The following is a 53,167-nucleotide window of genomic DNA, read 5'->3' as shown; positions in this document are numbered from 1 at the left end:
TGTTTTTACCTATCAGTCACATGATGAACTTTATGATATTTGCTATGGTTGTGAAGTGCGTATAATCTAAACTCCTAGTGATTTATGGCGCAAAAAAGTCAAACAACCAATATATAACCAGTATGCCCATCACAAAATAGAACAATAAATCCAGGCTTGAACTTACTATCTACTGTGACAAACTTCATAACTTTATAGGTTTTCATTTTATTGTGAAAAAAATTACAAGAAAAAGTGACCAACTTCACTCAAACCTGAAGTGTTTGACAAAATACACTGCATAACTATTTGAAAGATAAAAGTAAAGAGCTTAACAAAGGAAGTGATTCATCTTCACCAAGATTTTGATAACTTCTTCAATTCGAAGTTGAAAGCCAAATATCCACAATTCAAACGCAGACATGGCAAGCAGTCGAGCTACCACTGTATGGGCGTAAAGGTGCTAGACGGCGCAATCAAACTACCGAAAATGAAACCTGTAGAGGCTAATATTCACCGTGAGATTGCGGGTGTGGTTAAAAGCATCACTGTAAGCCTGAGTAAAACAGGTAAATTCTACGCATTAATCCTTGTGAATGATGGAACGGAAGCTTCAGTACTACTCCACACGGTAAGAAAGATGACAGGTGTCGATCTGGGGTTGCCTCACTTTGCGATTGAGTCAAACGGCAGAAAGACAGCTAACCCAAAATTTGTAAAACGTGCTGAGAAGAATCTCAGATGTAAGCAGCGTCAGCTATCCAGAAAAGCAAAAGGCAGTGCTAATCGTGCAAAAGCTCGAATGCTTGTGCTGATTTTCAACACAAACTCTCTCGAACTCTCGTTGACGAAAACCAAGCGGTGATAGTCGAGACATTGAAATCGGCAAACATGATGAAAAACCGCAAACTGGCAAAGCAGATAGCCGATGTCTCATGGCATAGCTTTGTCGTTAAGTTGGAATACAAAGCTAAAGAACAAGGCAAGCACCTCGTAAAACTTGATCAATGGTATGCAAGTTCTAAAACTTGCCATTGTTGCGGTCATAAAATGGAAGAAATGCCCTTATCAGTTCGCAAATGGGATTGTCCGTCTTGCGGTACTACGGATATTGATCGCGACTTAAATACCGCCCTTAATATTCGTGATAAAGGCATTCTAGAATTAAAGGCGGTTGGACGGTCGTTTCTGCTTATGGAAGCTGCGTAAGTCTCAATACTATCGAGCAACGGCTAACGAAATAATAAGCATCGCCCGATAGGGCGGTGAGTCGTCACTTAAGTGTCCAAAGTTAGTGGCTCGGATTAAGTGATATAACATATAAAAAGTTGTCAATGTTCAGCCTGAACATTGGCTTTTTTTGCCTTACGACTTCTGGCCATCGCTGAATTTTCAATGGTAATGTGCTGTCCATATCGAAGCACCATCGTATCACTTCGCCAGCGTCCAGCCTGACGAACCTGAAGTGAATCATAACCTTGCTCTAGCAGATCTTGGGCGGCACCGACTCGCGCGCTATGTCCAGTGAAAGGGCGGTGAGTGGATTTTATGATAGAGAGAGGCAGACTCGGATCGACATGAGGATGAAGATCTAACCACGCTTTCAAAAAAATCCGATCAAGAGCGCGCGTTGAGAGCGGCTGATGCGAAGCGGAGTTGTCCTGCTCATTCACTTTAGGCGCTATCACCTTGCCGCTTCGGTGGATCGCCCGAAAAAGATAGCCTCCCTCAGCAAAGCTGATCCCAGTAACCATTAGGTATGCCTGCACAAAGGACATGCACTGCGCACTTAAATGGGTCCAGTCCTGGCCGTCCCCACTCTGATTGGTTTTGGTAAAAGGGATCCGCAGGGAAGCGCTACCATCGGGTTTGACTTTAAAATGCTCCAGTCGGATCCGCACCAACTCCGACACTCGCATCATGGTTTCATAGGCCACGTACAAAACGGCCAGATCACGCAGCGTTGAGGCCGATGGGCTACTGCCGTACAACGCAATTAACCGGTCCAGATCGGCATCTCGAAATGGGGTGGCTTGCCGAATATACTCATCCTCCACGCGAACCTTATGCTTAATGATGCCTCGAAACGAGTTTTTTACCCGTAAATCTAAGGTGGTGTTAGGGCAACCCGCCGCCATGAGCGTCGTGCCAATCGCCCACAGCTCGACACTCAGCGTATTACGATGACAGCACGTCGAGCGAAACTGTAAATACTCGCGGATCTGCGAGGGTGAAGACGGTAAAGCATGCTTCATCATTTGCTCACACCACGACACATAGCGCCCCCATGCTTGCTTGAGGCGTTTTTGTGTGCTTGGCGAAAACATCGTTTGCTCTTGCTCAAATTCACGCAGCAACGCTTGGGCACAACGTTGGAACGGATCGTTTTGCGCAATGGTTTCATAACTCCAGCCCAGCTCAATCGCCTGTTGGATTGCGCGTTGCACGTTTTCGGGATCGGGTGCACCGGCTGAGGCAGGTAAGTGGAATGGTGACGATATCGGTAATGACATTAACGCTCTTCCTTGATAAGCCAAAAGGATCACAGGCTTTATTATGTATAAATATACAGCTTTTGCAATAACTTCGGAGAATGTCACTTCTCCGAAGTTATGATTTACGCGTTTTACAAAAATAAAAAGAAGAAGAGAAAATGCTCGGGTGGTAGATAGAAATGAAAGTGTTACGCCGTAGCGTTAGATGGCCACGGATCTGATTTTTTCCCTACTGGAAAGGTACAAAGGGAAAAACATTAGAGCCTTTTCCAGAAAAATCGGATATTGGAACAGTGTTTCCTAAAACTTGATTGTAATAACACCATTATTCCAGAACAAATTACCCTACTTTTCGCCATTTTTAATGGGTGTTTTCGTAAGGTTGATGGTTTTGTGGAACTATGATCAGTATCTAATACCAGATGAAAACGCGAGTAATGTGTAATCAGTTGTGTAATAATTGGTTCAAAGAGTCCAGAAAGGCGCATCAACATGTCAGACTACAAAAAGTTGAACAATCACCCGTTAGAACTTGTTCTCGTAGAGGTGAGATACTCACCAATTCTAAATGTGAAGAAATACATCCCAGAACTACACGATCAACTTCGTGGAGATTTTCCGAACTTCAACACTGTAGTTGATAAAACGGTGAACTTTAATAATGACCAAGTAGACTTTTCAAACATAGAAAGATGGCTATTTACGTCCAAAGATGGTCAACGCGTCGTTGACATTGATCAGAATAGAGTTGTTTATGCAACGACTAAGTACGATCGGTTTGATGGGTTTCAGGCAGATGTTCAACAGATAGTTGAGGTCTTGAAAAATATTGTTAATCCATCGATTTACACTAGGGTGGGCCTACGTTATTGCGATAACATTCCATCGTTAGATGGGGGGGATACTGGCTTATCAGAGTTAGTCGTTCCTCAGTTGCTGTTTGATGATACATTTAGCAATATCGGTCAAAAAGGCTTTAAGCGTCAAGAATACTTAATTGCAACAGGAACAACACACCTTGTAATAAGAACCGTTCAGACAGTTACGCCCAATGTCCTACCTGAAGATCTCATTTCAATAGGCTTGAAAGTCAAAGCCGATGAAACCGCTAAATTGAGACTTCTTTTAGATTTTGATCACTTCTGGCAAGATCCAAATAACCCAAAAGACTTTGAAGTTGATAATATTCTAGAAACATTGTCTGGTTTACACGAGGCTTCGAGAGAAGCATTTTGGAATGCGACAACTCCGTATGCAAGGGATGAAATATGGTTGTAGCAGATCACGTATACGTTGACTATGACGCAATTGAAATCAATAAGTTAGCAGTTTCTGGTCAGCATGCCGTTCAATCAGCGGCCCATAGTACGTATCAACGTCCTAGCGCTACGGAGATTTTTGATCTTATTAATTATCGCTCAGGACAGCATAAGTATTGGACCCATACTAAGACAGATTTCCACGATGTTCTTGTTGAAGTTAGTTCGACAGACACTTTGATTAAGTCACCTCAGCAGAATCTATTAGTTAAACGCTTGAACGAGTTAAAAAGCAGCCTTGGATTAGCAGATGAAGAATTAGCGAGTATTTTAAAAACAACTCGTAAAACACTTCATAATTGGCAGCAGGGCAGCACTAAACCAAACAAAACAAAACTGTTACGTTTGGTAGCTCAACATAAGCTTTTGAGCGAGTGGATAAGTAATGGTTATCCAGACATTGCCACATTGGATATTGAAGATAAGAGCCAGGTCTTGAATAAGTTGCAACAAGATGATGTTGATATTAGTGACGTCTTGTATTTCGGCTCTGGATTAATGTTGACTAGTGATTTTGATGCGATCGATGATCCCTTTGCTTAGGTAGGTGATATGAACTTTGGAAGTACTTTAGAGGCCAAAGGTTGGTTGCAAGGCTGCATTATTCCAAAGGAGCAAGCTGTTGTTTTATTGGAAAATGAAAAGACTACGTGCATAGATGTCAATAAGGCTGAGTTAGTAGGCGATCACTTTGTGCTTGTCGTTGCCTCTCAGTCTTGTGATATAGCGAGGGATGAGGTTCCTTCGGTACAGTTGCTTGTTGCGAGGGTTATCGAAGTTAGAGACCCTCACAAAAGTTACAACGCCCATCCTAGAATTCTTGATACTCACGTAACTCAAGTTCTCGAAGATGAGCTGCACGAGCTTTCACTCAGAGTTAGCATATTGGAGAAAGTCTTTACTCCCAAAGAAAACCTGATTGATATCGACTATCTTGATGGTATCTTTTGGGGTATCCAAGAAGAAAGAAGTTACAGGAACTGGCTGGGAGAGCACTATGATAGGCCTGCTTTGCCAACCTCTTTTAATGATCTTTTGAAGCGCTCAGAGAAAAAACTAAAGACAACTGCGAAACAATCTAATGATCATCTATATGGGATTTACATTCGCCTCAACCCAAATCGTGAGCTTGTTGAAGGTGAGCACTATGATGTGCAATTATTAGGCGCGTTGACTCATGACGGTGATGTTCAAACTGCTCAGAATAGAATTAATCGCTACAAGGAAATCCTTGATGGGGCAGGTATCAATGTTACTCATGCTCTCGTTAAAGAAAAAAAGCAGATTAGCATGGCGATGCTGGAGGGGATGACTAGATTCCATTGGGACTATTTGTCTTATCGAAACAATACCGAGGAATTTCCTGCTGAAGTAAGCCCTGGAATCTAGATACAAGCATTACGAGCAATCGTTTCTCACATAGGTTGTAGCTCTTACATTGGGGGGTGTAGTGGTACGGTGAATTTGGTCACTTAATTAGAGGTGATATTATCATCTCATAAGTTAATAGGTGACATTATGACAAAACGTACAAGACGGCTATTTAGTGCCGAATTCAAACTGGAAGCGGCACAATTAGTGCTCGATCAAAACTACTCAGTGACTGAAGCGGCTCAAGCCATGAATGTAGGTAAATCTACGATGGATAAGTGGGTTCGCCAATTAAAACAAGAGCGCCAAGGCAAAGCACCTAAAGCGTCACCAATGACGCCTGAGCAAATTGAAATTCGTGAATTAAAAAAGAAGCTCGCTCGTCTTGAAGAGCATAATGAAATATTAAAAAAAGCCACGGCTCTCTTGATGTCGGACTCACTGAACAATTCTTGATGATCAAGAAACTCAAGCAGAGCCACAGCATAAAAACATTATGCGAAGTCTTCAATGTTCATCGAAGCAGTTATAACTATTGGCTGAAACGGCCAACAGAAATAAAGGCGGAAACCGTAAAACTTCGCAGTTTGATTAGCGAAGCTTATGCGGCAAGCAATGGTTCTGCGGGAGCAAGAACCATTGCCGATATCGTAACAAACCAAGGCGTGAGTCTGAGTCGTTACCGAGCAACAAAGCTGATGAAAACGCTGGGATTAGTGAGTTGCCAAGTCCCAAAACATCGTTACCGTAAAGCCTCACAAGAGCATATTGAAATCCCGAATCACTTAGATCGTCAGTTTGCTGTCACTGCACCAAATGAAGTCTGGGTGGGTGACGTGACCTATATTTGGACGGGAAATCGTTGGATGTATTTAGCAGTAGTCATCGACCTTTTTGCTCGAAAAGTGATTGGTTGGGCAATGTCAGTATCACCTGATACACGATTAACAGGCAAAGCGCTTTCGATGGCTTATGAGTCTCGTGGAAAGCCTAAAGGCGTCATGTTCCACAGTGATCAAGGCAGTCACTATACGAGTCGTCAATACCGTCAATTACTGTGGCGTTTTCAAATAAAACAAAGTTTATCTCGCCGAGGAAATTGCTGGGATAATGCGCCGATGGAGCGCTTCTTTAGAAGCTTGAAAACGGAATGGGTTCCAACGGTAGGTTATCGTAGCTTTGCAGAGGCTCAACAAGAGATCATCCGCTACATTATTGGATATTATAGCCAGCTCAGGCCCCATCAGTATAACGGTGGCTTGACACCCAATGAGTCAGAACGATTGTATTGGGAAAACTCTAAAACCGTGGCTAATTTTAGTTGACCACTACAGGGGCTACATTTATAAAAGCAGTAGTTACTTAATGGACCTCAGCCTTCTTTATGGCCTTGAGATAAAACAGGTAGCTGTTGGCTGACTATTTTTAGCCACTCTTCGCAAGGAGTAGTTGTATGGGTTCGACCTTGTTCTTGGACCTCTAGGTCAATTGACGGTTTAGGCATATTTATCTCCAAACTGAATTAAATTCTAAGGCGACAACTATGCTGACACGGGGGGAAACGAGCGATCGCAATCACCGAAATACGCACGTGAGGTAAAAGCCCCAGCCATAGGGCGAACTTTAAGAGCAGACATAGACAAATCCTTATTTGCGTTTTTTAGGGAAACCCGCTGAATAGTTAGGAACAGCAGGTGAAGAACTGCAATGACGAGAGCCAAGAGCAGGTTCAGGTAGTTTGGGGGTTTTGTTAAGACCGTAACGGTCAACTCTGCGAATCATAAATTACCACATGTAGTAAAAAGCGACAGGTAAAAGCAGAACCCAAAGGATCGGCAATGTGTGAACAAGTACCAATCAAGGGTGCGAGAAAAGACCAACTGACAGAGCTAGACAAAAAAGCTTAAAGACCAGCATGGAAAACAAAAAGTAAAGCGCACCAAAGTAAGCCCGAGAATTCATGAGTGGAACCCCATAGCAGCAAGCATTAGGTCGGTCTTCAAAGACCGAGCAAAGCGACAATGCTCAACAATAGCAAAAGTAGCAGCGTGATGAGCCTCAGCCTCAGCGAGAAGACGAAGACGCTCAGCAAGATAGACATGCTTATCAACAAGCAAGCAACTCATACAACGAGCGGATTCAGAGCAAGAGTAACAGCCCAGTTCAATTTCGTGGCCATCAGAAATGGGAACCGCAACATCACGAAACTTCTCATGGAGATAGCAAGCAAGCGAATTAACAAAGAGGCAATTGGAAACATCCTCGATATAGTCCTCAAGGTCAAAAATAAACGGGTCAAGAGTGGAAGCGGTAGTGTCAGTAGTCATAGTTACTCCAAATGTAAATGTATGGATTATTTACGGAACTCAAGCCAAGAGGCATCGTTAGTGTATTCAGCGTAACGGGTATAAACCCAGTTGCGAAGGTTTTCGATGACAAAGTGTTCTGCCAAAAACTGAACCATAGAATCGTTGAATTAAATCCATCTCCTGTCCGGTTAAATAATTTAAGTTTTAAAGAATCTTCCAATCGATCTATACGCCTCGAAACTGTCGCGTAATTTACATTCAATCTATTAGCTGCTGTACTTACCTTGCCCGACTCATAAAGAACTAAGAAAAACTTCAAATCATCCCAGTTACTATTGTCCACTGATTCCCCCTTAAATTAATTGTCATCAAGGTCGGGCTAGCTCGTGTATGGTAGAAAGCCACACAGCTAGCAATACAAACAAAGTAGAGCTTTCACTTTGCCTTGTAAGGTGCGTGTTGACTGTGGATGCTGCATAAGTCTCGATACTATCGAGCAACGGCTGACCAAATAAGAAGTATCGCCCTATTATAGCAGTGATAAGTCACTGCAAAATCAATCTTCTTGGTATCTCTCAAGCACAGTGGCAATCGCTTGATCTAGTTCCTGTTGAACATCCTTTGGTAAACGACCAAACTCATACGAGAAATTACGACCTTTAACTCTCTTACGCGCAAAGACTCCTTGACTGTTGAATTGAGCGAGAGGCATTACTGCATGGTGCTCTTTTTCTTTCTTAAATTCTGTAATTTTAAGCTCTGCTTTAATAGCAGAAATAGTGGCTAACTTTGCATCATCTTGTGTTTGTTCAGCCTGAACATTGACAACTTTTTGATGGACTTTTTCTACAAATTTGGCAAGTAGAGCTTGGTCACTGGCGAATAATTTCATAACACTATCTAGCAAGGTATAGTCGCTATGAGATAGAAGATTGACAACAGGAAATAGCGAAATTAGTTGCTCATCAATACTTGCTGCTTTCAATGCTTTACTTACAGCTGGGCGACTCATCGACATGATTTTTGCCACATCTTCTTGAGTATATTGCCCGCTATTTATAATTGCCTTGCACTGCAAACCGATTTCACGCTGGTTGTGTTCTTTTGCTGTTTGCAGCTGTTTAGCTAATGCCTTCGCATCTGAATAAGACAACTCATCTTGGGTAACTAGAATACGAAATTCTTTAATTTTACCCTCTTGTAATAAAACCCAAGCACGTCGACGTGACCCGTCTAATACATCGATTTTTCCATTCTGCTCACGGCCTACCGCTGGATAAAACTGCTGAAACTCGAGCGATTCTAAATCAGACAACGACTCTTTGGTTAAACGAGATTGATCACGTCCATTAACTTCAAACGTCACATCTGTATTATCGCGTAATTGATCATATGACAATGTGACTTCATTAAATGTAGCCTCAGCTCCTGACTGAAGTTGCCACACAACGCTATTACCTACAGACGTAATCCCAAAAGTTTGTTGTAGATACTGCGAAACACTTTCTCCAGCATTATTAAGCTCATGCGACAGTTGCCGAGTTAAACTTTCAATATTAGCTTTAGCTGCTGAAACCAGCGCTTGTTGCGAACCAGGAGCATTCCCTAGTGGGCTACCACCACGTTTTTTTGCCATTATTGTTGATCCTCTCGCCAAACATTAACAATATCGCGCAAAATTTGGCTCGTGACTTCGTAACCATTTTGCTGCGCACTTTGAAAAGTACCTTTGCTTTTGGGGTACTCACTCTTCGACATATCGAATACCGTTGACAGAAGAGAAGAAGCCTGACGAATTGCCTCACTATGCTTAAACTCTTTTGAGTAAAGATAAGAAGCAAAATGGTCATACAGGCTATTCATCAGCTCGGTCGTAGTCGAACCATCCCTATGATTAGTAAGCAATATTTTCATAAAATCATAGCCAGGGTGGTTTGCATTGGCCAACAAAGCCCAAACTTGGGGGATATAGCTAAAATAAGAGCAGGTCGCATCAATATCGTTTTCAGTGATAGAAAGAGGGAAAACAACACTTGATGCGGCAAAATAGGCATTATAGGTGGCATAGCCTAGAGATGGGGGGGTATCAATTAAGATGATATCAAATTCATCACGCACAGCGTCGATAATTTCATTCAGAATAGAATAGGGAAATGGAAGTTGATGACCAAACACCTGCTCATGAAACCAGCCCTCAATCGCTCGATCTGTTTGTGAGGCAGGTAAGATACGCAAGTTTGGTATTGTAGTATTTAAAAAAGAATCTGATACCACTTCTGCAAATGTCTCACCGTCTTCCAAGTCGAAGTTACGCATCATTAAATCACCAACAGACAAACAACCTTCCTGCTCAGCTTCTGGTGCGTAATACATTGACAGAGTGGCTTGGCCATCCATATCAATAAGTCCAACCCGATACTCTTGATGAAATTCAGTGGCGAGCCCAGAGGCAATAGTTGCGGCTGAAACTGTCTTACCTACACCACCTTTCTGGTTCTGAATTACAATAACTTGCATTTTTTGACGATTATTGCGAACAAATTTTGTTTCTTTACGAAGAGCCGTGGGTAGCAAATCACGTACACTATACATTTCTTCAATATTAATCGACCACTGAGAATCCTGATGACGGCGAGGGTCAATACCCGCATTAGCAACATATTTGTCGAGTGTTTTTGCATCGATATCTAGATAACTAGTTGCTTCTGCACGAGTAAAGTTGCGTAACTCTTTACGATGATTGGCCAACAAACGCTGATTTCGGCGTTTGATATACCCATCAGCTCCCTTCTTAAGCTCTTGAAATACAGCTGTTGTCTGTTTGGTGTCCATCTCTAACTCCACAATGGGTTTGTAAAAAGCATATCCTTTAATTTTAAAGGTGTATATCAAAAAATGAAGTATAATAAAAAATCTGATTAGACTAATCGTATACGCCCCATAATCCCACGGGGCGATATTGTTCGTGTTTGAAGTTCCAAGGTAGGAGTGCATCGATATCTGGCTCAGCTTTCGCGTAAGCGGTAAGTAAACCAGTGACACCTTATTCCACGTGGTTCAGGTCGACATTCCATGGCCTCAGATCCCCCCAGTGTCAGGATAGTTGTCGCCTCATTTTTTCGTACTATTGGACAGGAGGCGGAAGTTAGGTTTAAGTGAGACAGTATCCTGAAGCACATAAAAAATCAGTCGTTATTAAGTTGATGAAAAGCGGTTTATTATTGCGTCAGTTTTCACAGAGAGAAGGTATCAGCCTGTCTACTCTGTATGGTTGGAGGGAAAAGCATGCAGAGGTCGATTTCAGTTTGACGAAAGTAATGTTCCAGATGATTGGTCCGCGGAACGCTTCCGTTTCGAACGACCGTGGTGACGAAAAATAAAGAGGTGCTTCTGGTATGCTGGGATTCATCCAGATGACGTTTTGGTGGTTGATCTCTCCGTCCAAGCCGAACACGGTGACATTGTCATCGTAGGTATCCACGGTGAACTCACAGCAATTGAGACCATGCGTCAAGCATGTCTCCAAAAACCAAGCGTATAAACCGATTGATTACAATAGCCCCCAATTAATACGGACACCCATTAGTTAAGCAATAGGCTTAGACCTATCTTTAAGGAGTGTTTATAGTCCGCATTGAAATTTTTACTGGCGAACAGTTAATAACAGGAGAAAATAATGTCACTTAAGGCTATAGCAGCAGAACTTGGTATTTCTGTCACCACTGTCAGCCGAGCACTGGGTGGATTTTCTGATGTCTCACCAGAGACCCGTATGCGTGTGGAAATAGAGGCACAGCGTCGCGGCTACCGCCCAAATACACAAGCAAGACGTCTCAAAACCGGTAAAATCGATGCAGTTGGCTTAGTATTTCCTGAGCATACCGTACCATTTAACAGCAGTGTGTTTATGGATATGGTTAGTTGTATAAGTCGTGAGCTGGCCAGTCATGACATTGATTTATTGCTGATAGCTGATGATGAGGGGGCCGACAGTCACAGCTATATGCGCTTGGTCAAAAGCCGTCGGGTAGATGCTCTTATTGTGGCTCACACGTTGGATAACGATCCGCGCTTAATACAGCTTCTTGAGGCTGGAATACCGTTTCTAGCTCTTGGTCAGGTGCTGTCTGGTCTTCCTTGTGCCTGGTTTGACTTTGATAATCACGCAGGAACATGGCTGGCCACGCAGCATCTGATTGCACTTGGCCATCAGCGAATTGCATTACTTAGTGAGGATAGTTCTCATGCCTATGTTATGGCTCGACGCCAAGGATGGCGTGATGCCCTAAGTCAACATAATCTACCGGATACTTGGTTGCGTTTAATCTCTCCTACTCGCCGCGCTGGTTACCAAACGGTGAACACATTAATGTCACTCCCATTTCCACCGACAGCCATTATTACTGATAGCGACCTGAGTGGTGATGGCGCTGCCATATCGTTGCTCTTATCTGGTCACTTATCTGGAGAGCATGCCCCCTCTCTCGTCGTCTACGATGGCTTACCGCAAGACAGTATTATTGAATTGGATGTAGCTTCAGTTCTTCAATCAACACGAAGTCGTGTCGGCCGCCAGATTGCTGACATGGTGCATGAACTCATCAAAGGTGCTTCTCCTGAAACATTGCAAGTGCTCTGGCAGCCGGAATTTTATCCCGGAAAAACGACATTTTCGCCTTAATTTTAACCAGATCACACATCCGAAACGTTTTGGTTGATACCCGAAACGTTTCGGATCAATAGTAGGGCATACTCGAAAACGGAGATGCCTTATGGATCCTATATACCGCCGACTGAGCTGCCCCCATTCAAATCTGATCATTAAAACTCATCCATATGCAGAGATAGTTTGGTGGGGCCCAACTCTGCAACAGTTTAATCCCAATGATTGTATTAGCCTTGAACGGCCAATTGCGAATGGTCGTCTAGATACAGATATACCATTGACGCTAATGGCCGAGAACGGGCTGGGGCTTTTTGGCTCACCAGGAATCGAGGGACACCGCAACGGGCTCGATTCTTCTCCAGTATTCAGTACAGTCATGGTCGCTCAGACCGGAGAAAATCTCACTCTAACCAGTGAGGACTCCGTTGCTGGGCTGCGGATTGTAAGTGAATTTATGCTGACATCCTCAGGTGTACTGAAAATGCGGCATGCTCTAACTAATCTCCGTGACGGCGACTGGCAGGTTACCCGTTTCGCGATCACTTTACCTGTGCCTGAGCGCGCGGGAGAAGTGATGGCCTTTCACGGACGCTGGATACGTGAATTTCAGCCGCATCGTGTCCGACTAACACATGATGGTTTTGTACTGGAGAATCGTCGGGGTCGAACGTCTCATGAGCATTTTCCTGCGCTGATTTCGGGTACATCAGGTTTCTCTGAACAACAAGGCGAGGTGTGGGCTGCACATCTGGGCTGGAGCGGCAACCACCGCATGAAATGTGAGGTCAAAACAGACGGGCGGCGTTATCTGCAGGCGGAAGCTCTGTGGATGCCTGGAGAAAAAGTGCTTAAGCAGGATGAAACCCTTTACACACCTTGGTTGTATGCCTGTCACTCCGCTAACGGTCTTAATGGCATGAGCCAGCAATATCACCGTTTTTTGCGTGATGAAGTCATTCACTTCCCAGATCAAAAACCCAGACCTGTGCACCTAAATACTTGGGAGGGTATTTATTTTGACCACAACCCTGACTACATCATGCAGATGGCTACGCGTGCAGCAGAACTTGGTGTTGAGCGATTTATTATTGACGATGGCTGGTTTAAAGGTCGTGAGGATGATCATGCAGCCTTAGGTGACTGGTATCTTGATGAACAGAAATATCCAGACGGACTTATGCCAGTGATTAACCATGTGAAATCTCTCGGCATGGAATTTGGTATCTGGTTGGAGCCTGAAATGATCAATCCAGACTCTGATCTCTTTCGCCAGCATCCCGACTGGGTGCTATCAATGCCAGGCTACACGCAACCAACAGGGAGACACCAGTACGTTCTCAACCTGAATATTCCAGAGGCTTTTACCTATATTTATGAACGTTTTTTATGGCTGCTGGGTGAACACCCTGTTGACTATGTGAAATGGGATATGAACCGTGAGCTCGTTCAAGCCGGGCATGAGGGCCGAGCAGCAATAGATGCGCAAACCTACCAATTTTATCGGTTATTGGATCTCTTACGCGAACGGTTTCCTTTGGTCGAATTTGAATCCTGCGCTTCTGGTGGTGGTCGCATCGACTTCGAGGTATTGACTCGTACACACCGCTTCTGGGCCTCAGATAACAATGATGCTCTAGAGCGATGCACCATACAGCGTGGCATGAGTTACTTTTTCCCGCCTGAGGTTATGGGTGCACACATTGGTAGTCACCGTTGCCATGCCACCTTCCGGCAGCACAGTATTGCTTTTCGCGGCTTGACGGCTCTGTTTGGTCATATGGGCTTGGAACTGGATCCTGTGACCGCAAGTGAAGATGAATCTGCCGGTTATTCTCGTTATGCAGCGCTCTACAAAAAATGGCGGAAGCTTATTCACACTGGCACCATGTGGCGGGTCGATATGCCAGATGTAGCAACGCAAGTTCAAGGCGTGGTTAGCTTAGATCAAGCCGAAGCGCTTTTTCTGGTGAGCCAACTCGCGATGTCAGATAACTCCTTGCCGGGAGCTCTGCGTATTCCAGGACTAGAAGCACAGGCCCGTTATCGGATCAGAGTTGCTGATCATCCCGATATTCAACTGGTTGGTGAAGGGGGGCATTCCATGCGTAAGTTACCAGGCTGGATGTGCTTGGACACCAACCTCAGCGGGGAGTGGCTGGCTCAGGCGGGCATTCAGCTTCCCATACTAGATCCGGAAAGCGCCATGTTAATTGCTCTTGAGCGTTTGGTATAACATGACCAGGGCCGGTTTCGGCCCTCTCAACTCTGTCCCGAGAGGATAAAAATAATGAAAACCCATAGTACCCATAAAAAAAACGATTTCTGGATTTTCGGTCTGTTCTTTTTTCTTTACTTTTTCATTATGGCAACCTGTTTTCCTTTCTTGCCCGTCTGGCTGTCTGATGTTGTTGGGCTGAGTAAAACAGATACTGGGATTGTTTTTTCATGCCTATCACTGTTTGCTATCAGCTTCCAGCCGCTGCTAGGTATAATTTCAGATCGTCTTGGCTTAAAAAAACACCTTATGTGGATCATCAGCCTGCTGTTAGTACTGTTTGCTCCTTTTTTTCTGTACGTTTTTGCACCGCTCTTGCGTTTTAACATTTGGGCTGGAGCGTTGAGTGGCGGATTTTATATCGGCTTTGTTTTTTCAGCGGGTGCTGGTGCCATTGAAGCGTATATTGAACGTGTCAGCCGTAACAGCGGATTTGAATACGGGAAGGCAAGAATGTTCGGTTGCCTAGGATGGGCACTCTGTGCCACCACAGCAGGACTGCTCTTCAACATCGATCCGTCCCTAGTGTTCTGGATGGGCTCCTTCTGCGCTTTATTGCTGGTCCTTTTATTGGCGTTAGCTCGCCCAGGAACGAGTCAAACTGCGCTAGTCATGAATGCGTTAGGAGCTAACTCCCCCATAATTTCTGGCAAAATGGTATTGAATTTATTTCGAATGCGTCAGATGTGGATGTTTATGCTTTACATGATTGGTGTGGCCTGCATTTATGATGTGTTTGACCAGCAGTTTGCGACATTCTTCCGCTCATTTTTTGATACGCCGGAGGCGGGAATTCGAGCATTTGGTTTTGCCACTACTGCTGGCGAGATTTGCAATGCCATTATTATGTTCTGTTCTCCTTGGATCATTAACCGTATCGGAGCTAAAAACACGCTGCTTGTTGCAGGACTGATTATGGCTATCCGCATCACTGGATCGGCCTTTGCTACCACAGCAACGGAAGTGGTGATATTAAAAATGCTGCATGCCCTAGAGGTACCATTTCTGTTGGTCGGTGCATTCAAGTACATCTCTGGTGTATTTGATACTCGGCTATCAGCATCCATTTATCTGATCGGATTTCAGTTCTCTAAACAACTGGCAGCGATATTTCTCTCTATCTTTGCCGGCCACTTATACGATCGCATGGGATTTCAGAGCACCTATCTTGTTCTGGGGGGGATCGTCTGTGCAGTTACCTTAATCTCAGTGTTTACCCTGAGTAAGCCCCGTAACTCTGCAACTTCATCAACAAAAACTGCAATAGCAAAGGTGGCCCGCGCATGAAACAACGTATTGCCGCTGCGCACTCAGCTCTTGATACTCTTCTTAGCCGTCGTGGTGTGACTTGGTATCCATCATTCCATTTGGCTCCACCTGCAGGATGGATGAATGATCCGAACGGGCTTATTTATTTTGGTGGTCGCTATCACGCATTTTTTCAACACCACCCAGCAAGCGAGCATCAAGGTTCTATACACTGGGGACATGCTACCAGTATTGATATGTTGCATTGGCAACACGAGCCGATTGCACTAGCTCCAGGAGATGAACATGACCGAGATGGTTGTTTTTCCGGTTGTGCTGTGAACGATGATGGAGTGCTGTCTCTAGTCTACACCGGCCATATCTGTTTAGAAGATATGGGGGAGAACAGTATTATCCGTGAAGTACAGTGTTTAGCAACGAGCCGTGACGGTATTAATTTTGAGAAGCAGGGATGCGTGCTAACCCCACCAGAAGGTATTATGCATTTTCGAGACCCTAAAATCTGGCGGGAAAATGGATTTTGGTGGATGGTTATTGGTGCTCGAGATGCTTCTGATATAGGTCAGGTGCTACTGTATCGCGGCACGTCACTACGGGAGTGGCGTCTGGAGAGGGTGCTCGCACACTCGACCTATGGAACAAGCTATATGTGGGAATGTCCGGATTTTTTCCACTGTGGCGATTACCACTGGCTAATGTTTTCGCCACAAGGTATGAAAGAGAAAGGATTCCATTTTCGTAACCGTTTTCAGAGTGGTGTGTTGCCTGGCCACTGGCGGCCAGGTTCTTCGTTTGCCTTGGCTGGTGAATTCGAAGAATTAGATCACGGTCATGATTTCTATGCCCCGCAATCTTTTGTCGCTGATGACGGGAGGCGTATTATAATGGCTTGGATGAATATGTGGGATTCCCCTATGCCAACCAAGCGTGAAGCGTGGGCTGGCTGCCTAACCCTACCGAGAGAGCTTTATGAACGCAATGGCCGTTTGTGTCAGCGTCCGATTCAAGAGGTTAAATCCTTACGTCAGGAGCGCCAACCCTTGCAATTTGATAAGTTTTGCGGCACACAATTGCTCGCTGAAGACGCGAAGGCTGTAGAGTTAGAATTGACATGGCATGCCGGTGACAGTCAAGCCGAACACTATGGAATCCGTTTAGGTGAGGGGCTCAGGTTGTATGTGGATAACCAAGCCGGTCGGTTGGTACTCTGGCGTTACTACGCAGATGAAGGACTAGATGGTTATCGTAGTATAGCCCTACCTGACGAAGCACACCTGACGCTTCGGATCTTTTTAGACCTTTCTTCGGTAGAAGTCTTTGTTAACGACGGGTATGCGACTTTGTCTAGCCGCATTTATCCACAGCCTGGAAATCGTCAGTTATCACTGTATTCTGCGCATGGAGAGACTGCGCTGCTCGATGGATCTCTGTGGACGCTGGCTTGAAGAAAGCTTTTATAAAGCTGTCTTTTGTGGCCAATTAACTTAAGGGGATATTACCGAATCAAAGCTTTAACGGGCTTCAAGGTTATCCCCTTGAATCAGCAAGTTTTCATTATCGATATCGCCGTAGGACAGTTCTGGAATTTCCAGATGCTTCATGGCATGGTTTTGTGGTGAAGCTGGAGTACAAAGCGAAAGGGCAAGGGAAGCATTTGGTCAAATTGGATCAGTGGTTCGCCAGCTCTAAAACGTGTCATTGCTGCGGTGACAAAGTTGAAGAAATGCCGTTATCGGTTCGGCCCGTCTTGCGGAACATCGGATATAGATCGGGATATAAATGCCGCTCTTAATATCCGCGATAAAGGTATTTTGGAATTAAAAGCGGCGGGACTCGCTGTTACTGCTTGTGGAGGCTTGCGTAAACCTCGTCACGAACGAGTTGCAGCCAGCGAAACAAGAAGCCTCGCCCGATAAGGGCGGGGAGAAGTCACTCGCGCTATTTGTCTTTTTTGAGTATTGCCTTGAGGGCTGAAATATTAGCAAGTGTGCCTTCGGCTTCTTTTAAACGGCGGCGTTGCTGGGCAAAGCGGTCAAATTCCAGTTTCGCCTTATCATCTGCGTCTTTCTTGGAGATTTTTCCCGCTCCGCTTAATACGTCTCTATCATTAAAACTTAAAAACTGGTCAAGCTTATCGGCCCAATCTTGTAAGAACACTTGTTTGCGACGCAGCGCTTGATCTTCGGCAAAGTCGAGCCACATATTGACAATGCGATTAAGCTCTTTGATTTCGTCTTCACGCAAATAGTTCTTGGCAACAATAACGTCAGTCTTGCGAACTTCATCGCCTTTATAGCTGGTTAAGCCCATATCCGGCTTACTGGCATCCACACGGCTGGCAATAAGCTCAGCAGCAGTCATATGCGTACAAGCATAATGCAGCTTGTTCTGAATGGTTTGGAAGAAGCGGTTAGTCTCTTGGTTAGATGGCTCGTAATCGGCAGCCATGGTAAAGATTTCTTTCACTCGCAGATAAACGCGACGCTCACTAGCGCGGATATCACGAATGCGTTCCAGCATCTCGTCAAAGTAGTCAGGCACCGCAGAGTGTCCAACGGGGGGATTTTTGAGGCGCTCGTCATCCATGGCAAATCCCTTAATCAGGTATTCTTTCAGGACTTGCGTTGCCCATTGGCGGAACTGTGTTCCACGCTGCGAACGAACTCTGTAACCAACAGACAGAATGGCATCGAGATTATAGTGGTCGATCTCGCGAGATACTTGGCGAATACCTTCCAATCGAACTATCCGGAATTTCCGGATGGTTGCGTTTTGTACAAGCTCACCCTCGTTGTAGATATTGATTAGATGCTCATTGATTGTGCGAACGTCTTTATCATAAAGCTCAGCCATCGCAGCTTGTGAAAGCCACAAGGTGTCAGACTCAAAACGACACTCAACGCGGGTTTGACCGTCAGCACTGGTGAAAAGAACAAACTCACCTTGAGGGGCTTGTGGGATGTTATCGGTCATTGAATCTCCTTTTACTCCGGCTTGGCTATATAGAGTTGACTCTTTGATATAGAGTTGCACAACTGCCGAGAAACAAGTTTTGATGATTAATTGTTCCAGTTCACAAGAGCAAAAACATAAAATCAAGCACAAATTAGCTAAGTTAGCTATCAGTTCAGGTAAAAGCTGAGAAATAGGAATGAAAAAGCAGATTTTTCTGGCGATACGTCAGACATTAAGTGGAGCTCCACGCAACCAGTACATGGCTGAGTTACACCTGCAAATGATCAAGTACGCTGACGAGCTTCAAGACATTACGGCGAAAGAGTTTTGCGAAGAGGTCGGCTTAAAGCCCAGCTACGGCACAGAATTTAGCAAAATGAGAAACCTTACCAGCCGATTAAAACACGCTGGTCTAGACGTAGACAAGATTTGAGGCATCTTATATCCCCGCCCGCATTGGGCGAGGGTTTACGGCGTTTTTGCTAAGTTGAACCAGCTATGGTACCGATATCAATGTCGGTACCATCGTTCTCAAGTCTGTCATTTATACTGCCAAAACACCATCGAAGAGTCACTTTGAGATTTCGACTCAACTGGCGCATCGAAAAGCAACCCAAAAGCGCTCTTGCTCACAGCCCACCGCGTGCTACCCCATGGGCTTTCACATGTAAAAGTTCATCAGCCCTCAAGCGCTTCAAACTGACCAAATCCCACAATCATCTAGAAATTTCCGTCACAATCCCATCAAAAGAAATAATCGACACTCAGGTCCCACAATGATTGGAGTACAACGCCCTACATCCCCACCAAAACAATAAAGCAACGAAAATAATCCGTGACAACTGTCAACGATCACCGAAAACTGATCCACTTTTAGCTTAAAAGCGATCAATCAAAATTGATCCACCCTTTTACTCAGGTATTGCTCCTGAATGTCGTTTATCTTTCAATCTATAACTATGGGTAATCACCCCTTAAATTAATTGACGCTAAAAGTGGAATTTTTCATAAAATGAATGCTGCTTAATATTTGACAGCCACCTTGAAAAGCACCGATTCGGTGGCATGAATGCATGATTGATAGCTCGTCTAAAAGAGATTGAAGCCGAAAATGTTCGCTTCAAAAAAATGTATTCTGAAGAGATTTTAAAAGCAGAAATTAGTCATGAAATGATGGTAAAAAAGTAGTAAAGCCGTTCGCAGCTAACAACTGAAATCTGCTTTAGAATCGAAATTATCAAGCATCAATTCATCACTGCATTTGAATGACAACATGCACGTTGCAACCTACAAAATCGTGTTTCAAAACCGGCTCGCGTATGACATTTTATGGGCTCTTAAGGAGCTCGATACAGTGCTCTTTAATCTTCATCTTTGCGATAAATAGCCATTCTTCCTGCTCGTGACATCGCGGATAAAAGAGCCAGCTTACGCAAACAATATCGTCAAACTCTGCAGATGGTGAACCTCTGGAAGAGCTCAGCAATCACGCGTGATGATATGGCTCATAACACACAAAGAGTCACAAAAACGTTTGAACTGAATTCAGAAATCAACTTAACCAAAGAGGTATTATTGCTTGACGTTCGGGCGGATAGCGCACCGAACATTTAAACCAGAAAAGGGAACGTGCTGGACAAAACTACGCACGCTAAAATCCTTGAGCTGTATGGTTAAGCTAACCTTACCGTACATCTAAAAAATGCCACCTATTAGGTGGCATTTTCATACTCTCACCACTACTCAAAAAGCCAAGTAAGACCCAGAAACTTACCTTCACCAGCGACTAGATTTAACCCAGAAAGCACCCTGCATTCAACCTGAAAACTCCCCATGTCTGATCTGGGTAACTCCCCACATTCGACCTGAAAGCTCCCCATATTCGATGTGGGTAACTCCCCACATTTGACCTGGAACTCCCCACGTTCGATGTGGGTAACTCCCCACATTCGACCTGGAACTCCCCATATTCGATGTGGGTAACTCCCCACATTCGACCTGGAACTCCCCATATTCGATGTGGGTAACTCCCCACATTCGACCTGAAAGCTCCCCATATTCGATGTGGGTAACTCCCCACATTCGACCTGAAAGCTCCCCATATTCAATGTGGGTAACTCCCCACATTTGACCTGAAAGCTCCCCATATTCAATGTGGGTAACTCCCCACATTTGATGTGGGGGGGGGTGTTCATTTTGGGTGGGTGTTTTCACTATATATAAATATATAAAGATAAGCTATTTATGGGGCGACCTCACCTCGGTGATGGGCCACATAAAACATAAATAGCTTTTTAGGCTTTTCCTGCCAAAAATGCGGGACTGCAAAAGCGACACTTTTGGCGCGCTGACGTTTAGTTGATAAGTAAATGCGGAGGAATACTAATGCGCGCACCGAAAACAACATCTCAGATCCTTGCGACTATCACGTCATTGGCGATTGCTATAAACGCCAATGCTAGCGAACCGGCTACAACGGATGTATCAAAAAAACTATACGTCCAAACCGGTGGCTACACGCAGCTAAAAGTTGATACAAATCTAGAGCAAAAATACCCGCTACTAGAAGTGCGATCACTTGAAATGCCAGCATCAATAAAATACATCGGCCAAGGCTTAAACTATATCCTTTCTCTTTCTGGTTACCGACTGAGTGCATTAAGAGAAACCGACACAGAAACACTCTCACTCTACTCAATGAAACTGCCGTTAACGAACCGGACTTTTACGACAGCAAACACTCTTCAGGTTGTACAGACATTGGTTGGTGTTGGGTTTGATGTTGAGGTCAATGAAATCTCAAGAACGGTTCAAATCAAAGCGAAGGAAAACAAATAATGAGTCGCGAAAAAGAACCCATTCACTCAAGCCAATCAAATCACCCCACACCCGTGGATAAAACCACGCCCCCGAATGAGTCAGAAACGGCAGCGGCGGAAGCTAAAGATGGAATAGAGTTAACAGTTAGTGACATAAACGTCGATGACGAACCGGAAATAAAACTTACAATCACCGACGATGTTGACGATGACGATCAATTAATATCGAACAACAAAGAAAAGAAACGCCGCGGACTAACATCAAAAATAGCTTTATGGGCTGGACTAGTCACTCTTATTGCCTCAGGGGCGGGGGTGACACTTTATCTAATCCAATCAGATAAAACGAGTTATCTGGATTTCACAAACAGCGACAATGGAACGTCTTCGATCTCCGACCAGCAACTGCTTAGATTAAACATGGAGATCGACAAATTAAAAGGGGATATGTTGAATTTGGCCAGCCTACCAGAGCAGTACCGGGCGCTAAACGAGCAGAATGAACTCATGAAAACGACCATAGAACAACTTAAGAACGAACTGCGCGCAGAGGTTGAAGCGTTTTACGCCAACTCAAAAGAACGCGAGCAACGTATTGCTGCAATTCAATCCACGTTAAACAAAGTGATAAATGATCACAAAGGGGATCGTGACGAGCTGGAAAAGCTCCGCATGGAGCTGGCTCAAATCAATGAAGTACAAGATACCGAAATTGAACGAATAAAAAACAAGATGGGCACTTTAAAAAAGCTCTCCGATAGCCAAGCGAATTTACCCATTGCGCCTTATATCCCAGCTATGAATGATGGGCTTTACGGCGCAATGGGTAAGTTAGAGCGGGAATCGTTGTCACTCCGGTGAAATCTACGGTAGATTTTGATGCTATTCGTTCGCTCGCGCCGGATTTGATGTACCAACTATTGGATGTTGCTGATTTTTTAAAAGAGATTGGTGCAGGCATCTGCCCAGCACTCATAAAGGCCCCTAAATGAGCGCAGAGCGTGAATTAAATGAATAGCTACGAGACTGTATTGCGAATTAAAAATAACACCCTTAGCGCGCATTACAGAGCGTTTATATCGACACTCAGATTTAATTAGCAATTTCGCTATTAAGCGACAATTATCTAGCACTCTTGTAGTCGAGCTGACACTGAAACTCGAACCACGCTCGATGAGGTTCATTGAGTTCAAACGTAACTTCGGTCGCACGTTTTCTAGGTTTAACCACACTGCTGATAAAAGATCTTTAATCTTCTTAAAAAAATATGAAGAAATATGATATTTACTTGCAACTGTGGATTTGTGTGTTAACTCAACGAGTTATCCACAATCCACAGGCTATATAATCCTATATAATAGATCTATAAGATCTTTATAAAGGATCTATAAAGATCTATAGGTGTGAATAAACCCATTAATATCATAAGGTTAGTGGCCTAACAGTCACTTAATTTTAGTGCTGTGGTTACATTTTTTTAGTTTAATCTCCTTTTGAGGTCACATTAAATTAGTCCAAGGTCACATTATTTTAGTTTGATTGATCTTTTTTTTAGTCTGACGGTCACATATTTTTAGTATTTGTCATGAACTTGCCCACATGGCTACATAAATTTAGTGTCCATTGTATATTTACTGGTAAATGGTCACATGTTTTTAGTAATCTAACCCCGTAGACTAAAAATATGTGACCATAGGCACAGCGATAATGACCAATACTTCTGATAAACGTTATCAGGTTACGACCGAAAACCCGAACGAATTGCCTCAGCAGTTTTTCAAGAAAAGCCACGAACTAGTGTTCAGTCAACTGGGCCTATCAGCGCGTGAACACGACATGATGGCGCTGTTTCTTTCCCGTCTTCACAAAGATCACTGGATCGACTTTCTGGAAAAGCGCGATATTTATGCTCCGCGCTACACTTTCAGCTCTGATGTTCTCAAGGAGTGGTTTGGACTAAGCTCCAAACAGCTCTATCCGACATTGCGTCCGGTGGCCGAGCGTCTGTCCAGTCGTAAGGTTGGAGTGAATAACGACAAGGAACAGGAGTTTGATTTCATTCCTCTGTTTGCACGGGTAAAGTATCAGAAAGGAGAGTTGTCTATTGTGCCAAACTCTGAACTTATTAATGCTTATATCGATTATTCCGCCGGTCATGCGCAGATCAATCACAAAGCTTTCAGAAGCCTTAAGTCTGAGCACTCAAAACGTCTCTATACGCTTCTCTCGCGCTTTAAAGACAAAGGAACGCTCCATCCCCAGTCGATAGAGACGTTACACGGTCTCTATGGCCTTCTGGACGAAAAAGGACAGCTTTTGAAAAGTAGTTACACCCAGAACAAGGTATTTATCGACCGCTGCATTAAGAAACCAATCAGAGAAATGCTGGACTGCCCAGAAGTCAGCAAGGAGATAGAGTTTCATACTGATGCGGAAACCGGTAATCTTGGTTTCGCACCGTTGATGCGGGGGAGGCGGATGATGGCTATACAGTTCCTTTACCGATGGAAAACCGATATAGGGAAAGCTGAGAAAGCAGAACGTAAGGCGCTTGAGCTGGAAAAGGTACCGGATAACCCTATGCTGGTTCTAGCGCGTGAAGCTTGGAACATTGTGATGGCATGGCCGCATAAAGGCCAATTGAATGACAAGCATAATTTGGCTCTACAATCGGTCGAGTTGGGCATCATTACTATGCCGCAGGATATGCCACTGGATTCTGGGTTTATGGCTAAGCTGGCCAGAGCAAGATAAAATGTAAGCGCCTCAAAAAGTCCTGATGGCAATGGCTTAAACCGATCTCAGGTTAACTACACAATTTAAACGCGCACTAGGGCATATAATTTGCCCTAGTGGTCGATGGTATGTATTTTGTTATGGCTCGCCGGACTAAGCTGGAGCGGTGACAAAGCTAATTTGTACTTATATTATGGTTGGATGAACTCTAACTTTTTACCTTCGGAGTAGATCGCAGGAACAAATTTAGTTCGCCAGAAGTAACTACTAGTCTTCCTACAGGTAAAGCAAGGCCAATCTTCCACTTTTTCCACAGTCACAACATTTGCTTTAGGAAGCGATGGTAGGTAGAGAAGGTAGCCTTTGGGTAGTCTCGCAGTTAGATCTAATAAGTACTGTTCATATCCTTCGATACCTTCGTAACCAATTACAACACCATCAAGGAAACTTTTGAATCCCCCAATATCCCCATCTACCCGAGATTCTCTGACAGTCACATATTGTTGTTCATAAGGGACCAAATTGGTACGTCCTAACTCAAACTCACCTTTTTCACGATAGTAATCATTATGGTAAAAGCCGAACAGGCGTAAATCATCATTCAAAGTGTATGCTGTTGATTCATGGAGTTTCGCGCCCGTAAGTGTTGCTTTCCCTTCTTCCCTAAGCACTACTTTTTTGAAGGTGTTGCCTTTTTCTTCTAACAGAGTCTTAGCTGTATTTTGTATTATTTCACTCGCATGATTCTTCGCCTCGATACCATTTTCAAATTGGGTCGCATCAAGCGCAACGATCCAGTGTGGATACGACGCTACATGATTACTGTTGGCGATAGCGGCTGCAGTGCCACCGGCAAGATCAATCACACCAGTTAAATTACCTGTCGCCAGGCTCAACGCTCCAAAAAATAAGGATGCTCCGCCACCTGAAGATTTAGTCAACGCAGTTTTTGCTTCTGCAATTTCTTCTTGAGTAAAGTCTTTAAGCGGGCTTTTTACCGTTTTGAATCCGTGTTTGTATGACTTGGTAAGAAATGTTTGATTGGCTATATTTAATGCTTCACTATGCTTAGCGTTGTATGCGATAGGTTCGACGACTTCAGGTGGGTTAGCACATCCAGCAAGCAACAATACAGATAGTGAGAACATGACTTTCCATGCTTTCAATGTGGCACTCCTTATTAATTGATTAAATTATTGATTAATATGGAATAAAATAACTAAAATCTGCATCATAGTCCATTATTGAAATGATCTTTGATCTTATCCATATTCAATAAATCCACAATTTACATGAGCTATTATGTAAGCGGCCAATAGTCGGTATAGGTCAAATTGAGTCAGGGTATACTCCCGTTTTTCTCTTGAATGTTAACTATGGTAAGGCTAATCAAGCTATTCACAAGCAATACGAAAGTCGTCTAGTGAAGTAGTGGCGATTCATGGCGGTTTTTTATTAACTCGACTTAGAGATAACATTTTTTTGTTGTTTTAACATGGTGTACAATGTACTCATTCAATGCAAATGGAACTACACAGTGCCCCATGCAATAGAGTTTATTGAGACACCAATATTTACTCGTCAGATAAAGCAGATCGCTACGGATGACGAGCTCAAAGAACTCCAGAAAACGCTGATTGAATCACCGGATAAAGGCGATCTCATAAGGCATACTGGCGGATTGAGAAAGATAAGAATGGCGACTGGTATACAAGGGAAAAGTGGCAGTGCACGGGTCATTTACTTTCTAGCTACTGACGAGATTATATATTTGGTTATGGCCTACCCGAAAAGCACGAAAGACAGCCTGACGGATGCTGAAAAAGCTGACCTGAAGAAGCTGACGAAATTACTGAAAGGCGAGGTATAGTATGAATTTTTTTGAAGAGCTGAAAGCGTCACTTGAAGAAGCTGTCGAGATCAAAAATAGCGTTAAAGAGCCTGCTCGTGTTGTGCGTTACGAACTGGCTGATGTTAAGGCTATTCGTTCCCAGCTTAATGTGACGCAGGATGAAATGGCGAAGGTACTTGGTACTAGCCTTGATACCATTAAAAGCTGGGAAACAGGTAGGCGTAATCCAACCGGATTAGCGGCAAAGGTGTTGGCGACCATTCAGACTAACCCTAAATTCTTTCTGGAGCTTGCTTCGCATTAAGGTGTTGTGACGGAAGGGTTCGACAGAAGCTGTTGTTTGAGTGTAACTTTGGCAACAGCAGAAAAAACAAAACCTCGAATCACATCATCAACTTGGCGGAAGGTCATGTGAGTTCAGGGTTCAGGAATAAATCCTAAATTGAGTTCAACACATGGATCACTAACCTCAAGCTGAAGCTCGCGTTCTCTGTGATTTAGAAGCACCGCCCTGAAGGGCGGTGAGTAGTCAGCGATACACTTCTAGCTTAGTTATTTTCGCATCGGTGATGTTCGCTCTCACCGTGGAAGTCTGAACCCCCACTCCATTTTGATTGCCCGTTTTCGGTTGCCATTTGCATGAACCGCCACCGCTAGCTGAACTGGGCATCCGAATGTTATTGCTTGCTTTGAATGATATAAAGGCGCTGGCGAATGCTGAACAGGGGGACGACTGTGAATGGCCTGCAGACGCCCCCTAGCTGTGTCCCAAGATATTGCAGCGAAAGTATTACTTCTATTTTTACCATCGTAATAGGAAACAACACCTGTAGTGGCTGTGCTCTCCAAAGTAAGCGTACCACTACAGTCCATCCCAGCTCCAAGATGTGGTGATGAGTGCAGTTAATCTGGTAGACGTGGTTGTGTGAGTAGAATAAAGTTTCATACTTAAATGGCAGCGATCAGCGTACGCTGCCATTTAAAAACGTTTATGTCCAAAAATTACTTAGAATTGTCGTTGTGGTGAGCTTGCTCTCTGTACAAAGAAAAGAGGCTTATGTTCCAGCTTCTTTTAACTATCCACACTGTAATTGTATATTTAGCTCTTAACGCTTGGTTTAAGTCACATTCCCTTTCGCCTGAAGATATTGAATTAAAGGCGCATAATCGCCGGCATCAGCTTGGCGTAAGCTCGCAATGTACTCACCCCGCTCTTGGCTTTGTTTATCCAAATCTGTATTGGACCAAACTAAAGGTTTTTGTCTGAGTAGTACCATTCGTATGTAGTCCGTCATCACGCGCGAGTGACGTCCGTTGCCGTTAGGAAAAGGGTGAATTTTAACTAACCTGTGCTGTATCCGGGCCGAGAGTTCTAGGTTGTCATAGTGTTCAAACTCAATCCAGCATTTGATGTCTTCCAGTAAGTTGTGTAAATCTGGCCGGATATTCAGCGGATCGACACCAATGTTTAACTCTCGGTGACGGTAGCTGCCGGCCCATTCCCACACATCACCAAACAAACGTTGATGCAACTCTTCCACAAACGCCATAGAAAGAATGTCATTCATACTGGTTTTAGGCGTTGAGGCTAACCAACTCAACCCTTGTAGGATGTTGGCATTTTCAAGCTCATTAAGCTCTTCGCGAGTCGTGATGTGATCAAATTTCAGCCCGGCAACATCATCGGTATTTAGTTGGGTTGCGCCCTCTGGTTCAACAAACAGACTCATTGGTATTTCTCCTGCAAACTGACTTTCCACAAATCTCGGGTGCTGCCCGTTTTAATCTCATTGGCTAATTGAACCAGCGCTTGCTGTTGTTGCTCTGAGGTTAACTGCTGTGCTTCTAAAAACATCGATTGGTGGCTCATGGCCAAACGCTGCTTGGCCAACTCCATAGCGCGCGCTTCTATCATGTCATCAATCGACTGACGCGGAACAATCGCATAAACCAGTTCGGCATCGAGCCCGCTCGCCAGTTGTTTAAGTTGTTTGAGTGTGATGGTTTCATCGGCTTCTTTACGCTCCAATATGGAGACTTGATTACGAGAGATATTAAGACGTTCACCTAATTGCGTGCCCGACATCCCCAAGGCCTCACGGATACTGCGCACCCAACCATTTTTCGGCGGTTTAGGCACAGATAAATCGAGTAAAGCGCTGATTTTTGCTTTGACTTGCTTGAGTGCAACGGCATAGACACCGGATTTTTTCATAACTCTGTATCTCTAAATAAATACACCACAACGTAAATAGTATCTAATTTTGCATACGTTGTAATGGTTGTTGTATCTAATTTTCAATACAAAGCAAGGGTAAATGTATCGATAAAAAATACACTACTTATTTGGCTATCTGTTTACTGGACAATGGTCGTGTCAAATTCATCTTGCTAGAATGGGAAGTGAACGGTTTAGGTTGATTTAGAATGGGGGGTTGTTTTGGGAAGTACACAATCCAGACTTCTGCTCTGAATGATTTCTGTCCAGAAACGTGTTTGAATGGGGCCAATCAATCTGTGGATGCTCAAGACAACCAGTATGATGCTTTATTACTCAGCTGTAGCGTGACTCAGATTTTGTAGTAGGAATTAGTATGAATCTTTATTTCTGGGTGAGTATCATTTAGAACGGTACAAACAGGGTTACTTGACTGCTTAGTATGAAACATTATTCCTCCTACACCTGCTTTATAAGCATCCTGGATAAGACAAACCCTATCTTGATTGAGCTTTGTTATGCTTTCGGTCGCCTGGGCTGAGAGCGAATTTACAGAGTCGGCGGCGACGAACACGGTAACAAGAAGTAACAGGCGAATTTTTTTAACAGCATGCAAATTGGGCCTTATATGGGTTCGACTTTTTCTTTGAGTTTTTTCAATGAGCGATTTCGGATCTTTATGATTGCAGAATAGGACTTCCCAATTTGATTGGATAACTCCTTGGGGGACAGTTCATCGGTATTATTTAAGCCATAGAGAGCATCAAGACAGGCTTTTTCGGTGTTCGATAAGTCTTCGCACCACGATTGTATTTGATGGGCTAACATTTTTAAATGCGTCGCTTCCTCCAAATCGGAGCTATCGGCCAAGAGAAGTCCGTCTTGAGAGTAATGCTCTATCGTTTCTAAATCAGCATCAAACGACAGGTCCGGTTGCAAACGCGAGATCAGTCGATCTTTTGTGTGCGGTGGGAGCGCTTCACTGGAGTCTTCTTGTTTTATCAGTTTTATCGCCTCATAAAATTCCGCATGGGGCTTTTTGACTACAGACTCTCTTGCGCTGACATACGATTTTAAACGATTAAGGATCCAATGCTCAGCATACGTTGAGTACCGAAAGCCTTTAGTCGGGTCGAATTTTCCTATTGCAATCGTTAATCCCAAATTGGCCTCGCATACTAAGTCAGCCAAATCTATTAAGGGATAGATCTTGGCATAGTGATGAGCGTGTTTTAGGGCGATTTTTAAGTTCGACTCAACAATGAGTTGGCGTACTTGTGGCTCTCTTAAACGTGGATACAGAGCCTCTTCTTCCTCTCGACTGATAGAGTGGCGTTGATTGACTTCCGAAAAGTATCTGGTTAATGCTTCTTCCATTGCCTTGTACATCCCGACTTCATTTAAACTAGCCCCACAGTACGCAGCGGGCTGCTGATTTACTAAACTTGATACCTCTATAACGGTGCTGTTTAGTTAATCGGGAGCAAAAAGGTTGCCAATAATGTGGATGTTAATTTCTTGTATTAACAGGATGTTCTCTTGTTGCGGTTAGGTTGGCGATTTATTGATGTGAGCGCGGATGTGGCAAGTAAAAAACCCTGCATTTGCAGGGTTTGGGATTGAATGATTGACGTTAACGCTGAGGCTTATTGGCGCTTTCTCAAGCAAAGCACTACACCTAACAGCAAGCTCCAAAAGCCCATTGAGCCACCACCACCGCTGCCGCCACTCGTTGAGTTGTCTCCGCCGTTATTGTTATTGTCGCCGTTGTTGTTGCCTTGGTCTTCGTCATCGGCTTTCACTTCAACACTCAGCGAAATAGGTAGTGAGGTATCGCTATTGTCGCCAAGATGCAGCGTAGCTTGATTCGCCCCCTCAAAGGTCACGGTGATTTCACAAGATTGCGTTGGTTTGAGCGTGGTATCACAGCCACTTACCGTTTCATTCACCGCTCCCACCAGATAAGGGGCGAGAGTTTGGTCAATGTCGGTTAAGTTTTGCACCGCAAAGGTGGTAGTCATCGGCGGTACAATAACCTCTTCACTTTCCACTTCGACAACAAAATCCAACTGCTTTGGTGCGGTAATCGCGTTAATTTTTGAGGCGATATGAGGCAAATACCAGCCCAAGTGAGTGAATTGGCTAAATTCAGGGGTGCCAGTATAAGACACTGTGCGAATCGCCAAGGCAATAATTTTATTGGGTTCCAGCTCCAGAGGAGTGCCGGAGTCGCCAGTGTCTGGCGTGGCACCTTTCACATCAGGCACTAGAGCAGTGAAATCGTAATAACCGTATATGCAGTTGCGGGTTATATCGGCAGCGCTACAGCGCTCTAATGTCTCCTCTAGCTGAGCTTGATAGCGCAAAAAATTGGGAATGTAATTCACATCACTAATCATGGTGCCAGTTGCCCACTCAGGAGGCTTGGTGAGCCAATTTAAATAGACTTTCTGCATGGTTTGTGGTTTTTGGCCGGTTTCGTCCCGACCCCAGCCTTTAAACAGCATACGCTGATTGGCTTGTGCATTAAAGGTTTGGGTGGTTCGGTCAAAAGCTGGCGTGATCGCTGCGTGAGAGGTTTGAGAAACCGCCGTGGCGAGCTTGATCAATGCGATGTCATGAAAATTGGCCCCGCGAAAGCTATCCGATTGAAATCTATTATCTTGCCGACTCCACTCAAAACTTGGGTTTTGCGCTTTTAAATACTCATATTCAGCGCGAGCTTCTTGGTAGAGCAACGCATAGTCCGCATCCTCTTTTAATAAATTGAGAACTTGGTAGGTGGTCGTTGTGGTCTTGGGGGCATTAAACGCCGTGCCTTGATAAACTTTGATGTTATTGCTGGCTCCGGCATCGATCCACCAGTCATAAACCCATGTGAGGTTTTCTCGGCGCTGATCACCCACGCAGTGGGCGGCAGTTAAGATATATTCGCCCGCAATCAATAATCCACCACAAGTCGTGGTGCCTTTTCCATCGTGAGCCTCAAAGCGTACAATGTAATCGCTGTATTCGTCTTCGGAAACATCTTCACCCATGCGCACTGCGTGAGAGTTAAACGCCACAATTGAAGCCAAAAGGCTTAGGGTAAATAACGATTTTTTCATGAATGCAATGTCCTTGTTGTCATAGTTAAAGCTATCGTAAGCCCTTTTTCGTTAAAGCAAGCCTTAACTCTCCCGATAGTGTATGAATTTTTTACATTAAGTGGCTTACCCGTGAATAAGCCACGCTAAACCGTATATCGTTGCTATTAGGGGGAACCGCAGAATTCGGAAAAAATCGTACGCTAAGCTAACGGTGTTCTCGTGACAGCTCTTTGACTAGGCTTTCTAAGGCCATTCTGATAGCCCTGACTTCCTGAAAAGCCATGGCTAAAATTTGTGCGGCTAAAAGGGATAACCGATGGTAAAGTAAGTTATCCCTGTCGAGATACTGAAAAGCGTTATCCTCGTTTTTCCCAAAACTGTTTTGCCAGTTCGCTCAGAGCGCTAGTTAACTGAGCGACAGATTTCGCACTTTGCAAATTATTCTGCCCGGTCTGTACATTGGTATCAGCAGCATCGCGTATATTGATAATACTGCGGTTTATGTCTTCACTTACTGCTCCCTGCTGCTCGACCGCAGTCGCTATTTGCGCGTTCATGTCGGTAATTTCGTTAACGCGTTGGCCAATTCCATCAAGAGCTGTAGCTGCTTCCTCTGCGTGAGCTACACTCGTGTGCGCTTGCCGACTACTTTGCTCCATGACTGTAACAGCGGATTGCGCTCGCTCTTGTAGAGCGCTGATCATGCTTTGAATATCCGTTGTCGATTGCTGTGTGCGAGCAGCAAGACTGCGAACCTCATCGGCGACAACAGCAAAACCACGCCCCTGCTCACCAGCACGCGCGGCCTCAATTGCTGCGTTGAGTGCCAACAAATTCGTTTGCTCGGCGATCCCTCGTATAACGTCAAGAACTTTTGATATCTCGTTACTTTGACCTTCAAGCTCATGAATAACCTGAGTGGCTTGCCTAATTTCACCTTCAAGGGCAGTGATTGACTGGCTTGTGTGGGCTACCAGACGCTGGCCAGATGCCGTCTCAGTGTCTGCTCTTCCGGCCGCATCTGCAGCATGCTGTGCATTGCTCGCAACCTCTTGAATGCTTGCCACCATTTGGTTTACTGCCGTTGCTATTTGATCTGTCTCTGCCTGCTGCTCAACTGTAAGTACATTGCTTGACTCAATATCCTTTAGTAGGCCTCGGGTGTGTTCGCTAAGCCGATTTGATGCATCACCTATGCGACCTACTATGGCGCCTGTTTCAGCTTGCATCATTCGTAAAGCAAACTCTATTTGGCCAAACTCATCGGTGCGCCCAGTGTAGAGGGATTGACTTAATGGGTTATTGGAAATATTCCTGGCTCTTTCAACCAGTCTTCCAAGAGGAGAGAGAATAGCCAAAACACTAACAGAGCTTAAGCTTCCTGACATTAAAGTGGCTAACAATAAGCTGCTTATTGATGTATCAGTAAGCATGCCGGCAGCCATTGCGCTTGATATAATACTACCCCATATGAGCAAGAGTATTTTCACGGAAAAGCTAGCAGCCAATTTCGGCCTCGCGGCCTTCCCGCTTCTCAATTGAGCATATAATTTTTCCGCAGCCAAAACCTGCTCAGGTTCAGGCTTGGTCCTTACAGACTGGTATTCAACAATCGAACCATTCTTAGCTATTGGCGTTACATAAGCACTTACCCAATAGTGGTCGCCATTTTTACAGCGATTTTTTACTAGCCCCATCCATGAGCGGCCAGATTTTAATGTACTCCACATATGCTCAAATGCAGCAGGCGGCATATCTGGGTGTCTTACGATGTTGTGAGGCTGGCCTAATAGTTCTTCCTCAGTGAAACCACTGATTTTAATGAAGTCAGGATTAACGTACGTGATATGGCTTTGAGGGGAGGTAGTCGAAAGAATATTGGCATCTTTTGGGAGTTCTAAGTTTCGACCCGTCACTGGTAAATTCTGGCGCATAAGAACCTCAAGGGTTGGCTGTTTTATTTTATTGTTTTCGGCATTAAGCCCAATTTCTTGAGCGTTACGATAAAGCTAGCATGGAAACGATAGGTGCAAGCAAGTTAAGGGTTGCATCGCGCATGTCAATCTAGGCTATACCCTAACTTGATGTCAGGCAGGGCCGCGCCGCTTCGTCAGAATAGAGTCTGCTTTCCCATTTTTTGACACATGCCCGCGAAGGTTATAGATTTCAGCCTGACAGAAATGGGCTTTGAGGCACAACGGAACAGAAAGTGCACTTAAGCCGCCTTCAACCAAGGAGACATCGTGCAGGGGCACCGCATCGGCTACGTCCGGGTCAGCAGCTTTGACCAGAACCCGGAACGCCAGCTGGAACAAACCCAGGTGAGCAAGGTGTTCACCGACAAGGCATCGGGCAAGGACACCCAGCGCCCCCAGCTCGAAGCGCTGCTGAGCTTCGTCCGCGAAGGCGATACAGTGGTGGTGCACAGCATGGATCGGCTGGCCCGCAACCTCGATGACCTGCGTCGCTTGGTACAGAAGCTGACTCAGCGCGGCGTGCGCATCGAGTTCCTGAAGGAGGGCCTGGTGTTCACTGGCGAGGACTCGCCGATGGCCAACCTGATGCTGTCGGTGATGGGGGCCTTCGCTGAGTTCGAGCGCGCCCTGATCCGCGAGCGGCAGCGTGAGGGCATCGCCTTGGCCAAGCAGCGTGGCGCGTACCGGGGCCGCAAGAAAGCCCTGTCCGATGAGCAGGCTGCTACCCTGCGGCAGCGAGCGACGGCCGGCGAGCCCAAGGCGCAGCTTGCCCGCGAGTTCAACATCAGCCGGGAAACCCTCTACCAGTACCTCCGCACGGACGACTGACACATGCCGCGTCGCTTGATCCTCTCGGCCACGGAGCGGGACACCCTGCTTGCGCTGCCGGAAAGCCAGGATGACCTGATCCGCTACTACACCTTCAACGACTCCGACCTGTCGCTGATCCGCCAGCGACGCGGCGACGCCAACCGCCTCGGCTTCGCCGTGCAGCTCTGCCTGCTGCGCTACCCCGGTTACGCGCTGGGAACCGACAGCGAGCTGCCCGAGCCGGTCATCCTGTGGGTGGCGAAGCAAGTCCAGGCCGAGCCGGCGAGCTGGGCAAAGTACGGCGAGCGCGACGTGACCCGTCGCGAGCATGCCCAGGAACTGCGCACCTACCTGCAACTGGCCCCGTTCGGCCTGTCCGACTTCCGCGCCCTGGTGCGCGAGCTAACCGAGCTGGCCCAGCAGACCGACAAAGGCTTGCTGCTGGCCGGTCAGGCCCTGGAGAGCCTACGGCAGAAACGACGCATCCTGCCGGCGCTGAGCGTGATTGACCGGGCCTGCTCGGAAGCCATTGCGCGAGCCAATCGGCGGGTCTACCGCGCCCTGGTCGAACCACTCACGGACTCGCATCGGGCCAAGCTGGACGAGCTGTTGAAGCTCAAGGCCGGCAGCAGCATCACCTGGTTGACCTGGCTGCGCCAGGCACCGCTGAAACCCAACTCTCGGCACATGCTGGAACACATCGAGCGGCTGAAGACATTTCAGTTGGTGGACTTGCCCGAAGGCCTGGGCCGGCACATCCACCAGAACCGCCTGCTCAAGCTGGCCCGCGAGGGTGGGCAGATGACGCCCAAAGACCTCGGTAAGTTCGAGCCGCAGCGCCGCTACGCGACCCTGGCCGCCGTGGTGCTGGAGAGCACCGCGACCGTGATCGATGAGCTGGTCGATCTGCATGACCGCATCCTGGTCAAGCTGTTCAGCGGCGCGAAGCACAAGCATCAGCAGCAGTTCCAGAAGCAGGGCAAGGCGATCAACGACAAGGTGCGCCTGTACTCCAGGATCGGCCAGGCGCTGCTGGAAGCGAAGGAAAGCGGCAGCGACCCCTATGCCGCCATCGAGGCGGTGATTCCCTGGGACGAGTTCACCGAGAGCGTCAGCGAGGCCGAGCTGCTGGCCCGGCCGGAAGGCTTCGACCACCTGCACCTGGTCGGCGAGAACTTCGCCACCCTGCGCCGTTACACGCCGGCCTTGCTGGAGGTGCTGGAACTGCGCGCCGCGCCGGCCGCGCAAGGCGTGCTGGCAGCCGTGCAGACCCTGCGTGAGATGAACGCCGACAACCTGCGCAAGGTGCCGGCCGATGCACCCACGGCCTTCATCAAGCCGCGCTGGAAGCCGCTGGTGATCACCCCGGAAGGCCTCGACCGGAAATTCTACGAAATCTGCGCCCTGTCCGAGCTGAAGAACGCCCTGCGCTCCGGCGACATCTGGGTCAAGGGCTCGCGGCAGTTCCGCGACTTCGACGACTACCTGCTGCCGGCCGAGAAGTTCGCCGCACTCAAGCGCGAGCAGGCCCTGCCCCTGGCGATCAACCCGAACAGCGACCAGTACCTGGAAGAGCGTTTGCAGCTGCTGGACGAGCAGTTGGCCACCGTCACCCGCCTGGCCAAGGACAACGAGCTGCCCGATGCCATCCTCACCGAGTCAGGGCTGAAAATCACCCCGCTGGATGCGGCGGTGCCGGATCGGGCGCAGGCGCTGATCGACCAAACCAGCCAGTTACTGCCGCGCATCAAGATCACCGAACTGCTGATGGACGTGGACGACTGGACGGGCTTCAGCCGCCACTTCACCCACTTGAAGGACGGGGCCGAGGCCAAAGACAGGACGTTGCTGCTGTCCGCAATCCTCGGTGATGCGATCAACCTCGGGCTGACCAAGATGGCCGAGTCGAGCCCCGGCCTGACCTACGCCAAGCTGTCCTGGCTGCAAGCCTGGCACATCCGCGACGAAACCTATTCGGCGGCCTTGGCCGAGCTGGTCAACCACCAGTATCGCCACGCCTTTGCCGCCCACTGGGGCGACGGCACGACCTCATCCTCCGATGGCCAGCGCTTCCGCGCGGGTGGCCGGGGCGAGAGCACCGGGCACGTCAACCCGAAGTACGGTAGCGAGCCGGGACGGCTGTTCTATACCCATATCTCCGACCAGTACGCGCCGTTCAGCACCCGCGTGGTGAATGTCGGCGTCCGCGATTCCACCTATGTGCTCGACGGCCTGCTGTACCACGAGTCCGACCTGCGGATCGAGGAGCACTACACCGACACGGCCGGCTTCACCGATCACGTCTTTGCCCTGATGCACCTGCTAGGCTTCCGCTTCGCGCCGCGCATCCGCGACCTCGGCGAAACCAAGCTGTACGTGCCGCAGGGCGTGCAAGCCTACCCGACGTTGCGCCCGCTGATCGGCGGCACCCTGAACATCAAGCACGTGCGTGCCCACTGGGACGACATCCTGCGCCTGGCCAGCTCGATCAAGCAGGGCACCGTCACCGCCTCGCTGATGCTGCGCAAGCTCGGCAGCTACCCGCGCCAGAACGGACTGGCCGTGGCCCTGCGCGAGCTGGGCCGGATCGAGCGCACGCTGTTCATCCTGGACTGGCTGCAAAGTGTTGAACTGCGCCGCCGCGTGCATGCCGGCCTGAACAAAGGTGAGGCGCGCAACTCGCTGGCCAGGGCGGTGTTCTTCAACCGCCTTGGGGAAATCAGGGATCGGAGCTTCGAGCAGCAGCGCTACCGGGCCAGCGGCCTCAACCTGGTGACGGCGGCTATCGTGCTGTGGAACACGGTGTACCTGGAACGCGCCACCCAGGGGTTGGTCGAGGCCGGCAAGCCGGTGGACGGCGAGCTGCTGCAATTCCTGTCGCCGCTGGGCTGGGAGCACATCAACCTAACCGGCGATTACGTCTGGCGGCAGAGCCGCAGACTGGAAGACGGGAAGTTTCGGCCCTTACGGATGCCCGGAAAACCTTAGCGTACGATTTTTTCCGAATTCTGCGGGCTCCCCTATCTCATCTGCGCAAGGCAGAACGTGAAGACGGCCGCCCTGGACCTCGCCCGCGAGCGCCAGGCGCACGAGGCCGGCGCGCGGACCCGCGCCACGGCCCACGAGCGGACGCCGCAGCAGGAGCGCCAGAAGGCCGCCAGAGAGGCCGAGCGCGGCCGTGAGGCTTGGACGCTAGGGCAGGGCATGAAAAAGCCCGTAGCGGGCTGCTACGGGCGTCTGACGCGGTGGAAAGGGGGAGGGGATGTTGTCTACATGGCTCTGCTGTAGTGAGTGGGTTGCGCTCCGGCAGCGGTCCTGATCAATCGTCACCCTTTCTCGGTCCTTCAACGTTCCTGACAACGAGCCTCCTTTTCGCCAATCCATCGACAATCACCGCGAGTCCCTGCTCGAACGCTGCGTCCGGACCGGCTTCGTCGAAGGCGTCTATCGCGGCCCGCAACAGCGGCGAGAGCGGAGCCTGTTCAACGGTGCCGCCGCGCTCGCCGGCATCGCTGTCGCCGGCCTGCTCCTCAAGCACGGCCCCAACAGTGAAGTAGCTGATTGTCATCAGCGCATTGACGGCGTCCCCGGCCGAAAAACCCGCCTCGCAGAGGAAGCGAAGCTGCGCGTCGGCCGTTTCCATCTGCGGTGCGCCCGGTCGCGTGCCGGCATGGATGCGCGCGCCATCGCGGTAGGCGAGCAGCGCCTGCCTGAAGCTGCGGGCATTCCCGATCAGAAATGAGCGCCAGTCGTCGTCGGCTCTCGGCACCGAATGCGTATGATTCTCCGCCAGCATGGCTTCGGCCAGTGCGTCGAGCAGCGCCCGCTTGTTCCTGAAGTGCCAGTAAAGCGCCGGCTGCTGAACCCCCAACCGTTCCGCCAGTTTGCGTGTCGTCAGACCGTCTACGCCGACCTCGTTCAACAGGTCCAGGGCGGCACGGATCACTGTATTCGGCTGCAACTTTGTCATGCTTGACACTTTATCACTGATAAACATAATATGTCCACCAACTTATCAGTGATAAAGAATCCGCGCGTTCAATCGGACCAGCGGAGGCTGGTCCGGAGGCCAGACGTGAAACCCAACAGACCCCTGATCGTAATTCTGAGCACTGTCGCGCTCGACGCTGTCGGCATCGGCCTGATTATGCCGGTGCTGCCGGGCCTCCTGCGCGATCTGGTTCACTCGAACGACGTCACCGCCCACTATGGCATTCTGCTGGCGCTGTATGCGTTGATGCAATTTGCCTGCGCACCTGTGCTGGGCGCGCTGTCGGATCGTTTCGGGCGGCGGCCGGTCTTGCTCGTCTCGCTGGCCGGCGCTGCTGTCGACTACGCCATCATGGCGACGGCGCCTTTCCTTTGGGTTCTCTATATCGGGCGGATCGTGGCCGGCATCACCGGGGCGACTGGGGCGGTAGCCGGCGCTTATATTGCCGATATCACTGATGGCGATGAGCGCGCGCGGCACTTCGGCTTCATGAGCGCCTGTTTCGGGTTCGGGATGGTCGCGGGACCTGTGCTCGGTGGGCTGATGGGCGGTTTCTCCCCCCACGCTCCGTTCTTCGCCGCGGCAGCCTTGAACGGCCTCAATTTCCTGACGGGCTGTTTCCTTTTGCCGGAGTCGCACAAAGGCGAACGCCGGCCGTTACGCCGGGAGGCTCTCAACCCGCTCGCTTCGTTCCGGTGGGCCCGGGGCATGACCGTCGTCGCCGCCCTGATGGCGGTCTTCTTCATCATGCAACTTGTCGGACAGGTGCCGGCCGCGCTTTGGGTCATTTTCGGCGAGGATCGCTTTCACTGGGACGCGACCACGATCGGCATTTCGCTTGCCGCATTTGGCATTCTGCATTCACTCGCCCAGGCAATGATCACCGGCCCTGTAGCCGCCCGGCTCGGCGAAAGGCGGGCACTCATGCTCGGAATGATTGCCGACGGCACAGGCTACATCCTGCTTGCCTTCGCGACACGGGGATGGATGGCGTTCCCGATCATGGTCCTGCTTGCTTCGGGTGGCATCGGAATGCCGGCGCTGCAAGCAATGTTGTCCAGGCAGGTGGATGAGGAACGTCAGGGGCAGCTGCAAGGCTCACTGGCGGCGCTCACCAGCCTGACCTCGATCGTCGGACCCCTCCTCTTCACGGCGATCTATGCGGCTTCTATAACAACGTGGAACGGGTGGGCATGGATTGCAGGCGCTGCCCTCTACTTGCTCTGCCTGCCGGCGCTGCGTCGCGGGCTTTGGAGCGGCGCAGGGCAACGAGCCGATCGCTGATCGTGGAAACGATAGGCCTATGCCATGCGGGTCAAGGCGACTTCCGGCAAGCTATACGCGCCCTAGGAGTGCGGTTGGAACGTTGGCCCAGCCAGATACTCCCGATCACGAGCAGGACGCCGATGATTTGAAGCGCACTCAGCGTCTGATCCAAGAACAACCATCCTAGCAACACGGCGGTCCCCGGGCTGAGAAAGCCCAGTAAGGAAACAACTGTAGGTTCGAGTCGCGAGATCCCCCGGAACCAAAGGAAGTAGGTTAAACCCGCTCCGATCAGGCCGAGCCACGCCAGGCCGAGAACATTGGTTCCTGTAGGCATCGGGATTGGCGGATCAAACACTAAAGCTACTGGAACGAGCAGAAGTCCTCCGGCCGCCAGTTGCCAGGCGGTAAAGGTGAGCAGAGGCACGGGAGGTTGCCACTTGCGGGTCAGCACGGTTCCGAACGCCATGGAAACCGCCCCCGCCAGGCCCGCTGCGACGCCGACAGGATCTAGCGCTGCGTTTGGTGTCAACACCAACAGCGCCACGCCCGCAGTTCCGCAAATAGCCCCCAGGACCGCCATCAATCGTATCGGGCTACCTAGCAGAGCGGCAGAGATGAACACGACCATCAGCGGCTGCACAGCGCCTACCGTCGCCGCGACCCCGCCCGGCAGGCGGTAGACCGAAATAAACAACAAGCTCCAGAATAGCGAAATATTAAGTGCGCCGAGGATGAAGATGCGCATCCACCAGATTCCCGTTGGAATCTGTCGGACGATCATCACGAGCAATAAACCCGCCGGCAACGCCCGCAGCATCGCGACCGTCATCGGTGAGAAGTTCGGCAGGTATTGGGTGGTGACAATGTAGGTGCTGCCCCAAATGGCAGGTGCTATCGCTGTGAACAATAAATCGGGCGTGCGTAATGACATGCGATTACAAGACCTCCGCTACGGCGATGGGTTTTTGAGAGTTGCAGGCGCCGCGATGACCGCACCCTGACTTGGACTGGCCCTGCCTCGCACCAATCCACCTGCGGCTATGGCCGCGATCATGCGAGGCCCGAAAATTACACGACCTGTACACGTCCGCCGAACCCGGAACGCAACAGAGCTTCGTGGGCATCCCGATCCGGGTCGTAGCAGCAGTCCTGGACCAAACGCACGTCGTAGTCCGCATCACTAGCCCAGGCGACGCTTGAAAGAACAACGCCGGTGGTGCTTATCCCGGCCATGACAAGCGTGCTTACGCCGCGCGTCCGAAGGTCGGCGTCGAGCGCCGTGCCATAAAAGACGCTGGCTCGCGGACATGCATAGAAAAGGTCGCCCCGTTCGATCGCAAGCCCTTCGACGGGCAGACCGGTGCGAAATCGTCCGCTCGGGAGATACGGTGAGATTTGGCGATTCGTCGCCGGCGGCGCATGTTCATACTCTTCGCCGAGCGAAAAGTTGGGGAACAGCACGGGCCGGCCGCGCAAGGCGTGCTGGCAGCCGTGCAGACCCTGCGTGAGATGAACGCCGACAACCTGCGCAAGGTGCCGGCCGATGCACCCACGGCCTTCATCAAGCCGCGCTGGAAGCCGCTGGTGATCACCCCGGAAGGCCTCGACCGGAAATTCTACGAAATCTGCGCCCTGTCCGAGCTGAAGAACGCCCTGCGCTCCGGCGACATCTGGGTCAAGGGCTCGCGGCAGTTCCGCGACTTCGACGACTACCTGCTGCCGGCCGAGAAGTTCGCCGCACTCAAGCGCGAGCAGGCCCTGCCCCTGGCGATCAACCCGAACAGCGACCAGTACCTGGAAGAGCGTTTGCAGCTGCTGGACGAGCAGTTGGCGGGGTCTGACGCTCAGTGGAACGAAAACTCACGTTAAGCAACGTTTTCTGCCTCTGACGCCTCTTTTAATGGTCTCAGATGTCCTTTGGTCACCAGTTCTGCCAGCGTGAAGGAATAATGGCCGAGCATATTGATATGTCCGTGGCAAAGCGGGGAGAGGCGTGCGATATCTTCATCATTCAGTGTTTCACCCTGCGCCCGGAGATGATCCAGGGCTGCCTGCATATAAATAGTGTTCCATAACACGACGGCGTTAGTGACCAGCCCCAGTGTGCCCAGTTGATCTTCCTGACCGTCGGTATATCGTTTTCTTATCTCACCTTTTTGACCGTGACAGATGGCTCTGGCAACGGCATGGCGACTTTCTCCCCGATTAAGCTGGGTCAGAATGCGCCGGCGGTAATCTTCATCATCAATATAATTAAGCAGATACAGCGTTTTGTTGATGCGCCCCACTTCAATGATTGCCTGAGTCAGTCCGGAAGGACGTTCACTTTTCAGCAATGAACGGACCAGCACTGAAACCTGTACTTTGCCCAGCTTCAGGGAGCCAGCGGTCCGGATCATTTCGTCCCACTGAAGGACTATTTTTCGGGGATCTGATTGCCCTCTGGCAATATCATTCAGCACGCCATAGTCGGCATCATGGTCCATTCGCCAGAAAACCGAAGCACCGGCATCAGCCAGGCGTGGAGAAAACTGGTATCCCAGCAGCCAGAAAAGGCCAAAGACAAGTTCGCTGGCACCTGCTGTATCGGTCATAATTTCGGTTGGATTCAGCCCGGTCTCCTGTTCCAGAAGACCTTCCAGCACAAAGATAGAGTCCCTCAGCGTCCCCGGTATAACGATGCCATGAAAGCCGGAATACTGATCGGACACAAAGTTGTACCAGGTGATCCCTCTGTTATTACCAAAGTATTTGCGGTTCGGTCCGGCATTGATTGTTCTGACTGGCGTAACAAAGCGCATTCCATCTGCAGATGCCACTTCTCCTCCACCCCATATCTGTGCCAGTGGCAGCGTTGCCTGAAAATCAACCAGTCTGGCATTAGCGCTGGTGATAGTTTCAGCCCGCAGATAGTTCGCTTTTGTCCAGTTCAGCCGGTGTCGGGTCAGTGCAGGAACATTTGATCTGATCAGTGGTTCCAGACCGATATTGCAGGCTTCAGCCATCAGCACGGCGCTGATGCTGACGGGCAGATCATCAACTCTGGCACTGGCTTCACTAGCATGGAAAAACTCATCAGCAAATCCGGTATGGGCGTTAATTTCGAGCAGCAACTCCGTTAAATCCACCGGAGGGAGTAGATCACTGATCATTTTGCTCAGTCGTTTCGGCACTGTTGCAAATAGTCGGTGGTGATAAACTTATCATCCCCTTTTGCTGATGGAGCTGCACATGAACCCATTCAAAGGCCGGCATTTTCAGCGTGACATCATTCTGTGGGCCGTACGCTGGTACTGCAAATACGGCATCAGTTACCGTGAGCTGCAGGAGATGCTGGCTGAACGCGGAGTGAATGTCGATCACTCCACGATTTACCGCTGGGTTCAGCGTTATGCGCCTGAAATGGAAAAACGGCTGCGCTGGTACTGGCGTAACCCTTCCGATCTTTGCCCGTGGCACATGGATGAAACCTACGTGAAGGTCAATGGCCGCTGGGCGTATCTGTACCGGGCCGTCGACAGCCGGGGCCGCACTGTCGATTTTTATCTCTCCTCCCGTCGTAACAGCAAAGCTGCATACCGGTTTCTGGGTAAAATCCTCAACAACGTGAAGAAGTGGCAGATCCCGCGATTCATCAACACGGATAAAGCGCCCGCCTATGGTCGCGCGCTTGCTCTGCTCAAACGCGAAGGCCGGTGCCCGTCTGACGTTGAACACCGACAGATTAAGTACCGGAACAACGTGATTGAATGCGATCATGGCAAACTGAAACGGATAATCGGCGCCACGCTGGGATTTAAATCCATGAAGACGGCTTACGCCACCATCAAAGGTATTGAGGTGATGCGTGCACTACGCAAAGGCCAGGCCTCAGCATTTTATTATGGTGATCCCCTGGGCGAAATGCGCCTGGTAAGCAGAGTTTTTGAAATGTAAGGCCTTTGAATAAGACAAAAGGCTGCCTCATCGCTAACTTTGCAACAGTGCCAAATAAGAGGTTATCCATGAAAAATGACGCTCGGCGGCTATCTATTTTGTCAACCGATGAAATAGATGAACTGTTTGGATTACCTCATTTTTCAGATGATGATCGTCGATTATATTTTGACTTAAGTGCTAAAGAGCGAGAGCTATTTGACAATACCCGAACGTTTTCTGTGGCAGCCCATTTAGTATTGCAACTGGGCTATTTCAAAGCCAAACGGCAGTTTTTCAGTTATGAACAAGAATCATCAGTATTGAATGACTTGGATTACATTACCGCACTGTACTTTCCCACCAAAACGCTTTCAAGACTGAAAAGTCCCTCGAGACCGATTAGAGCAGAACAACAACGAGCAATTCTTGATTTATTCCAGTATAAGCAATGTGATAATGAGGTAAAAGTTGATTTGGAAGATAAAGCACAGCGGGTTGCGATGTTATCGACACAACCTATCTTTATCTTTCGTGAATTAACTCAATACTTAGCATTACACCGTATTGTCATGCCCCGTTACCGGTATATGCAAGAGATGATTGGTAGAGTGGTGGCTTATGAACGCACCCGTATTGCTCGATTACTTAGCACTTGCATGACTTCACTCATCGATCAGCAATTAGCGGCTTTGCTTCGGGCAGAATCAGGATTGTTTCGCGTCAGCGCATTAAAACATGAAGCTAAAGATTTTAGTTATAAAGAATTGCGACACGAAGTAGCACGGAGGCAGTTTTTCCAGCCTCTACATGAGTTTGCCAAGCAGTTCCTCATAACAGCGGGGATCTCCAATGAAAGCGGCAAGTATTATGCTTCTATGGTTAAGTTTTATACCACTTATAAACTTCAACGCATGAAAAAAGAGACGGCTCAGTTATATCTGCTGTTTTTTGCTTTTCATCGGTTTCAGCAAATTAATGACAACTTAATTGAAGCATTGCTCTATTGGGTCGATCAATATGAGAAACAGGCCAAGCGTGCCGCTGAAGAAGCAATGAATAATGCGGTTACCAATGCAGCGAAAAATTTACAGGCTGCGGGTCATGTATTGAGCCTGTTTACGGATGACACCATCACCGATGACACACCTTTTTCCGTTATTAAAGAAAAAGCCTATGCATTGCTTGAACAAGAGAGATTCCCATTAGTTGCTGATTACTTACGCAATATTGCTTTCGACAAAACGGCATTTGAATGGTCACATTACACAAAATTATCCGCCACATTCAAACGTAACTTAAGGCAACTTTTTACTGATCTGGATTTTGCCGGACGTGTAGAAGACTCTCCTTTGCTTGAAGCTATCGGGTTTTTACAAAACTTGTTGCGCACAGAAAAATCACCAAGGCAAACTGACCCTAATGCATTTCCGACTGAGATTATTCCTAAAGGTTTACGCCGATATTTGTTTAGTAAAGAGGGTAAAACATTTAAAACGCTAGATGTAGATCGCTATGAGTTTTTGGTCTATCGCCTACTACGCAACTCACTGGAAGCGGGTGATGTGTACGTTAAACATAGTAATGAATTTCGCCGCTTTGAAGATGACTTAATAAGCGATCTTAGATGGCAGGATAAAGAACGAGTATTGCAAGATATTAGTGCACCCATTTTATTGGTCCCTATCCAAGATACTCTGGCTGTATTTCATACTATGCTAGCAGCACGTTATAGTGCGATTAACCAACATATTTCTGATGGGGTCAACAAACATATTAAAGTCATTGGGGCTGCCGAAAAGCGTCGTTGGAAGCTGCTTTATCCGAGCAGTGATGAATCCGTTATTAGCGATTTTTACAGCCAGTTACCAGGAATTGGTATTGCGGATCTACTGTGGTTTGTTGCGGGTAATACTGGATTTTTAAATGCATTTACCCATGTATTAGATCGTTATGTAAAGCATGAAGCTGATCCTCGTGAAATTTTCGCCTGTATTGTTGCGATGGGAACAAACATGGGGTTAGCAAAAATGGCTGAAGTTTCAGGTCTTAGCTCAGCATCAATGGCGGGAACGTCTAGAAATTATCTACGCTTGGAGACGTTGCGAGCGGCTAATGATGCGATTAGTAATGCAACCAGCCAGCTACCCGCATTTCATCTCTATGATATTCAGGACACACTTCATTCAAGTAGCGATGGCCAGCGGATGGAAACGCAAATAAACACCCTTAACGCTCGATATTCTCCTAAGTATTTTGGTTTACAGAAAGGTGTCAGCGCCTACACGTTGGTTGCAAATCATGTTCCTATAAATGCAAAGATTATTGGGACTCACGAACATGAAAGCCATTACGTTTTCGATTTATTGCATAACAATACCTCTGATATAAAGCCAGAACGGCATTCCACTGACACCCATGGCACCAATCAGGTTAATTTTTGGATTTTGCATGCATTTGGATATCATTTTGCACCTCGTTATCGTGATTTGCATAAGAAAATGGATACGTTAGTCGGCTCACAACATCCCAATGAGTGTGGTGACTGGCTAATAAAGCCTGCCCGAAAAACCAACGATGAATTGATTGAACGTGAATGGCCCAATATTCAACGTATCATGGCATCACTAGCCCAAAAAGATGTTACTCAAGCCACGATTGTTCGCAAACTCTCGAGCTATTCGCGTCAGAATCAGACCAAGAAAGCATTATGGGAGTTGGAAAACATATGCCGAACGCTATACATTCTCGACTTTGTCGACGATGTGGGCTTACGTCAATGTGTACAAAAAGCATTAAATCGTGGTGAAGCCTATCATCGTCTCAGGCGAGCAGTTGCATTTGTTAACGGTGGAAAATTCAGAGTAAAAACGGAAGAGGAGCAACAAATTTGGAATGAATGCTCTCGGCTCATCACCAACGCGGTCATTTACTACAACACCGTGCTGCTATCTCGTGTCTATGAACAAAAGCAAACAGTAGGAGATCAAAATGCACTAGCTCAGCTTCACAGTATTTCGCCCGTTGCATGGCAGCACATTAATATGTATGGCAATTTTGAGTTTAGTCCATCAACCTCAAAAATAGATATCGATGCATTGGTTGCTCGATATGCTGAACCAGAATATTGGCAACAAGCGTTGACGGAGAACGAGAATTCAAGTGATGAATTTTAGAGCTTAAAGCTAACTTTACATTTTTGGCGCGTTGGGCAAATTTAGCCACAGTGGGATAAAATTACACGATAGAACCGATACTAATTAGCGATTTCGCCGTAAGCGGTAAATAACCCCCACATTTTAATAAAACCAAGGCTTTGTCATAGTGTCTTTTCAACGGAGGCGAAAGGCATGACCACCCGAGAGATCGTCGCCACTACAAAGAAATGTACGAGGCTGATGTACAACAGCGCACTTGCATCAAAACAAGTCCCATCTGTCTTGTGCCGACGAAAGACTTTCTAAGACATTACAGGTTCGGAGAATATAAATAGGATAACCAAGTTAGAATTGGTTTCTAACTTGGTTATTTAAGATGGTGTTAACACTGAGTACTGAAATGATTAACCCTGAGAGACATGTTTCGCCGCGACCTCATTTGCAAAAGCAACAGCATCATGTAGATCTCTATGTTTATTTAATTCAGAGCAAAGTGCTCCCATAAAGCAATCACCAGCACCATGAGTGCTCACTAGTTTAACCGGTATAGCGGGTAGAGAACCTGGGCATGCACCAATTTCAGCATACGCAACCCCATGTTCACCAGCAGTGACTACCACTTTTTTAAATCTCGAAGTTAGTTCAGCGGCAGCTTCTTTTGCAGAGTCAAGAGATTCAACGGATATACCCGATAGATCACGCGCTTCCACCGCATTGACAACCATGAGATCAACATAAACAAAAACGGGACAACACTTATCAGTCACCGGAGCTGCATTCATGCAAACTTCAATGCCTCGCTTTTTGGCTTCCGCGGCAGCTTTTAAATTGGTTTTAGGTGAAATTTCGTTTTGGAGAATGAGCATGGATACATCAGCCCAGAGACTATCTGACTCAAAAATTTCTTCTGGTATTAATTTATTTGAGTTGGAGGCAACTACTGCCGAATAATCGCCCGAATCATCAGAAATAGCGACGCTCATACCACTGTTTTCATTTTCAAGAACAGAGACATACTGAGCATCGACTGATGATGCTTTTAGCGTGTTAAGTAGAAACTCACCATTGGCATCATTCCCTATAGCTCCTGCAAACCTAACTGATTCACCGTTCTTAGCCGCAGATATGGCTTGATTACCTCCCTTACCACCAAATTTGTATGCTACTTTATTACCGAGTACTGTTTCTCCCTTTTCTGGTTGGTGAGATACAGTAATCATAATGTCGTAATGAAGACTTCCTGCTACCAATATTACGCTCATAATTATAATTCCCTCAAATGTGAAACGGCTTGCTGTGTTTTGTTATAGTTACGCTCAGCCGCTTCAATATCTTCTCGAGCAATAGCAACAAATAAAGCATCGATGATGTTTAGCTGCGCGATTCGTGATGCGGCATTTTCACCTAACAAATGAGAGCCCTGCGAAGTTGATTGCAAAACGACGTCCGAGACATTCACTAATGGAGACTGATCGTAATTTGTAAGAGCAATAATCTTCGCACCATTTTTTTTGGCAAGTGATGCGGGATCTACAACTGTTCGGGTATTGCCTGAATGGCTGATTGCTACAATAGCATCGTCATCATTCAGCACAGAAGCTGACATCAGCATCATGTGGGAGTCATCATAGACAGTTGACTTAATACCTATTTTTAACAATTTATGGCAAAAGTCCCTCGCTACTGAGCTTGACCCGCCAACACCATAAATACCGATAAACTTAGCTTTAAAAAGAATTTTAGCTGCCCGATTAAACTCACTAACATCAAGAATACTGCTGGTTTCTTCGATTGCCTGGATACTGGTCCTGAACACTTTATCCAAAACCTCGGCAGAGCTATCATCAGATTTTACTTCGGAATGAAGATTCGCTACCTCGAGCTGTTTGTATCGTGCCACATTGTCCCGAAAGTCCCGAAAGCCAGTGAAATCGAGCTTCTTGGTTACCTTAACAACCATCGCTTCACTCACACCGTTATTGTGTGCAACGTCTCTTAACGGTGTTGCCTTATTAAAACTTTTATCTGCCATAATCGCATCAGCGACTTTTCTTTCTAAGGGAGTCAGTTGAGGCAACCGACTCCGAATTTGTGCACCTATTGCGCTAATATCTTGCATTAGTTCACCTTAGTTACCACGTGTAGCTCTATCCACCAGCATCGCGAAGATAATAATTACACCGGTTGCTGCTAACTGCCAGAATGCCTGAACGTTCATTAACGTAAGTCCATTTCGTAGTGCACCCAGTATGATTGCCCCAATAATGGTTCCGACGATTGACCCTTTTCCGCCCATGAGAGATGCACCACCGATTGCGGCGGCGGCAATCGCATCTAATTCCCAAAGTTGCCCCATTGTTGGTTCTGCTGCGCCTAGTCGACCCACAAGAATCAATGACGATAATGCAGCAAGTACACCCGAAATAACGTACACGGCAACTTTGGTGTGTTTTACAGGAACACCTGCTACTCGTGCTGCTTCTGCGTTACCACCGATTGATAAAATATAGATGCCAAGAGGTGTCTTGTTCATTACGACCCATAAAGTAACAGCGACAGCGGCAACAATTAGTACTGGTACAGGGATGCCCATTAAATCGCCATTAATAAATGATCTAAATTCTAGCGGTACACCAAATACTGGGTTACCACCGGTATATATCAAAGCAATCGCACGGAATAAAGATAATCCACCAAGTGTTACAATGAATGCTTGAAGTCCGGCATAAGCCACTAGGAAGCCGCTAAACACACCACATAGTGCGCCCACACATAAGGTTCCAATGATGGCAATCGGTAATGGAACGCCAGAGATCATCAAAGTTGCGCCTAATACAGCGGAAAGGGCAGCGGTAGGACCAACAGAAAGGTCAATACCCCCTGAAATGATGACGAGCGTCATACCCAGTGCAATCAGTGCATTTAATGAAGACTGTTGGAGAATATTCATTAAATTTGGAACAGTAAAAAAGACAGGCGACAGAATGGAAAATGATCCAACAATCAGTAGTAATCCAATTAGAGTGCCGGCATCACGAACGTTAAATTTAAAAACTGGAATTTTGAATGTTTTTTGTTCAGATATTTTGTTTTCGATAGTGCTCATGTTCTTATCCTATTAATGCTTTGGGCCAAAGTCGTTAATCGCTGCTTGGGCGATATTCTCTTCGTTGATGTGCTCCCCTACGAGTTCCGCAGCAACACGTCCTTCTCGCATGACCAACACTCGATCAGATACTCGTATGATTTCTGGCATTTCAGACGATACGACAATGATCGCTTTTCCTTTTTGTGCGAGCTTTTCGATAAGATTGTATATTTCTGACTTAGCCCCAACATCGATCCCACGGGTTGGTTCGTCGAAAAGGAATACGCGACAGTCCGCGGCGACCCAACGTCCAATAATTCCCTTTTGTTGATTCCCCCCCGACAAATCACCAATGTGTTTATTAATGTCCAAAGGTCGCAAATTCAGCTCAGACATAATTTGGTAAACTTTTTCGCTAAGTTTGTTTTGTTGAATCAGCCCCGACGATGTGAAGTTCTTCATAGAAGGTAGGGCAACATTGACCTTAATAGCTTGATCTTTAACGATGCCTTCTTTCTTACGATCTTCTGGTACCAGACCTATCCCGGCTTTTATGGAACTTTGAACAGAATGTTTTTCTATCAAGTTACCATCAACATAGATTTCTCCAGAGGTCTTAGGGTCAATCCCAGCGATAAGCTTAAGTAGTTCTGAGCGTCCTGCGCCAACTAATCCAGCAATTCCGAGCACTTCACCCGCTTTTACGCTCAAGTTAACCGGCGACACTGAACCTTCGCGTCCAAGATTTTCTATGCGAAGAATCTCTTTATCGGAAACATAAGACTGATGGTCGACAGCTTCGATTTCGCGGCCAATCATTTTTGATACGATGGTATCAGGCGTCTCATCACAAATATTGACTACGCCAACTTGTCTACCATCACGAAGGATGGTCGCTCGGTCGCAGATTCGGAAGATTTCATCCATTTTATGTGAAACATAAATCAGCCCAACGCCCATGAGTTTTAAATCAGCAATGATTTCAGCCAATCTTTCAAACTCTGTTGGAGTTAGACTAGATGTCGGTTCATCCATTGCAAGAACCTTTGCGTCATCCATGAGAGCTCTTGCGATCTCAACTATTTGCTGCTGTGCGACTCTTAGTTCTTTGATTGGGGCATTAGGATCAATCGAATCATCTAACTGACGTAATACGTCCTTAGCTTTACTCAATTGTGCTTCTTTATCGATAAAGAGTCCTTTGCCTTTGGTAATATCACGGCCCAAAAACATATTTTGAACCACGGTAAGCTCAGGAACGAGTTGTAATTCCTGATGAATCATGGCGATTCCGGCTTGTCGTGCCGAAAGTGGAGATTTCATATCGACTAATTTACCGTCGACTTTGACACTTCCTGACGTTGCTTCACGAACCCCAGATAGCACGTTTAAAAGTGTTGATTTACCCGCGCCGTTTTCGCCAATCAGTGCGTGTACCTCACCAGGTAGTACGGAAAAATTGACACCCTCAATGGCGGCTATCTTCCCATATACTTTGGTTACACCTGTCATACACAACCGTTCCATAGCTTCCCCCTTGCCTAATTACTTTTTAACAAATCACGCAATTCTTGAGAGTTCTCAATAGCGAACTTGTTAATATTGTCTTTTGTAATCAGTGCTTGAGGTGTGGATACGACACGTGGGAGTTTCTGTCCACCCAATAGACGAAGGGATACTTCCATTGCCACTTCTCCGGTTAAGACAGGGAAGCTGTCTACTGTACCAGTCAACTCACCGCGACGAATGGAAGCATAAGCATCCGAGATACCATCAGTACCAAAAACTGCAACTTGGTCAGATTTTTTCTGTGCACGAACAGCTTCAACACAACCCAATGCCATGCCGTCATTGTTGTTATAAAAACCAATCAAATCCGGGTGCTGTTGGAGGATTGTAGTACAGGCATTGTAAGCATTTTCACGACTCCAGTTAGCCGGAACACTTGCGACCAATTGGAATTTGTCGTTTGCTTCGATAGTTTCACGAAAACCTTGTGTACGTTGACCTGCAGCGAACACACCAGCTTGGCCTTCAATGACAGCAACTTTACCGCCTTGTTTATGATGATCAATAAACCACTGAGCAACACGAACGCCGTTATCTTTCTGAACGTTACCGACATAGTTCGTTGCAGTAGGCATAACCGCATCATTAACGTTTACAACAACGACACCAGCTTTTTTAGCCGTCATCGAAGCGGGCTCTAGGTTAGCATCTGTTTGAGGAGAGACTAAAAGACCGTTGAATCCTTGAGCAATCAGTGTTTCCGCAATGGATAGCTGACCTAATTGGTCGTCTTCATTCGCTGCAGCTTGGTACACAACGGTCACACCGTGTGCATCAGCATACTTTTTGTAGCCTTCACCCAATGAGCGCCAATATTCATTGGTCAGTGTTTTAGAAACACCGCCCAATTTCATTTTGCTTTCAAAAGTTGGGACATCGCCAAATTTTGTTTGTAGCTCAGACCAGTCAATACGGTCTGTTTCGGTATCAGAGTTCAAAGGTGGCAGATTTGCGAAGGCTGTTGTAGATACCAACAATCCAGCAATTAAAGGGGTAAGATGTTTTTTCATTATTTTAATTTCCTTGTAGGGTATGAATTAATTTTAATGATATTTTTATTATTTAGCGTACATGATGTCGTCAACGATATACTGCGCGGCAACGGCATCCTGTTTGGAAATCGCTTCCTTGAGTTCTTTGGATTGGTCTAATAAATCACAAAGGCCCAACAAGCGTTTAACGGTTGCAATGTTGAGTTCAGCTTCACGAACTGGGTCTAGTCCGCTTGCATCTGGGAAAGTGTCAAAGTAGTAAGCTCCTTGGTATCCATCGCGTTTCATCTGCCACAAGAATTCTAATGTTGCACGAGAGTTCACTGATGCAACCATAAGTCCGTCATCACGTTTACCCCAACCGTCATTCACATCTAATCCGTAAAGGTTTGAACGTCTTGCTACCATAGCAGCCGCATACGCTGGAATTTCATTGGCGTATAGGACATGAGCAAAATCTAAAGTGATACCTAGATTTGGGCATCCAGCTTCTTCTACCGCTAGCAAACAAGTAGTTACATTCGGGAAAATGGCATAAGCGCGAGGTTCGTTTGGTTTGTATTCAATACTAATTTGAAAATCAGGTGCGTATTCGGCGACTTCTCGAAGGGCGCTCACCGCATCTTCCCAGATTTTTTTATAATCAGCTTGAAAACAATAATCAAAACCATCTTGTCCCATCCAAAGCGTCATGAGATTTGTGCCAAATTCTCTGCCAGCGTCAATACCAGCTTTAGTCAGCTCAATCGCTTCACGGCGGATTTTTGGATCTGGGTTTGTAAATGCACCGATCTTGAATTTTGGGTCATCCCAACGCATTTGAACGCCATTTACGCGTAAACCAGCCGCTTCAATTTGCTGTTTCATGGTTGGAATATCGGTCGTGATGTGTTGAGGGTAATTCAAGTCAAGGTGAGTTAGGCCCTCAACCGTGCCTGCTCTTTCAATCATTTGAGCAACTGTCGGTTTCGTTTTTTGACCAGGCCAATAAAGGTGAGAGCCTGATGAAAATGAGTTCAATCGTGTAGCAAATTTAAGTTCAGTCAT

41 protein-coding genes and 6 pseudogenes are annotated in these 53,167 nt (G+C 47.1%); 25 read left to right on the top strand and 22 right to left on the bottom strand.

What is annotated here, in order from left to right; translation table 11 throughout:
* Window positions 1–307: 307 nt before the first annotated feature.
* Window positions 308–1,223: pseudogene (locus OOK74_RS15020) on the top strand (RNA-guided endonuclease TnpB family protein); the annotation flags it as partial.
* Window positions 1,224–1,310: 87 nt separating this feature from the next.
* Here OOK74_RS15020 and OOK74_RS15015 read toward each other — a convergent pair.
* Entirely contained in the window at window positions 1,311–2,492 is a 1,182-nt protein-coding gene (locus OOK74_RS15015) for a tyrosine-type recombinase/integrase (protein ID WP_278183646.1), read from the bottom strand.
* A gap of 474 nt (window positions 2,493–2,966) precedes the next feature.
* Between OOK74_RS15015 and OOK74_RS15010 the strand changes: the two genes are divergently transcribed.
* From OOK74_RS15010 to OOK74_RS14995, 4 genes are all read left to right on the top strand, one after another.
* Complete coding sequence (locus tag OOK74_RS15010; protein ID WP_278183645.1) at window positions 2,967–3,752, top strand: TIGR04255 family protein; 786 nt, start codon at window positions 2,967–2,969, stop codon at window positions 3,750–3,752.
* Complete coding sequence (locus OOK74_RS15005) at window positions 3,743–4,336, top strand: helix-turn-helix domain-containing protein (RefSeq protein WP_278183644.1); 594 nt, start codon at window positions 3,743–3,745, stop codon at window positions 4,334–4,336. Before OOK74_RS15010 ends, OOK74_RS15005 begins: the two co-directional genes overlap by 10 nt.
* A 9-nt stretch (window positions 4,337–4,345) precedes the next feature.
* Window positions 4,346–5,182, top strand: coding sequence for a hypothetical protein (locus OOK74_RS15000; RefSeq protein WP_278183643.1), 837 nt, complete (start codon window positions 4,346–4,348; stop codon window positions 5,180–5,182).
* A gap of 129 nt (window positions 5,183–5,311) precedes the next feature.
* A protein-coding gene (locus tag OOK74_RS14995; RefSeq protein WP_278183642.1) for an IS3 family transposase occupies window positions 5,312–6,489 on the top strand; the annotation gives its coding sequence in 2 pieces (ribosomal slippage) (window positions 5,312–5,570 and window positions 5,570–6,489; 1,179 coding nt in all).
* 633 nt (window positions 6,490–7,122) lie between these two features.
* Here OOK74_RS14995 and OOK74_RS14990 read toward each other — a convergent pair.
* From OOK74_RS14990 to OOK74_RS14975, 4 genes are all read right to left on the bottom strand, one after another.
* A complete protein-coding gene (locus tag OOK74_RS14990) occupies window positions 7,123–7,491 on the bottom strand; it encodes a hypothetical protein (RefSeq protein ID WP_278183641.1) in 369 nt (122 codons plus the stop codon).
* Window positions 7,481–7,816 carry a helix-turn-helix domain-containing protein gene (locus OOK74_RS15140; protein WP_430741995.1) on the bottom strand — a complete coding sequence of 112 codons (336 nt, stop codon included), beginning with the start codon at window positions 7,814–7,816 and terminating at the stop codon, window positions 7,481–7,483. The genes OOK74_RS14990 and OOK74_RS15140 overlap by 11 nt, the downstream gene beginning before the upstream one ends.
* Window positions 7,817–8,029: 213 nt before the next feature.
* Window positions 8,030–9,109, bottom strand: a complete 1,080-nt coding sequence (locus tag OOK74_RS14980; RefSeq protein ID WP_278183640.1) for a ParB family protein — start codon at window positions 9,107–9,109, stop codon at window positions 8,030–8,032.
* Complete coding sequence (locus OOK74_RS14975; protein ID WP_278183639.1) at window positions 9,109–10,305, bottom strand: ParA family protein; 1,197 nt, start codon at window positions 10,303–10,305, stop codon at window positions 9,109–9,111. Before OOK74_RS14975 ends, OOK74_RS14980 begins: the two co-directional genes overlap by 1 nt.
* A 565-nt stretch (window positions 10,306–10,870) precedes the next feature.
* Between OOK74_RS14975 and OOK74_RS14970 the strand changes: the two are divergent.
* The 6 genes and pseudogenes from OOK74_RS14970 to OOK74_RS14945 all read left to right on the top strand — a co-directional run.
* Window positions 10,871–11,021: pseudogene (locus tag OOK74_RS14970) on the top strand (S24 family peptidase); the annotation flags it as partial.
* Window positions 11,022–11,149: 128 nt separating this feature from the next.
* Complete coding sequence (locus OOK74_RS14965) at window positions 11,150–12,154, top strand: substrate-binding domain-containing protein (protein ID WP_278183638.1); 1,005 nt, start codon at window positions 11,150–11,152, stop codon at window positions 12,152–12,154.
* A gap of 91 nt (window positions 12,155–12,245) precedes the next feature.
* Window positions 12,246–14,372, top strand: a complete 2,127-nt coding sequence (locus OOK74_RS14960) for an alpha-galactosidase (protein ID WP_278183637.1) — start codon at window positions 12,246–12,248, stop codon at window positions 14,370–14,372.
* Between the two features lie 54 nt (window positions 14,373–14,426).
* On the top strand, window positions 14,427–15,701 hold the full coding sequence (locus tag OOK74_RS14955) for an MFS transporter (protein WP_278183636.1): 1,275 nt from the start codon (window positions 14,427–14,429) through the stop codon (window positions 15,699–15,701).
* Window positions 15,698–17,128, top strand: coding sequence for a glycoside hydrolase family 32 protein (locus OOK74_RS14950; protein ID WP_278183635.1), 1,431 nt, complete (start codon window positions 15,698–15,700; stop codon window positions 17,126–17,128). The genes OOK74_RS14955 and OOK74_RS14950 overlap by 4 nt, the downstream gene beginning before the upstream one ends.
* Window positions 17,129–17,274: 146 nt before the next feature.
* Window positions 17,275–17,599 (top strand): annotated as a pseudogene (locus tag OOK74_RS14945) (zinc ribbon domain-containing protein); the annotation flags it as partial.
* A gap of 22 nt (window positions 17,600–17,621) precedes the next feature.
* Here OOK74_RS14945 and OOK74_RS14940 read toward each other — a convergent pair.
* Window positions 17,622–18,656: a virulence RhuM family protein gene (locus OOK74_RS14940; protein ID WP_278183633.1), complete on the bottom strand. Its 1,035-nt coding sequence runs from the start codon at window positions 18,654–18,656 to the stop codon at window positions 17,622–17,624.
* A 178-nt stretch (window positions 18,657–18,834) separates the two neighbouring features.
* On the opposite strand from OOK74_RS14940, the gene OOK74_RS14935 reads away from it, so the two are divergent.
* From OOK74_RS14935 to OOK74_RS14915, 5 genes and pseudogenes are all read left to right on the top strand, one after another.
* A complete protein-coding gene (locus tag OOK74_RS14935) occupies window positions 18,835–19,071 on the top strand; it encodes an HTH-like domain-containing protein (RefSeq protein WP_278183632.1) in 237 nt (78 codons plus the stop codon).
* A gap of 620 nt (window positions 19,072–19,691) precedes the next feature.
* Window positions 19,692–19,823, top strand: a pseudogene (locus tag OOK74_RS14930) (IS3 family transposase); the annotation flags it as partial.
* 1,200 nt (window positions 19,824–21,023) lie between these two features.
* Entirely contained in the window at window positions 21,024–21,476 is a 453-nt protein-coding gene (locus OOK74_RS14925; RefSeq protein ID WP_278183631.1) for a hypothetical protein, read from the top strand.
* A complete protein-coding gene (locus OOK74_RS14920; protein ID WP_278183629.1) occupies window positions 21,476–22,318 on the top strand; it encodes a hypothetical protein in 843 nt (280 codons plus the stop codon). Before OOK74_RS14925 ends, OOK74_RS14920 begins: the two co-directional genes overlap by 1 nt.
* A gap of 846 nt (window positions 22,319–23,164) precedes the next feature.
* On the top strand, window positions 23,165–24,211 hold the full coding sequence (locus OOK74_RS14915; RefSeq protein WP_278183628.1) for a replication initiation protein: 1,047 nt from the start codon (window positions 23,165–23,167) through the stop codon (window positions 24,209–24,211).
* A 173-nt stretch (window positions 24,212–24,384) separates the two neighbouring features.
* Here OOK74_RS14915 and OOK74_RS14910 read toward each other — a convergent pair whose 3' ends face one another.
* Window positions 24,385–25,359, bottom strand: coding sequence for a hypothetical protein (locus OOK74_RS14910; RefSeq protein ID WP_278183627.1), 975 nt, complete (start codon window positions 25,357–25,359; stop codon window positions 24,385–24,387).
* A gap of 371 nt (window positions 25,360–25,730) precedes the next feature.
* Here OOK74_RS14910 and OOK74_RS14905 point away from each other — a divergent pair, with 371 nt between their 5' ends.
* Entirely contained in the window at window positions 25,731–26,063 is a 333-nt protein-coding gene (locus tag OOK74_RS14905; protein WP_278183626.1) for a type II toxin-antitoxin system RelE/ParE family toxin, read from the top strand.
* Window position 26,064: 1 nt separating this feature from the next.
* The gene (gene nadS / locus OOK74_RS14900; RefSeq protein WP_278183625.1) at window positions 26,065–26,349 is read left to right on the top strand and encodes a NadS family protein; all 285 of its coding nucleotides are present in this window, start codon (window positions 26,065–26,067) and stop codon (window positions 26,347–26,349) included.
* Window positions 26,350–27,163: 814 nt separating this feature from the next.
* On the opposite strand, the gene OOK74_RS14895 is transcribed toward nadS, so the two are convergent.
* The 5 genes from OOK74_RS14895 to OOK74_RS14875 form a co-directional block, all read right to left on the bottom strand.
* Window positions 27,164–27,775, bottom strand: a complete 612-nt coding sequence (locus OOK74_RS14895; protein ID WP_278183656.1) for a mobile mystery protein B — start codon at window positions 27,773–27,775, stop codon at window positions 27,164–27,166.
* A complete protein-coding gene (locus tag OOK74_RS14890; protein ID WP_278183655.1) occupies window positions 27,772–28,260 on the bottom strand; it encodes a mobile mystery protein A in 489 nt (162 codons plus the stop codon). Before OOK74_RS14890 ends, OOK74_RS14895 begins: the two co-directional genes overlap by 4 nt.
* Window positions 28,261–28,887: 627 nt before the next feature.
* The gene (locus OOK74_RS14885; RefSeq protein ID WP_278183654.1) at window positions 28,888–29,640 is read right to left on the bottom strand and encodes a sigma-70 family RNA polymerase sigma factor; all 753 of its coding nucleotides are present in this window, start codon (window positions 29,638–29,640) and stop codon (window positions 28,888–28,890) included.
* Window positions 29,641–29,909: 269 nt separating this feature from the next.
* Complete coding sequence (locus OOK74_RS14880) at window positions 29,910–31,370, bottom strand: trypsin-like serine protease (RefSeq protein ID WP_278183653.1); 1,461 nt, start codon at window positions 31,368–31,370, stop codon at window positions 29,910–29,912.
* 338 nt (window positions 31,371–31,708) lie between these two features.
* Window positions 31,709–33,286, bottom strand: a complete 1,578-nt coding sequence (locus tag OOK74_RS14875; protein WP_001323889.1) for a methyl-accepting chemotaxis protein — start codon at window positions 33,284–33,286, stop codon at window positions 31,709–31,711.
* Window positions 33,287–33,595: 309 nt separating this feature from the next.
* On the opposite strand from OOK74_RS14875, the gene OOK74_RS14870 reads away from it, so the two are divergent.
* The 3 genes from OOK74_RS14870 to OOK74_RS14860 are packed head-to-tail and all read left to right on the top strand — an operon-like array spanning window position 33,596 to window position 37,426.
* Complete coding sequence (locus OOK74_RS14870) at window positions 33,596–34,156, top strand: recombinase family protein (RefSeq protein ID WP_001161490.1); 561 nt, start codon at window positions 33,596–33,598, stop codon at window positions 34,154–34,156.
* 3 nt (window positions 34,157–34,159) lie between these two features.
* Window positions 34,160–37,126, top strand: coding sequence for a Tn3-like element TnAs1 family transposase (locus OOK74_RS14865; RefSeq protein ID WP_001138014.1), 2,967 nt, complete (start codon window positions 34,160–34,162; stop codon window positions 37,124–37,126).
* Window positions 37,127–37,183: 57 nt separating this feature from the next.
* On the top strand, window positions 37,184–37,426 hold the full coding sequence (locus OOK74_RS14860) for a transposase (RefSeq protein WP_000844627.1): 243 nt from the start codon (window positions 37,184–37,186) through the stop codon (window positions 37,424–37,426).
* A gap of 31 nt (window positions 37,427–37,457) precedes the next feature.
* Here the strand turns inward: OOK74_RS14860 and tetR(A) are convergent, their stop codons facing one another.
* Entirely contained in the window at window positions 37,458–38,108 is a 651-nt protein-coding gene (gene tetR(A) / locus OOK74_RS14855; RefSeq protein WP_000164043.1) for a tetracycline resistance transcriptional repressor TetR(A), read from the bottom strand.
* Window positions 38,109–38,213: 105 nt separating this feature from the next.
* On the opposite strand from tetR(A), the gene tet(A) reads away from it, so the two are divergent.
* Complete coding sequence (tet(A), locus tag OOK74_RS14850; RefSeq protein ID WP_000804064.1) at window positions 38,214–39,413, top strand: tetracycline efflux MFS transporter Tet(A); 1,200 nt, start codon at window positions 38,214–38,216, stop codon at window positions 39,411–39,413.
* A gap of 31 nt (window positions 39,414–39,444) precedes the next feature.
* Here tet(A) and OOK74_RS14845 read toward each other — a convergent pair whose 3' ends face one another.
* Window positions 39,445–40,329, bottom strand: a complete 885-nt coding sequence (locus OOK74_RS14845; protein ID WP_000058717.1) for a DMT family transporter — start codon at window positions 40,327–40,329, stop codon at window positions 39,445–39,447.
* Window positions 40,330–40,466: 137 nt separating this feature from the next.
* On the bottom strand, window positions 40,467–40,859 hold the full coding sequence (locus tag OOK74_RS14840; protein WP_001351729.1) for a cysteine hydrolase family protein: 393 nt from the start codon (window positions 40,857–40,859) through the stop codon (window positions 40,467–40,469).
* Window positions 40,860–40,862: 3 nt separating this feature from the next.
* On the opposite strand from OOK74_RS14840, the pseudogene OOK74_RS14835 reads away from it, so the two are divergent.
* A pseudogene (locus tag OOK74_RS14835) lies at window positions 40,863–41,231 on the top strand (Tn3 family transposase); the annotation flags it as partial.
* 65 nt (window positions 41,232–41,296) lie between these two features.
* Here OOK74_RS14835 and OOK74_RS14830 read toward each other — a convergent pair.
* Window positions 41,297–42,547, bottom strand: a pseudogene (locus OOK74_RS14830) (Tn3-like element Tn3 family transposase); the annotation flags it as partial.
* Window positions 42,548–42,629: 82 nt separating this feature from the next.
* On the opposite strand from OOK74_RS14830, the gene OOK74_RS14825 reads away from it, so the two are divergent.
* A complete protein-coding gene (locus OOK74_RS14825; RefSeq protein ID WP_001067855.1) occupies window positions 42,630–43,334 on the top strand; it encodes an IS6-like element IS26 family transposase in 705 nt (234 codons plus the stop codon).
* Between the two features lie 68 nt (window positions 43,335–43,402).
* Window positions 43,403–46,489, top strand: a complete 3,087-nt coding sequence (locus tag OOK74_RS14820; protein WP_259476901.1) for a Tn3 family transposase — start codon at window positions 43,403–43,405, stop codon at window positions 46,487–46,489.
* Between the two features lie 386 nt (window positions 46,490–46,875).
* On the opposite strand, the gene OOK74_RS14815 is transcribed toward OOK74_RS14820, so the two are convergent.
* The 6 genes from OOK74_RS14815 to OOK74_RS14790 are packed head-to-tail and all read right to left on the bottom strand — an operon-like array spanning window position 46,876 to window position 53,167.
* Window positions 46,876–47,733, bottom strand: coding sequence for a ribokinase (locus OOK74_RS14815; RefSeq protein WP_278183652.1), 858 nt, complete (start codon window positions 47,731–47,733; stop codon window positions 46,876–46,878).
* A 2-nt stretch (window positions 47,734–47,735) separates the two neighbouring features.
* Window positions 47,736–48,590 (bottom strand): MurR/RpiR family transcriptional regulator, encoded by an 855-nt coding sequence (locus tag OOK74_RS14810; protein ID WP_278183651.1) that lies wholly within the window; start codon window positions 48,588–48,590, stop codon window positions 47,736–47,738.
* 9 nt (window positions 48,591–48,599) lie between these two features.
* The gene (locus OOK74_RS14805) at window positions 48,600–49,577 is read right to left on the bottom strand and encodes an ABC transporter permease (protein WP_278183650.1); all 978 of its coding nucleotides are present in this window, start codon (window positions 49,575–49,577) and stop codon (window positions 48,600–48,602) included.
* A 12-nt stretch (window positions 49,578–49,589) separates the two neighbouring features.
* The gene (locus tag OOK74_RS14800; protein ID WP_278183649.1) at window positions 49,590–51,086 is read right to left on the bottom strand and encodes a sugar ABC transporter ATP-binding protein; all 1,497 of its coding nucleotides are present in this window, start codon (window positions 51,084–51,086) and stop codon (window positions 49,590–49,592) included.
* Between the two features lie 14 nt (window positions 51,087–51,100).
* Entirely contained in the window at window positions 51,101–52,138 is a 1,038-nt protein-coding gene (locus OOK74_RS14795; protein ID WP_278183648.1) for a sugar ABC transporter substrate-binding protein, read from the bottom strand.
* A 48-nt stretch (window positions 52,139–52,186) separates the two neighbouring features.
* On the bottom strand, window positions 52,187–53,167 hold the full coding sequence (locus tag OOK74_RS14790) for a TIM barrel protein (protein ID WP_278183647.1): 981 nt from the start codon (window positions 53,165–53,167) through the stop codon (window positions 52,187–52,189).

It is taken from the genome of Vibrio misgurnus, from assembly GCF_029635775.1.
Taxonomy (GTDB): Bacteria; Pseudomonadota; Gammaproteobacteria; order Enterobacterales; family Vibrionaceae; genus Vibrio; species Vibrio chanodichtyis.
The sequence above is the reverse complement of the archived record's forward strand: the minus strand, read 5'-3'. Positions and strand labels throughout refer to the sequence as shown.

Coding starts and splice junctions, on each gene's coding strand:
- OOK74_RS15015 (WP_278183646.1), bottom strand. CDS start 2,492: ATGTCATTACCGATATCGTCACCATTCCACTTACCTGCCTCAGCCGGT.
- OOK74_RS15010 (WP_278183645.1), top strand. CDS start 2,967: ATGTCAGACTACAAAAAGTTGAACAATCACCCGTTAGAACTTGTTCTC.
- OOK74_RS15005 (WP_278183644.1), top strand. CDS start 3,743: ATGGTTGTAGCAGATCACGTATACGTTGACTATGACGCAATTGAAATC.
- OOK74_RS15000 (WP_278183643.1), top strand. CDS start 4,346: ATGAACTTTGGAAGTACTTTAGAGGCCAAAGGTTGGTTGCAAGGCTGC.
- OOK74_RS14990 (WP_278183641.1), bottom strand. CDS start 7,491: ATGACTACTGACACTACCGCTTCCACTCTTGACCCGTTTATTTTTGAC.
- OOK74_RS14980 (WP_278183640.1), bottom strand. CDS start 9,109: ATGGCAAAAAAACGTGGTGGTAGCCCACTAGGGAATGCTCCTGGTTCG.
- OOK74_RS14975 (WP_278183639.1), bottom strand. CDS start 10,305: ATGGACACCAAACAGACAACAGCTGTATTTCAAGAGCTTAAGAAGGGA.
- OOK74_RS14965 (WP_278183638.1), top strand. CDS start 11,150: ATGTCACTTAAGGCTATAGCAGCAGAACTTGGTATTTCTGTCACCACT.
- OOK74_RS14960 (WP_278183637.1), top strand. CDS start 12,246: ATGGATCCTATATACCGCCGACTGAGCTGCCCCCATTCAAATCTGATC.
- OOK74_RS14955 (WP_278183636.1), top strand. CDS start 14,427: ATGAAAACCCATAGTACCCATAAAAAAAACGATTTCTGGATTTTCGGT.
- OOK74_RS14950 (WP_278183635.1), top strand. CDS start 15,698: ATGAAACAACGTATTGCCGCTGCGCACTCAGCTCTTGATACTCTTCTT.
- OOK74_RS14940 (WP_278183633.1), bottom strand. CDS start 18,656: ATGACCGATAACATCCCACAAGCCCCTCAAGGTGAGTTTGTTCTTTTC.
- OOK74_RS14935 (WP_278183632.1), top strand. CDS start 18,835: ATGAAAAAGCAGATTTTTCTGGCGATACGTCAGACATTAAGTGGAGCT.
- OOK74_RS14925 (WP_278183631.1), top strand. CDS start 21,024: ATGCGCGCACCGAAAACAACATCTCAGATCCTTGCGACTATCACGTCA.
- OOK74_RS14920 (WP_278183629.1), top strand. CDS start 21,476: ATGAGTCGCGAAAAAGAACCCATTCACTCAAGCCAATCAAATCACCCC.
- OOK74_RS14915 (WP_278183628.1), top strand. CDS start 23,165: ATGACCAATACTTCTGATAAACGTTATCAGGTTACGACCGAAAACCCG.
- nadS (WP_278183625.1), top strand. CDS start 26,065: ATGAATTTTTTTGAAGAGCTGAAAGCGTCACTTGAAGAAGCTGTCGAG.
- OOK74_RS14895 (WP_278183656.1), bottom strand. CDS start 27,775: ATGAGTCTGTTTGTTGAACCAGAGGGCGCAACCCAACTAAATACCGAT.
- OOK74_RS14890 (WP_278183655.1), bottom strand. CDS start 28,260: ATGAAAAAATCCGGTGTCTATGCCGTTGCACTCAAGCAAGTCAAAGCA.
- OOK74_RS14885 (WP_278183654.1), bottom strand. CDS start 29,640: ATGGAAGAAGCATTAACCAGATACTTTTCGGAAGTCAATCAACGCCAC.
- OOK74_RS14880 (WP_278183653.1), bottom strand. CDS start 31,370: ATGAAAAAATCGTTATTTACCCTAAGCCTTTTGGCTTCAATTGTGGCG.
- OOK74_RS14875 (WP_001323889.1), bottom strand. CDS start 33,286: ATGCGCCAGAATTTACCAGTGACGGGTCGAAACTTAGAACTCCCAAAA.
- OOK74_RS14865 (WP_001138014.1), top strand. CDS start 34,160: ATGCCGCGTCGCTTGATCCTCTCGGCCACGGAGCGGGACACCCTGCTT.
- OOK74_RS14845 (WP_000058717.1), bottom strand. CDS start 40,329: ATGTCATTACGCACGCCCGATTTATTGTTCACAGCGATAGCACCTGCC.
- OOK74_RS14825 (WP_001067855.1), top strand. CDS start 42,630: ATGAACCCATTCAAAGGCCGGCATTTTCAGCGTGACATCATTCTGTGG.
- OOK74_RS14820 (WP_259476901.1), top strand. CDS start 43,403: ATGAAAAATGACGCTCGGCGGCTATCTATTTTGTCAACCGATGAAATA.
- OOK74_RS14815 (WP_278183652.1), bottom strand. CDS start 47,733: ATGAGCGTAATATTGGTAGCAGGAAGTCTTCATTACGACATTATGATT.
- OOK74_RS14810 (WP_278183651.1), bottom strand. CDS start 48,590: ATGCAAGATATTAGCGCAATAGGTGCACAAATTCGGAGTCGGTTGCCT.
- OOK74_RS14805 (WP_278183650.1), bottom strand. CDS start 49,577: ATGAGCACTATCGAAAACAAAATATCTGAACAAAAAACATTCAAAATT.
- OOK74_RS14800 (WP_278183649.1), bottom strand. CDS start 51,086: ATGGAACGGTTGTGTATGACAGGTGTAACCAAAGTATATGGGAAGATA.
- OOK74_RS14795 (WP_278183648.1), bottom strand. CDS start 52,138: ATGAAAAAACATCTTACCCCTTTAATTGCTGGATTGTTGGTATCTACA.
- OOK74_RS14790 (WP_278183647.1), bottom strand. CDS start 53,167: ATGACTGAACTTAAATTTGCTACACGATTGAACTCATTTTCATCAGGC.